Raw genomic sequence first — 57671 nt, forward strand, 5'->3', positions numbered from 1 at the left:
GTGAAACCCCATCCAGCAGCGTCAGTGTGGCTTTGCATTCATCGACCAACTCTTCATTACCTTTCGGTAGGCCGCGTTGCTTGGTGAGCAGCAGTAATGCCTGCGCCTTGTTGAGTGCTGCGTTGGTGTTGGCCGGAGCCCGACGCAGTGCATCCCGGAAAAAGCCCACCGCTTCTTCGTAACGTCCTGCAGTATAAGCGCTGATCCCCAGCTCGTTGAGTTCACTGTATTTTTGTAATTTTTCTTGCTGGCCCTTGTCGTCGCGGATGGTGCGAATACAAGATTGCAACAAGGTATCCATGGCACCCTGATCGTCGAGGATCTGTTGCAGCTGATCGGCATATTCATACTCACCCAGCTGCGTAAAACCCAGTACCAGGTTGCTGATCAACGGCGCCGCCATGCTGGTGAGATCCTGTTGGTACGGTTGCATCGCCTTGTAGAGTTGCTTCTTGCCGCGCACTGTATCTCCGCGTACCACCTGGACTCGAGCTCGGCAGATCTGCTCGAAGGCATCCAGATCGAAGTCGTTGTCGCTCAGCGAGCTACGGCAGCGGTATATGGCATTGTTGATCTGCTTTTGCAGGTTACTCAGGTGATAGGGGTCACCGGTGGATAAGGCATACAGGATCAGGCTGTGTACATAGCTGCCCAGCAGTTGGGCATTGCGACCGTGATCGTAGCGATGCAGATCCAGCATGGCGCTGAGCGAATCACGCGCCTTGAGATAGTCGCCTTTGGACAACGCAACCTCAGCCAGTTGACGATGCAACATCGAGGAGTGGGGGGAAATCTCGGTAGCCCGGGTCAGGGTGTCGATCGCCTCTTGGCCGGCACCATTGTCGAGTTGGGCCGCGGCGAGCCAGCGATAAGCCTCCACCATTAAGGGGCGCAGTCGAAGGGCGGTATTCAGGTGGGCGATGGCATCTTCATACTGCCCGAGTAGATAGCAGGCCTTGCCAAGCCCCAAGCGCAACCAGCTGGACTCGCCAGCCGCCAGGCCGGCCCTGAGTACCCCGCGCGCCGCATTGATCTCGTCGAGATGGATATACATCTCGGCCATCAAGCAGCGGCAAAAGGTAGCATATCGGGAATTGGTGGCCAAAATCGGTTCGCAGACGCGAATCACGCGCCGGTAATCTTGTTTGTCCAGTGCTTCGAAGATCGGTTTGAGCTCTTGTTTGCGTTGCAATGCTCGTTGCAGGCGTAACCGCAGTTGCTCCTGCGAGAACGGCTTCATCATGTAGCCATCGGGTTCACTTTCAATCGCGCTGAGCACCATGGCGCGGCTATTGTCACCGCTGATAATGAAGACCACCGAGTCGGCTGGTAGCCGGTGCTGTTCGCGCAAGAACTCCAGCAACTGGCGCCCATTTTCACCATTTCCCAGGTTGTAGTCGATGAGATAGATATCGTATTGCTCTTTGCTGCAACGGCGACGCGTCTCTTCGGCATTGCTGAGAATAGTGATGCGATTGAATCCAAGGTTTAACAGCATGGCCTTCATCAACACCTGAAACGAGCGCTGATCATCGACCAGCAAGACGCGCTGCTCGCGAAATTGCTGGGCTGTGCTCTGGGTCCTGCTGTCTTGTTCAGTCTGATCGTTCATCAGCGCTTCGATTCTGGTTCGGGGGCTGCGGGGCATGGCGATACTATAACGGAAAAGCGAACATAATGGGGAACAGCGACACGGAGTACGTAACGCTTTAGATTTTAAGGTGAAAAACAGAAAGATGGTGGAGGGAGAAGGATTCGAACCTTCGAAGGCAGAGCCGTCAGATTTACAGTCTGATCCCTTTGGCCGCTCGGGAATCCCTCCACAGAGAAACTGTGGACAGTATAGACAAGAGAAGAATGGTGGAGGGAGAAGGATTCGAACCTTCGAAGGCAGAGCCGTCAGATTTACAGTCTGATCCCTTTGGCCGCTCGGGAATCCCTCCACAGAGAAACTGTGGCTTACAACAACAGGCAGGATGGTGGAGGGAGAAGGATTCGAACCTTCGAAGGCAGAGCCGTCAGATTTACAGTCTGATCCCTTTGGCCGCTCGGGAATCCCTCCACGGGATTACCTGTTGTGTGCACTTGAAATGGTGGAGGGAGAAGGATTCGAACCTTCGAAGGCAGAGCCGTCAGATTTACAGTCTGATCCCTTTGGCCGCTCGGGAATCCCTCCACAAGTGCGGGGCGCATAGTAGCAGATTCTCCCCGCTTGTGAACCCCTGGCTTGCAAACTTTTTGCTAAAGCCAAGGCAAAACCTGCCGATAAACAATCAGATGCCTATTTTTCACACTTAAATAGCGATGATTTCACACACACTGCGCGATCAACTGCTTATCGATGAGCTGCAACTGGGCCAGTCCCTGAACCAGGCGGTGCATGATGGCCGGCGCGGCGATTTTGGTCTGCTGCTGTCGATGCTGTCGCCGGATGTGGAGGATCAGCCTTGGGTGGCGGACGCCTTGCCCAGCGCAACGGAGGCTACGGACTGGCGGCGCCGCTTTGAGCTGCCACGCGCCCGGCCCTTGCAAGCAGATGCCTTGAGTGCCGAGCGCGCCGTGGCTATCACGGCATCCGTACAACACGGGGATCTGACCACTGCACGCCTGCTCGATTGTCTGGAGCCGGAACCCCTGTTGCGCCAACAGTATGCCCTCGATCCCTTGGTGTGGGAAAACATGTCGCCGCTGATTCAGCAGAAGTATCAACTGGCGCGAGAAGGGGCGACGGTTGCGCGCGATCCGCTGGCGCAACTGCCTCCCGCAGCAATGCTGGATACCATCTCGGCCGCCGTGGCGCAGCCGGATCTGGTGGTTCGCTACTTTGCTGCCGCCTGAACGCTGTTTCTGACAGTTAACCGTGGCTTCCCTCGACTTCCCATTCGTATTCCTGTCGTAGTCTCAAATAGCGCTGTTTCTGATGCGAGCGAAACGAGCTGCTGGTTATTTCACCTATCATCTAGATAAATCCCATGCTGATCACATGGGCATGCGATAAAATTCCGCCTACGCAACACCAACACATAGACATAACAATGAAGGAAGCTTGCATGCAGAACACCTGGCCGATCGAGTGGGACACCCTGATCGAGATTTTACGCCGTGAAGTCAAACCGGCGCTGGGATGTACCGAACCGATCGCCGTCGCGTTGGCCGCCGCCCATTGTCGTGAGCGACTGGGGGCTGTGCCTGAGCGTCTGCAGGTATGGGTCAGCGGTAATTTGTTCAAGAATGGCATGGGCGTCGGTGTGCCTGGTACCGGCATGACCGGCTTGCCGATCGCCGCTGCCGTGGGCGCGGTGGCAGGGGTTGCCAGCGCTGGGCTCGAGGTACTGAAGGCGATTTCTTCAGCCGATGTTGACCGGGCGCGCAACTTGTTGGCGCAGACGCAAATTGATGTCAAGGACGTGCCCGAGGTGTTGTATGTCGAGGTGCTGGCCACGCACGATAAGCAGCAGGTGCGTTGCGTGATCTGTACCGACCACACGCGTGTGGTGTTGCTGGAGCACAACGGCGAAGTGGTGCAGCAACAGAGTCGCGAGCCAGGAGTGGCGGTGCAACATGCACCACGGTTGTCACTCGGTGCCATCATCGATTTTGCCTGCCAGGTGCCCTATGACCGTATTGCCTTTATCCGTGAGGCGGCCGAATTGAATCAGGCGTTGGCCGATGAGGGGCTGCGTGGTTACGGTCTGAGCATAGGGCGCATGCTGACCGAACAGATCGAGCGGCGTCTACTTTCCGACGATCTGATGACGCTGGCGATGCGCCTGGCTTCGGCGGCGTCCGATGCCCGTATGGATGGTGCCATGTTACCGGCGATGTCCAATTCCGGCTCTGGCAACCAGGGCATCGCGGCCACCATGCCGGTCGTTGCCGCGGCGCGCTTTCTCGGCGCCGATGATGAGCGCCTGTGTCGGGCGCTGGTGATGAGTCACCTGCTGGCCATTCATATCAAGACCTATCAGAACAAACTCTCCGCACTGTGTGCCGCCAGTACTGCGGCGATGGGGGCGGGAGCCGCCATTACCTGGTTGCTGGGGGGGAATCCGCAGCAAATCAGCCTGTGCATCAACAACATGATCGGTGACGTGGCCGGCATCATCTGCGATGGCGCCGGCAGCGCCTGCTCGATGAAGGTCTCAACCTCGGCCTCGGCGGCGGTGAAGGCAGCGTTGATGGCAGTGAACGGTTTTGGCGTCTCCGCGCGCGAAGGGATTGTCTGTGACGATGCCGAGCAGACAATCGCCAATCTGGGACACCTCAGTCGTGAAGGGATGCAGCAGACCGATCAGCAGATCATCGCCATCATGCGCGCCAAACAGGCGCAATGAACCGGTCACCGCCGGTGAATACGGTGCCGGATCAAGGGGGCGGGCTGGCGCCGCTGCTATACTCGCCGCCGTTTTGACGAGGGGATTGGAGAAGGCATGCATCGCGCCCATCAACCGCTGGAGCTGTTGGCTCCGGCCAAGAATCTGGAGTTTGGTATCGAGGCGATCCGCCACGGTGCCGACGCCGTCTACATTGGCGGCCCCGGTTTCGGTGCCCGGGCGGCGGCGGGAAACAGTGTCGCCGACATCGAGACACTGTGCCGCTTCGCGCACCGCTTTGGCGCCCATGTCTATGTCGCGTTCAATACCATCTTGCGTGATGACGAACTGGAGGCGGCACGTCGGTTGACCCACCAGCTATACCAGGCCGGCGCCGATGCGCTGATCGTGCAGGATATGGGGCTGCTGCAGCTGGATCTGCCACCGCTGGCGCTCCATGCCAGTACCCAGACCGATAACCGTACCGTCGACAAGGTACGGTTTCTTGCACAGGCCGGCTTTTCGCAAGTCGTGCTGGCGCGTGAACTGCCGCTGACGCGTATCGCCGAGATCGCCGCCGCGACCTCGGTCACCCTGGAGGCGTTTATACATGGTGCCCTGTGCGTCAGTTACAGTGGTCAATGTTATATCAGCCATGCAATGACCGGGCGCAGCGCCAATCGTGGCGAGTGTGCGCAGATTTGCCGCTTGCCCTGCACCTTGACCGGTGCCGACGATCAGGTCTTGGCCCAGGATCAGCACCTGCTGTCGCTCAAAGACATGAACCAAAGTGCCAATCTGGCGGCGCTGGTGGATGCCGGCGTGCGTTCTTTGAAGATTGAAGGGCGCCTCAAGGGGCTCGATTACGTCAAGAATGTCACTGCCTACTACCGGCAGCAGCTCGATCTGCTGCTGGAACAGCGTCCGGCACTGGCCCGCGCCTCGGTTGGGCGTTCGACGTTTACCTTTACACCGGATCCGGCCAAGAGTTTTCATCGTGGCCATACTGACTATTTTCTGCACGGCCGCCAGCCGGACATCACCGCGTTTGCTTCCCCGAAATTTGCCGGCGAACCGGTCGGCACAGTGGCACGGGTGTCATCTGCCGGCAAGGGCGCGCCGGTCTGCATCGAGGTCAGCGCGCCGGCGGACGTGACGTTTCATAACGGTGACGGCCTGACCTATTTCCGCGGGCGCGAGCTGGTCGGCATGCGGGTTAACCGCGCGCAGGGGCACTGCCTGTTTCCGGCCGAGCCGGTGACGGATCTCAAGGTGGGCGTGGCGCTGTACCGCAATCATGATCAGGCGTTAGCCAGCCTGCTGGCCAAACCGTCGGCCCAGCGGCGGATCGGGGTGGCATTGACGCTGGTTGCCAGCGCCGAGGGGTTGAGTCTGCAGCTGTGCGACGAGAGTGGGGTCGCGGCGCAAGTCAGTATCGCCATGGCGCTGGAGCCGGCGCGCGATATGGAACGCGCCGCCCAGACGCTGTGCGAGCAGTTGGCCAAGTTGGGTAATACCGATTTTTACAGCCAGACGGTGACGCTGGCGCTGCAGCCGTTGCCGTTCGTGCCAGCAGCACAGCTCAATGCGCTGCGCCGTGACGGCATTGCCGCACTGGAGCTGGCGCGGCAGGCAGCGTATTGTCGTCCGCCTGCCGCTGAGGTGGCGCTTCCTGTGCCTCTGCTGGAGGGGCAACGCCTGAGCTATCTGGCGAATGTCTACAATGCTGCGGCCGAAGCGTTTTATCGCGAACGTGGTGCCGGTCAGATCGCGCCGGCCTACGAGTGCGACAGCGAAGAGCGTGAAGTGCCGCTGATGATCAGCAAACACTGCTTGCGCTACAGCTTTGGTCAGTGTCCGAAAGAGCGTGAAGCCGGCTTTCGTCCTGAGCCATTGACGCTGACCATCGGCAATGATCGCTTCCGTCTGCGTTTTGATTGCCAGCGCTGCGAGATGCAGGTGCTGGGGCGCCTCAAGCCGCGCAAACGTCCTTGACGGGCTGACAGTGTGATCGACCTCGCTGACTGCGCTGCGCAAGATGGGGGGCACGGCCGCGAACCGCTAGGCTGAGGGTACTTCCTCTTGGAGACGTCAGCATGCATCTGGATCGTGGCATGTTGCAGCAGGCCGTCAACCGTGGTCTGTTGCAACCGCAACAACTTGAGCCGTTATGGCAACACCTGCAAGCACAGGACGCCCAGCGTCCGGGATTTCGAGCCAGTCACCTGCTGTACTATTTCGGCGGCCTGCTAGCCATCGGTGCCATGACGCTGTTCATGACGCTCGGTTGGGAGCGTTTCGGTGGCGGAGGTCTCATCGTCATCTGCCTGATCTATGCCGCAGGTGGGCTCGCAGTCACTGAACACCTGTTGACACGCCAGTTGGCGATCCCGGCAGGGATCTGTGCCACCTTTGTCCTCAGCCTGACACCGCTGCTGGTGTATGGCATCCAGACCCAGCTCGGCTGGTGGAGTGGTGATGACGCCTACCGTGACTACCACTACCGTATTGACTGGCGCTGGCTGATGATGGAGCTGGCCACCCTGGCGGTCGGTGCCGTGTTGCTGTGGCGTTATCGCCTCCCGTTTCTGGTCATGCCGGTGGCCGTGACCCTCTGGTACATGAGCATGGATTTGACACCGATGCTGTTTGGCGAGGATTACGACTGGGTGCTGCGCAAGTGGGTGTCGGTGGGGGTGGGCTTGCTGATGACGCTGTTGGCCTTCTGGGTTGACCTGCGGGCGCGACGTACCCTGGATTATGCCTTCTGGCTCTACCTGTTCGGGGTTGTGGCGTTCTGGGGCGGGCTGTCGGCGATGAGCAGCGACAGTGAGTGGAACAAATTTATCTACCTGTGCATCAATCTGGGGCTGCTGCTGATCGGTGCCATATTAAGCCGCCGAATCTTCGTCATCTGCGCGGCGTTTGGCATTGCCGGCTATCTGGGGCATTTGGCCTGGGATGTGTTTGCAGACAGTCTGTTGTTCCCGTTTGCCCTAACCCTGCTCGGATTGGCGATCATCGGCTGTGGCCTGTGGTGGCAGCGACATGAGGTGAGCTTGACCCGTCGTTTACGACGTTATTTACCCCTGCCATTACGCGAGTTGCTTGAGGCACGGCAGAGTGCCTAGCAAGCGGCTGATCGGGTGTCACTGCGAGTTCTGCCTATGGGCGGCCAGGCCGGCCATGCCGTGATGTGAAACAGAGGGTCTGACAACGATCGGCAAGATGCAGGGCTGTCATTGGTCGGCTGCGAACGGTTCCGCTGATGTGAGCGTAGGGCAATCGGAGTCTATCGCTCTTTAATCGGCTAACTGGCGTGTTTGCCAACGTCAGCTTGTCTGGCCCATTACCATTTATGGACATCGCAGCGGCCTTGCCGTCTGTTATGTCACGTTTGCGTCGTTTGATTGTTTGCCGTCTCGGTTGGCAGCAGCAACGCTGGATATGGCCTATGGAGCTGCCTACGGTGGCGCGTGGTCACTGGCCTGGCAGCAAATAAGGGCACGCCATGGCGCCAGCTGGCTGGCGTGTGAGCAGCGCTCTGCGTAATGCACTGAAATACCACCAGGGTTTGGGATCGGCGCCTTCAATAAAGTCGACGACCGACATCATGACATCCAGGATGCAGGGGTCTTGTTCGAATCCTGTTTGTTCGCACAGACGCACATAGAGTGCCAAGGCCGAACAGCCGCGCAGTTGTTGCGGTTCGTCAATGCCGACAGTCCGCAGGTCGCGAGCCAGTGCCGGACCAATGTTTGGCAAGTCGGTCAACAGTTTTACATTATCCCGGATAACTTTCTCTGGATGCATGTCTGCCTCCGGTTTTATCTGTGCTCGTATTTTATTGTTGGTTTCAAATGCGGCATGGGGCCGAAACGACACCGATATGATGGCGTTTTTTTCGACTGATTGCAGTATTTTTTATCGGATTTATTTGCGTATACGTCTAGATGTAGTGCCTCCCAGCGTCATGCGCCGGGAGGGAAAAGCTCATGCGAGCTTGAGACTGGCCAGGGTGTCGCGACGAATACGCTCGGCGAGGGAAGCATCATCAATCAAAGATTCACCATATGAAGGGATCATGGCCTTCAGGCGATCATGCCAACCGGAGGCTAACTGAGGTGCAAAACAGCGCTGTATCACGTCAAGCATCGTCTTGACGCTGACCGAGGCTCCCGGCGAGGCGCCAAGCAACGCAGCGAGCGAGCCATCGGCGGCGGCCACGATCTCGGTGCCGAATTCGAGCTTGCCCCACTTGTGATGACAGCGTTTGATGATCTGAACCCGTTTACCGGCATGGGCCAGTTGCCAATCTTCGGCATGCACTTGCGGCAGAAAGCTGGACAAGGACTGCAGGCGTTGACGCGGTGACTGCAAAGCCTCCTTCACCAGATAAGTCGTCAGTTCCAGATTGTGGCGCCCGGCACCGAGCAGACTCTTCAGGTTGTGCGAGCGCACCGATTTCACCAGATCCAGGCGTGAACCATGTTTGAGAAAGCGGGTCGTAAACCCGGCATACGGACCAAACAACAAGCAGGGTTTACCGTCAACGATCCGCGTATCCAAATGAGGTACAGACATCGGTGGCGCGCCGACAGGTGCCAGGCTGTAAACCTTGGCGTGATGGCGTGAGACCAGTTGCGGATTCTGGCAGATCAGCCACTGGCCACTGACCGGGAAACCACCATAACCCGCTGCTTCCGGGATGGCAGATTTTTGCAGCAGATGTAACGCGCTGCCCCCCGCACCGAGAAAGACAAACGGACTTTCAATTTGCAGGGTCTCACCTTGGCCAGCAAGACGTCGGGCTGTTAAATGCCAGTGGCAACGGTGGTCGCGGGTGCGGCGCAAATCCTGCACCCGAGTATGGGTCAACAACTGGAAGTTATCCTGACGTTGCAACAGGCGGATCATGTGGCGCGTCAGGGCACCAAAGTTGACATCGGCACCGTGCTCGACCCGGGTTGCCGCCACGTCGGCGGTATCAGCCCGGCCTGCCATCAGCAGTGGCATCCATTGTTCCAGGGTATTCCGGTCACGGCTCCACTGCATACCGGAAAACAGATGATGTTGCTGCAGCGCCTGATAGCGGGCCTCAAGGAAGGCAGTGTCCTGGCTATTCCATACCGCACTGAGGTGTGGAACCCGATTGATAAAGGTCGCAGGGTCCAGTTTTCCCTTCTCACTGTCGACTAGGTGAGACCAGAACTGTTGCGACAACTCGAAGGCTGCGTTGATCTCCAGGGCTCGCCGGATATCGATCTGACCCTGCCGGTTGGCCGGAGTATAATTCAGCTCGCAATAACCGGCATGCCCTGTCCCGGCATTGTGCAGTGCTGCCGAGCTCTCGAGCGCCACATCCGGTAATTGCTCGAGCATGATAATGTGTAGACTGGGGTCAAGGCGCTGCAACAAGATTGCCAATGTGGCACTCATGATGCCACCGCCCACCAAAGTAACATCTGCCTGAATCGTTGCCATCCCTACTTCCGATTAGCCAAGCCTGTCAAAGGCCTAAATTATATACATTATATGCCGTGCCTCACAGTCAGGCGTTACGCATTCCTCAATCGGGCCATGGTGCAGGCATCAACATAATCGCCGTTACGAAAGGCATAGGCCTTGTGTTCGCCTTCAATGATAAAACCAAATTTGCGATACAGCGTGATGGCGGCATCATTGTCGCTATATACCGTTAGCTCGACACGCCGGATAGCCAGCCACAGATCACACAGCTCGAGGGCGGCACTCAGCAACCTGCTGGCGACACCCTGACGACGGCACTCTGCACTGACCGCCAGCCCGAGAGTGGCGACATGTTTGCGTCTGTGACGCTCCATGGTGGTCAGTGTCAGTTGGCCGACAATGCGGCCATCCCGCTCAGCCACCAGGCTGCGCTGCTGTTCGTTAGCCTGTGCCAGGCGCTGTTGCCATTGCGCTTGCGTGGGAAACGGAAGTTGCAGGGTATCGGCATAGGCATGGGGTGCGGCGTAAAGCTGGCTGATGCCGGCCGCATCAGCCAGCTCGGCGGCGCGGATGATCACATCAGGGCCAGAAGCCATTATTCCGTCGCGGTTTCGGCTGGCTGTCATGGTGTCGTCTCTCCTGTCCAATCAGTTGCAAAGAAGGTTTCCTGCTTGCGATAGGGGCCCTGGTTATTCACTGGCTCTGTAGGGTGCAACCCCTGTCTATGATGTAGTTCGGCGACCAGTTGGCGATTGAACGGTGCATTGCGCTCATCTTGCAGGTACTCGCTGAGTGTCATCCAGCGGGCGTCGGCAATTTCGTCATGATCCTGAATTGCGATCTGGTCACTGTGTGCGGTCAGGCGACAGATCAGATAGAGATCGGTGCGCCCGAACGCTGCCGGATAACGGGTGGTAAAACCGGCGATCGAGCTCAAGGTGGCGTGAATGCCTGTTTCTTCATACACCTCGCGCTCGATCGCCGTAGCGATGGGCTCACCCAGCTCGACATGGCCGCCAGGCAATTTGTAACCGGGCATGCCGTGCTCGCGAATCGTCAGCAGTTCACCGCACCGGTTGAGGACCAGAGCGCCGGCACCGAGGGTATGGGTCGGGGCGAAGGGGACAAAGGTGCCCGGTCGCAGGGTGAACACCAGCGTCAGCTGGTCGGGATGGCAATTATGAAACACGAAACCCAGGCCGGTGGCGATGGCTATCAGGTGGGCGCGTTCGATGGGCAGGTGCAACCAGATGATTCGCCCCTGACGAGCAAGGCACTCGCGCTGTAGTGTGGCCAACTCTTCACCAAAACGGCTGGCGTCATCCGGTATCGAGTCGGCCAGGATAGTGACGCCATTGAATCTGTCCCATTCACACTGCACGCTGCACTCCCGGCTGCGTTAACCAACCCGCAGTGTGCCTGAGCCAGGCAGGTCATGCCAGCGGAAGCGTGATGCCGGTTGCGGCGGTGTCGTCGACGATACCGTCGCGCGGCGTGTTAATGGGATTGGGTCATCGCCAGCAAGGTGTCGGCAACCCCTTTGGTACGCGCTGCATTATCGGCAGTCAGGCTACTGACCTGCTCCAGTGATTGCAGCATCGAGGTGAGCTCGCTGACGGCACCGGACTGGCCTTCGATCTCCTGGGCTACTTCGCGGATATCGGTGCCCAGCGCCAGGATATCTTGGCTTATCTCGGTTGCGCTCTGGCGAGATTTTTGCGCCAGGGTACGGACTTCGTCGGCGACGACGGCGAAACCCCGTCCCATCTCGCCAGCTCTCGCAGCTTCGATGGCAGCATTGAGCGCCAGCAGATTGGTCTGATCGGCGATCTGCTGGATCACCTGCACCACGCTTTGGATGCGCTCGCTCGATTGCGCCAGTTGACGAGCGCTGCCGGCCACAGTTTGCGCCTGGTGCGCCATGCTGTTGATCGTGACACCCGCTTCCTCGACTGCTGCGGCCTGCGTCTGGACATGGCCGGTAAGTTCATCGACGGATTGGTGCAGATCGCCGGCACAACTTTGCAACTCGGTGGCCATGCGCTCACGCTCCTGCTGGGCATCCTGCAGGAAACCGCCGAGTTGGGCCAGGCCATCAAACAGCGGTCTCAAGCCGGTATCGAGCTGATGACTGTCAAACAAGGCGGCGAAGTGGTGCTGCTTGAACTGGTTGAGTTGCTTGATCACCACCTGATTGAGACCGAGCAATTTCTTGATATGCCGCTGCAGGAAGAAGGCTTTGAATTCACCGTAATGGCTAACGAACTGGTCGACAAATTCATCATGGAACTCCTCGGTGGCGCCGTGGGTGTCAAACCAGAAGATCGCCGTCAGGGTCTGATTGAGGTTGAGGCCGAGAATTTCGCCAAAGGTGGAGGAGCCCATGACGGGGATATCGGCAAACACCTGTCCCATCCCCGCCAGTTCGGAGCCGTTATACAGGCGGCGCAGTATGCAGTCGTTGAGTAGCCCGGCGATCGGTGTACCGACCTTGCCTTGCATGAAGCGCGCGAGGTCCTGACGTGTCGTCTCGAGCAGCGAGGTGCGCTTGACCATCACCAACTCCTCGCCGGGGGCGACGTCACAAAAGAGGTGCACCAGCTCCTGGTCGACGTCGATGGCCTGCACTGAACGCACGAACAACTCGCTGCCAACGCGGATGGCAAACGAATAGTCGGCCAATCTGGCTTCCAGTTGTCCCGGCTGACAGCCGAACTGGCGGCATAAGAGCTGCACCATCGACAAGATGGTTCCCTGGCGGTCGACCACCTGGCGAATGGTGCGATCCTCCAGCGAGGCGGTTAACACGTTGAAACTGACGTCGGTCGGGGCGAAGTTCTGGCTTTTGAACACGCCAAAGCGCATCCCGGGCGCCAGCTTGATGAAGGTGATCAGCGCATGGTTTTCCAGGCGTTGCTGGCCATCGTGCAAAAAGGTGTGCTGGAAGTCGAGCTTGCCGCCGGCCGAGCCGCCGACAAACAGGCACGGAAAGCGCCCGGACTGGTACAAGGCTTCCATGAAAAAGGACTCTGAGCGTGACAGGCCATCGAACTGCACATAGGCGAGGGTGTCATGGTGGTCAATGCGCATTTGCAGCTTCAGGTTGCGCAGTGTGTTGACCAGCCGCTCGATGCGCTGTGTCATGCTGATCTTCTGTACTCCTGCGCGCAAATCCTCACTGCCAAGCGGGACGCGCAGCGTCTCGACACTGGCGAGCAGATCGCTGCCAAAGCACAGCAGTACTATGTCCGCCCACTGGCCATCGGCATCGCAGTACAGGCTCCCTTGGCCCTGATTGCACAGCGCGCCCGCACTGCTGCTCAAGGTCAGGTTCACACCGGGACAGCGCTGTTTCAACCGTGTGGCAATGGTGTTGATATCCAGATGAGGGGAGACAAAGCCCATGATCAGACGTGGGGCCCAACCGAGCGAGGCCAGCGCCTGGTCCAGTTCGCGCTCTGTCGTATGCAGCGTGGTAGCGGTAGCGTGCCGGCGGGGAATGAGTGATTTGAATGGCGCGAACATGCCCATAGCGTGTCTCCAATAGGCCGTTAGGCCAAGTCTGAGGATAGTCTTGCGTCCTGCACACGCCACCTTGGGTGGCTATTGATCACCAGTGTAGGAAACGCAACCGATCTGTGCCGGTCGTTGAAAACGGTATCGTGAATGGAAACGCGGAAGCGACACTTAACTCACAACCTCAGGGGGCAAGTTCGAGTAAAAAATCAAAATTGTGAGCAGGGCAAGTGGTTGCAGGAACAGTGAACCGCACGGATGTGGCTGTGACGGTTAACCGGCAAGGCGGGGAGTCCACCTTGCCGGCGGTCGTGGGTTAGTCGAGATAGCGTTGGGTCAGGTGAGCACGGAAATGCGCCGGATTCAGTACTTCGCCGGTGGCTTGGCGCACCAGGGTATCGGTGTCGAAGCGGCTGGCCTGTTGCCAGATATTGCGTTGCAACCAACCGAAAACCGCCTCCAGGCCATCGCTTCGGGCCAGCAGTTGGTTGAAGTCGCCCAGTTCACGCTGCAGCGCGGCGGCAAACTGGGCCGCATACATGGCTCCCAGGGTGTAACTGGGGAAATAGCCGAAGCTGCCATCGGTCCAGTGGATGTCCTGCAGGCAGCCGTCACGGTAGTTGCCGCGGGTATCGAGCCCCAGATACTGCTGCATGCGCTCGGCCCACAGATCCGGAATATCCTCGGCCTCGATGCTGCCCTCGATCAACTTCTGTTCTACCTCGTAGCGCAGCATGATGTGGGTCGGGTAGGTGACCTCGTCAGCGTCGACCCGGATGAAGCCGGGCTCCACCCGGGTATAGAGGCGGGCCAGATTCGCCGCCTCAAAGGCCGGCTGGGCTCCGAAGGCTCGCTGGATAAGTGGCAACAGTCGCTGCATGAAGGCCGGGTGCCGTGCCAGCTGCATCTCGAAAAACAGGCTCTGGCTTTCGTGGATGCCCATCGAACGCGCCTGACCAACCGGTAACGCCAGCGTGCTCGGTGGCAGCCCCTGCTCGTAGCGGGCATGGCCGGTCTCATGGATGATGCCCATCAGACTCTGGGTGAAGTCCGCTTCGTCGTAGCGGGTCGTGATGCGAACATCGCTGGGCACGCCCCCACAGAAGGGGTGCACGCTGACATCCTGGCGGCCGCGCTGGAAGTCAAATTGCAGCATCGCCATGACGTCGCGGCCGAGCTCAGCCTGGCGCTCGATACTGAATGGGCCGACGGGCATCTGAATGTGCTGGTCGCGTTGTCGCTCGCACACCGCCTGAATCAGCGCGGGCAGCCAGCCTTGCAGATCGCCAAACACCTGATCCAATTGCTGGCAGCGCATGCCTGGCTCATAGAGATCGAGCAGGCTGTCATATGGGCGTAACCCGGTGGCTGCGCCCCGGATGCGGGCCTCTTCGCGGCTCAGTGCCACCACTTCCCGGAAGTTGCCGAGGAAGCCCTGCCAGTCGTTGTTGCGTCGTTGCTCACGCCAGGCATGCTCGCAGCGTGACCCGGCCAGTGACTTGGCCTGAACCAGGTCGGCCGGCAGCACACTGGCCTGTTGCCATTGGCGGCGCATCTCGACGAGGCTTTGGCGCGCCTGGGCATCGAGTTCCTGTTGTTCGGCCGCAGCCAGCCACTCAGACATCTCGGCTGCCGTCAGCCGTTCGTGTAGCAACCGTGACAGCTCGGCCAGTGCGGCAGCCCGAGCTTCGTTGCCGCCATCCGGCATCATGGTGGCCCTATCCCAGCCGCAGATGGCGCCGAGGTGGGCGAAGTGGTGCAGTTGGGTGAAGCGATCTACCAGTTGTGAGTAACTCATCGTCGATTCCTTGTTGTTGTTTTATCGCTAGCTTGGTGGCTCGTCATGGCTGATGGCGCCAGATGCGCTCCCGCGTCTCGATTTTCTGCTGCTGCCCTTTGCGCAGGAGGACATACAGGGCGCTACTCCCCCCCTCTTCGTAGCGTGCGCTATGCAGTGCCAGCACGTCCGGCCACTGCTGTAACCATTGGCTGACATAGCTCTTGAGCAATGCCGGTGGATTGGACTGCAACCCCTTGCCGTGGCGGATCAGCACAGTGCGGATTTCGCAGCGCTGGCATTCACGCAAGAAGGCGACCAGCTGGGTCTTGGCCTGATGCAGGCGCTGTCCCTGCAGATCCAGAGTGGCCTGCAGCGCATATTCACCGAGCCGCAGTTTCCGGAATACCCCTTCTTGTACGCCGGGGCGGCGGAAGCTGATCAGGTCATGGGGATCGAGCAGGGTGACCGCCTCCATGCTTAAAAAGTCCGGGTCCAGATCCGATTCCTGCTCTGCAGCGGCGCGGCGGGCTTTTTTGGCTTCGGCATCGGTGCTGGGGCGGACGCCGGGAATGTGATCCTGCGTCAGTGGCCGCACGTCGCCCAGCTCGGCCTGAAATAGCGCCAGATCGTCAGCGTCGCGTGGCTCTGGTCGAGCCGCCAGCAGGTCTGCAAATGTCATGATGGCCTCCTCAGGGGAACGGGCGCTTGCCGCTGACAGGCGACAGCGCAGGCGGTTATTCGTGAGCGTCGGTCAGCACCTCAAGCTGGTAGCCCTGTTGCCGCAGCAGATTAAGAATGCCGTCCGGCCCGTACAGGTGCAGGGCGCCGACGACCAGGAACTGATTGGCCTCCGGCATCGCCAGCAGCTTAGGTATCCAGTTGTGGTTGCGCTCTTTGAGCAGCCGGCGTTGCAGGTACTCTTGCAGGGCGGGGCTGGCTTGTTCATCGCTGAGCAACTTTTGCAGCACTGTGCCATTGCCATCCAGCCAGGCTTGCATCATGGCTGGCACTTCCTGGTGCATGGTCTGCATCTGGTCCAGGGTGGCGGTCAAAAAGTCCTGCTCCAGGGCGCTGAGGCCGGCCAGATAAGCAAACTGTTCCGGAACCCGCTCCAGTCCGCGGATCGGAACGCCCATGCGGTTCGCGGCACTGGCATAGTAGTGGTCGACTCCGAGGTCAGCCTGGTAGCCGGCTTTTTGTAATGCCTGCTGGGTCAGGGTTATCGCCACGACCCAGGGCTGCAGTGGTTGCAATGTCGCCTCGGGCAGACCCAGCCGTTTGGCGGCAGTGACGGTTCTTTGGTACAGCGGTGGGGGCAGCACCTGCTTGAGGCTCTGGCCCGCGGGGAGCTGACTCATCTGTGCAATTTGTGCATTGTCTCCGGCGCTGATGTTGTTCAGATCGGCCTCCAGAATCAAGACATCGGCCTTGCGCCAGGCGTCGTCGATCACCGCCGGCAGCGGATAGAACCGCTCCTCGCCGACATGAATCGAGCCGAGGATCCACAGGTGGCGTCCATCTTTGCTGGCATGCCAGAAGCCGGGTTCAGCCAGTGCCAGTACCGGCAATAGCAGCAGCGACAAGACGCCAGCCTGCCAACGATAACGTCGGGCTTTCTTCGCCGCAGAGGGCACCGTATGATCTGCCTCAGCAGAGTGAGCTGCGTCAGGCAGCGGTAAAGCCGGCAGTTCTGATTGCAATGTCGTTTCCTCCAACACTGGGAGTCCTATGCCTCATTTACGTTTTCGTGGCATCGAGCGTGAAGCGCTGATGCAGTTGAGCGGTCCGCTGGTCGAACAGCTGTCTGCTCTGACCGGTGCACCGGTCGCTCATTTTACAATTGAACGGGTGCAGACCGAGTTTATTATCTCCGCTGAGGCGGTGGCGGGCTATCCCTTCGTTGAGCTGATGTGGTTTGACCGCGGCCAGGCAATACAGGATCAGGCGGCGCAGCTGATTACCGAACAGGTCAAGGCCCAGGTCGGTGCGGCTGTCGATGTCGCCGTCATCGTGTTGCCTCTGACGCGCAGCGCCTATTACGACAACGGCCACCACTACGGTTAAGCCGTGGATTATGCCGATTATTAAATCTCGCTTAATAATCGGCGTGTGTTTATGGTCCCTTGGACGATGAATCCGCCTAGGTTGAGCCAGCGACCAGGGCATCTAACCAGCGCGTCGGCACCCAGCCGCGCAGGTGGTACAACCATTTACTCGGTGTGGTGACAGGATAGCGCGTTCGTGCCCGCGGTGCTGTTAAGGCATGCAGCAGCGGCGGCATGCAGGCTTCCGGTGTCAGGGTAAAGCGGTTATTCGAGCGCTCGCTGCCCAGCCGAGTCAGCGTCTGATGATAGAGATCGCGGTGCCGGCTGCCTGTCAGATCGATTTGCTGCAGTGCCGCGAGGGCATTGGCACGAAACCGGCTCTCTATGGGGCCAGGTTCAAGCAACGCAACCTGCACACCCGTACCGCGCAGCTCGAGGCGCAAGGTGTCGGTGTAACCCTCAATGGCAAATTTGCTGGCGTTATAAGCGCCGCGGAACTGCATGGCCACCAGGCCGAGTACCGAGCTGTTCTGGATGATGCGCCCTTCATTGGCCGCCAGCATCACCGGAAGCACGCGGCGCGTCAGCGTATGCCAGCCAAAAAAATTGCTCTCGAACTGGGCGCGCAAGGCCTCGGTCGGCAGATCTTCAAGGGCACCCGGCTGGCCGTAGGCACCGTTGTTGAACAGGCCATACAAGCGGCCTCCGGTCAGTGTCAGCGTCGCATCCACGGCAGCATGAATACTGGCGTCATCAGCCAAATCGAGGCACAAGGCGGTCAGCCCCTGCGCTTGCAGGCGTGCGACATCCTCCGGCCTGCGTGCGCTGGCGATGACCTGAAAACCGGCGCGCTGCAAGAAGTGGGCGGCGTGGTAGCCGATGCCGGAAGAACAACCTGTGATGAGTACGGCTCTGGAAGGCGAGGTGGGCATGCCGGGCTCCTGAACGGGAAGGAGGGCCCAGTATAGCGCCGGCGGCACGGGTTGCGACAAGGGGCCGTATGAAAAGCCCGCCATTATCTGGCGGGCTGCGGGTTTACATCAGGCTTAATGGCATGATGATGTGGAATTTCACATCGTGTTCCGAGGCGAAAATGTTCGGATACTCGGTCCAGCCCCCACTTTGCGTGATGTCATTGTTGTAGTCGGTGTAGTGCAGCTTGAAGATGGTGCCCTTGGTTTTGCCCTCCTGCACCGTGTAGATGACGTCGGCGTTGAGCGCCCATTCGGTGTCTGCGCCATTGCTGGCCTTGGTTCCGTCACCCTTCTCGATGCCCCAGCCGTAGGCGCCAGAGAAACCGACAGTCCAGCCTGCGGCACCGAGCAGATCATCCAGTGTCCGGGTCACGCCAGCGAAGAGGGCGGTTTCGTTGTTGGCATTCCAGTCGGAGCGGCTATCCCACCAGATTTCATTGGCGCCTTGCGAATTACCGTAACCTCGAGTCAAGCGGGGCAAGTAGTTGCCTTCACTGCCTTCGGCCTTGGTCATCAAACCTTCGACACGGAAAGCGTAGGGGCCATGGCTCCAGCCTGCCGTCAGGGCCTGTTGCCAAGCGGTGCCCTGATAGGTGTCGTCCTTGGAGTCGGAGGTGTAGAGCTGGTAGCTGGTGTTCAGTCCACCCAGTAAAGTGAAGGTGTGGGCCAGTTTGAAGTGGTAGCTGTCCATGTAGTCCTTGGCCTGGCCAAACGCTACGGTCGCCGCGGTGCCGTTGGCGAAGGTGTAGCGAGCCGCCATGGCATGCAGATAGTCGATGACCTTGCCTTCGGCAAAGGGACCGGCCCAGGCTTTGGCCTTGGAGAACTGTTGGGTTTGCTGGAACCAGGGTGCCTTGTATTCGTCTGCCCAGGCATAGGTCAGATACAGGCTGCCAAAGGTACCTTCAAGCTGGGCTCCGCGGTAAGTACCCGGTTGATAGGACCAGTTCACCCCCATGACGCCGGGCACATAGATCTGGGTGTAGCCGCCCTTGGCGGTCATGTGTTCACCCAGCCGCGCCTTCAGGCTGGCATTGCTCAGGCTGACGCCGTTATCGGCTTCACCATCATCGCCAGGCTGGTAGTTTTCTCCCCACTTACGGGCGGCAAAGCTGAACTCGTTCTCCTGATTCACCGGATTGGCATCATCGATGGCCAGGTCATAGGCGCCAAAGCCTGCCAGATCGATCCCGACCAGATTCCATGCATAACCGGAGTTGTAACTCAGCGCCATTTGGGTGGTGGCATGGCTGAGGTTCGACTCGTAGTCACCGCTTTGCGGATCGCCCGGATTTTCCTTAGGGTTACCATCGATGCGCTGCCGGTTGCGCTGGAAGTAAAAGAGGCCGCCGTTGAGTTTGCCATCCTCATAGAACTGACTGGCCTTGGCGGCAAATTGCGGGCCGAGTTCATCGTTGGCATGAGCTGGTAGCGACAGCCCGACCACACTGGCTATGGCGCAGCCGAGCAGGCTGCGGCGAACAAGCCGAATATCCTTCATAACAATTGACTCCTGACTTTTGGACCGCGGAAGAGGCTTCCGCAACGGGATCTGTCGTGCAGATCCTCCTTGTTGATAACGCTTTCACCCTGTTGCGGTTCGAAAGGGGTCACACAGGGCTTAGTGGTCATGCTAATTTCGCGATGTAAAATATCAAGCAAAAAAAAGCGGTAAATTACCGTTATTTGATCGCATTCAAACAATCATTAACGCTGTAATTACCGCTATTCGAGCTTGTTGGTTTTCTTTGTGAATTAAGTGTCAGTCACGCAAGGTGAAGGAGGGTAATGACAAATGGCGGAAAATGGCCGTGACCCGTACCAGCAACACGCCGAGCATGCTGATTAACATGGCCGGGATATGAGCCAGGCCAAAATGGAGCGAGCTGGTGTAGAGAATGCCGCCGAAGATGCAGGCCGTGGCGTAGATCTCTTTTTGCAGCACCATGGGGACTTCCCGGGCCAGGACATCGCGGATCAGGCCGCCACCGGCACCAGTGATGACGCCCATGACGACGGCGACCATGCCTGAACTGCCGAACAACAGGGCTTTCTTGGCGCCGATGACGACGAACAGTGCCAATCCAAAGGCGTCGGCCACGGGTAGCACATACCAAGGTAGGCGGCGTGGCACTCGGGCCAGCCACATGCCGAAGGCCGCGGTGCCCAGAATGACCCACAGATAGGTGGTGTCCTGGATCCAGAAGATCGGGCTGGCGCCGATCAGCAGGTCGCGGATGGTGCCACCGCCAATGGCAGTGACGGCGGCCAGTACGATGACACCGATGGCATCCATGCGCAGGCGGCCGGCGACCAGTACGCCGGAGAAGGCGAACACGGCGGTACCAAACAGGTCAAACAGATAGACAAGTTGATCAATCAATGGGCTATTCATCACTAACAAACGGTTAACCAGGCCAAGGTGGCGCAGATTGTAAGAAGCGGTGCGCATTCCGGCTAGCAGAAAATTGCTCCGCGCAGGCCGCAGAAGGAATAGGACTATCAGCGTTACTCAAGCGGAGCTTACTGTGTCTTGGCCGCACGCGCACCGTGAATGAGCCGGCACAGCTCCTCGACACCGTCCAGGGTTCTGGGGGTCAACCGTTGCAACCGATCCGGCTGCAGGGTCTGCAACTGCGCCCTGGCGACTGCCGGCAGCGTCGGCCAACGCTGCCAGAATTGCAGTGCGGACGCCTCCTGGGTGGTGATGATCAACTCCGGCGCCTGCACCAGCACTTGCTCCAAATCCACCTGGGGATAAGGCACCAGGCTGTCGGCAAACGGGTTCTCGCCCCCACACAACGCAATGGCATCCTGGATCCAGCCGCCCCGTGCGACCGTGGTCAGCGGTGGGTTCCACAGCTGGAAAAACACCCGCACCCTGGATTGGCTCTGCTGCTGCGCTTTCAGATGAGCCATGCGCTGCTCCAGGCGGCGAGCCAGGGCTTCGGCCTGTGGCTGATGTCCGGTGGCGGCACCCAGTTGGCGCAGATCGGAGGGTAAGTCGTCCAGCCGCGCCGAGTGCATCTCTAATACCGGAATCTGCCAGTGCTGCAGTTGAGCGCGGATCTCTTGCTGGTAGCCATCCCAGAGGATGACCAGGTCGGGCTCTAATGCCAGCAGGCGTTCCAGATTCAGACTCTGATAATTGGCGATGCGGGGTAGTCGTTTCACCTCGGGCGGCCAGTCGCTGGCATCGTCGACGGCAATGACCTGAGCCCCTGCACCGATGGCAAACAGCTGTTCGGTGATGTGCGGCGTCAGGCTGACAATGCGCTGTGGTGTGGCCAATACTGAGCCAGCCAGAGTGCACAACAGCAAAGATGACAGCCAATACCGCAACTTAGCGTGGCCAATGCACATACAGATACAGTCCGCAGAAGAGGGCTGACAACAACCACCAGACCAGGCTGAGCCAGCGCAGACGGCCGAGCACCCGAACGGGGGTGGACAAATCCGGCTCCTGACAGCCACCCAGGGTGACATAGCGCAGCTTGTGGCCATCGTAAAAACGGGGGCCACCGAGGCGGATATTCAGACCGCCGGCCACGGCGCCCAGCAGGGCACCTTGCCCTTGAGCAGGCCACTGGCGGGCACCCAGCAGTGCCTGCTGCACGGCACGTCCACCTCCGGCAAAGGCGCCTTGCAGCAGGACGCTCAGCCATGCCGGCATCCACACCATCAGGCTGTAGAGGCGGCCACTCATCTCGCCAAACAACCGGTTACGCGCCAGTTTGACGCTGAAGGCCTGATTCATCAGCTGTAACAGGCGCATGCACAGCGCCGCCTCGATCCCGGCCAGCAGATACCAGAACAGCACCGCAGCCCACTGGCCGCTCCAGCGCAAGATCAGTGTTTCACTGCAGGCTTTGCTTAATCCCATCAGGCTGAGCTGCCGCGTTTCGCGCCGTACCATGGGGGCTAGCTGCAGTCGCGCCAATGGCAATTTGTCCTGATGCAGCAGGGGGCGTAATGCATTCAGCTGCTGGCCAAGTGGCTTGAGCTCCAGCAGCCAGACCAGCAACAGCAGATCGAACAACCCTTCTGAAAGCGACAGATTGCGCAGCGCCCAGCAGGCGGCCAGCGCCGGTATCAGCACCACCAGCGGTGTCAGCAAACCGGCCAGCCAGAGTTGAGTGCTGTGGTGTCCGGGGCGATTGACCTTGCGAGCCAGCTGTTCCAGCCATGGCAACAGGGCTGAAGGTCGAAAACCGGCGGGCAGTGGCAACAGAGTTTCGAGGACTACGGCCAGTACGGCAATCGGCAATGGGCTGGCCAGCAGTGTCCAAAACGCCTCGTCGTTCATCATGGATCAGGCCATCCGCTCCAGCATGGCGACAACCATGGCGGAGGAGTGACGGGCTGCCACCTCGAGATAAGCCTCGAAGGAGTCAGGAGACTCTTTGCCGGCGATGTCGGACAGGGAGCGGGTGACGACAAACGGTACCTGGAACTGGTGGCAGACCTGGGCGATGGCCGCCGCTTCCATCTCGACCGCGGCCATGGTCGGGAAATCTGCCCGGGCCTTGGCGACACGGGCCGGATCGCACATGAAGAGATCACCGGTGCAGATTAAGCCTTCCTTGCAGCGAATGCCGTCGGCCATGGCACTGACGGCATCGCGGGCGATGGCCTTCAAGCGATCATCGGCGACAAAGGCCGCAGGCATGCGCGGCACCTGGCCGATCTCGTAGCCAAACGCCGTGACGTCGACATCGTGGTGGCGAACCTCGGAGGAGATGATGACATCACCGATATGCAGCTCCGGATCGAAGCCGCCAGCAGAGCCGGTGTTGATCACGCAATCGGGGGCAAATCGGTCCAGCAGCAAGGTAGTTGCAACAGCGGCCGCCACTTTGCCAATTCCGGAAAGGGTCAGAACCACGGCTTGGCCGGCGAGGGTGCCGCTGTAGAATTCACAGCCACCCAGTTGCAGCGTGGTGGGATTGTCGAGTTGAGCGCGCAGTAGCGCGACTTCCTGTTCCATGGCGCCAATGATGCCGATCGTCATAACACATTTGTCTCTATAGGCAGGGTGAATATGGACGGCATGATAGCACTCTGCTCCCGGGCTTCGCAGCTGGAGGGCGCACAAATGGTGTCAAGCCATGCGCCATTAAGCTCCGGTTTATCACCGAGTGACTAAGATGATCGACTTTTGCTGCGGGATCCGCCGACTCATTTCCGGTGCGCATGACCCGAAAACCAGCTGCCACCGGAGAGCCGGCATTCATGCAACGATGGTCTAATTTACCGCACTGGCGCGCGCTGATTTGCGGGGCGCTGGTGGCAACGCTCGTCACTGTGTTGATGATCCCGTTGCTGCATCATTTCTTCGATAGGCAAGCGGACCGGCACCTGCAACTGCAGATAGAGCAGGCGGGCAGGCTGTTTGACCTTGAGTTGGCGCGCATAGATGGCGCCCTGCAACGTTTATCCTCTTGGTCTGATTGCGGAGCTGATCAATTTCGCGAACGGCGTCGTGAACTGACCTTGACACCGAATGTCGTCGATTTCTTCTTTCTCGATGCCGAGCACCATCGTCTGTGCGCCAGTCCGCACGAGCCGGAGGAGTTTTTGCAACGTGAACTACCTGCGCATGGCGGCCTTGGCCATATTGCGGCGACCGCGTCCTTGCTGACCGGCGAGTCGGTGTTTCATCTCTATCGTCATCTGCCAACGGGTGAATATGTTGTGGCGCGTTTGCCAGGCCAGTGGTTGACCATGCGCGCCAGCGAACTGGCCTTGCCGCTGAATGGTGGCTATTACGGCATCATTGACAATCAAACCGGCGAGCCGTTGACGCTGTTTAACTGGCATCCCAGATTGGGGCTGCCGCACCTTGCGCAAACCTTGACGCTAGACCGTGACTACCAGGCAGGCTTGATTGAGCAGCAGTGGGTGCAAGTGCAACCACTGCTTGCGGCCCCAGGGTTGAGTCTGATTCAAGTCATCGATGCAGCGCAATTGCACGCGTTCGACTGGGCTATCACGGCTGGTTTGTGCGGCGGTTTTGTCGTCGTATGGGCGTTGGTGGCGCTGGGGTTGTTTCTGTGGTGGCGGCCTGAATCTGATCCATACCGTTTGCTTGCCTGTGCATTGGCCCAGGATGAGTTTTTCAACGTCTATCAGCCGATTCGGGACGGTCGCTCGGGTCGGTTGTGTGGCTTCGAAGTGTTGCTCCGTTGGCGGAGTGCCAGTGGCATCATCGGTCCGCAACATTTCATCCCGATGGCAGACAAAACGGGCTTGCTGGTGGAAATGACGCGACGGCAGATTGAAGAGGCGATTGACGCGCTGCAACCCCTGTTGGCGCTTGCACCTGACCTCAAGGTGTCATTCAACATCACGACTGCCCACCTCGACGATGAAGCATTTATCGCCCAGAGCCTGTTGTGGCATGCCAAGATCCCGCACCTGGTATATGAGATTACCGAAGACAACATGGTGGCGACCCATAATGCGGCGCAGTTGAGTGTCTTGCAGCGTTTGCAGCAGAGTGGCATCCGTCTGGCGGTAGATGACTTTGGCACCGGCTACAGCAGCCTGGCTTATCTGCAGTCGCTGCCGCTGGATATCCTCAAAGCCGATCGCTGCTTTGTGGCTGCGTTGGGATCCGACTCCGTGAATGCGACGATTCTGGAAGCCATTATTCGCCTGGCCCATCGGCTGCAACTGGATGTCATTGCCGAAGGGGTCACCGAAGAGCGTCAGATCGCCTGGCTCAATCAACATGGTGTCGTGTTGCAGCAGGGGTGGCGGCATGGATATCCACTGCCAATTTATGAAGGGCGCATGCTCTGGCAGCATGAGCTCGCTGCGCGGCGTCAAAACTTAGCGGTGGCTTGACGGCGCGAAATGCTGTTTTGCTCACAGAGATAAAAGAAAAATATTTATGCATGAACATGCAAATTTGATACAAATATATTCCGATGTGGTATGGATGCCACACCGACACTGTCTCGAAATCAGAGCCAAATGGCGTTAAATGCGCTTTTTATTCGTTTTTTCTATCCCATGGTTGGCTGACTTGAGGATGGTAAACAGAATAAAACTCTGAATTTTAACCATTCATTAAACATTTACGATGTAAAATTGTGGTTAATACCTACGGGATTTCGAGATGACCGGAGATTTGACGAGGATAAATCGGTAGCCCAGTTCTGTGCAAAAATGATGCAGTGTGCACGCTTGTGGTGATGATCATATAACTTGTTGAATTGTTATGGGTTTTTTGGTTATTTCACCCTGTGTTTGGCAGCGGTGGCTTGCCTTGAATTGGGGCGGAAATCACAGTATATTCGCCCGTTACAAGCCCTCAGAGTGACAGCCAAGCTGGCAGAAGCCGGCTTTTTTTCTCTGCGGATGGACCCGAGATAGATTGAGAGGATTCAAGCGTGATGGAATCGGCGGTACCCCAGCGCCAGGGTCTTTACGACCCTGCGAACGAACACGACGCCTGTGGTGTTGGCTTTGTGGCCCACATGAAGGGGCAGAAGAGCCACAGTATCGTTGAACAAGGATTGTTGATCCTGAAAAATCTGGATCACCGCGGTGCGGTCGGTGCTGACCCGTTGCAGGGTGACGGCGCCGGTATTCTGATTCAGATCCCGGATCAGCTGTATCGTGCTGAAATGGCTAAGCTGGGCGTTACGTTGCCGGCCGCAGGAGAATATGGCGTCGGCATGATCTTCCTGCCGAAAGAAGCAGCTTCCCGTCAGGCCTGTGAAGAAGAGATCGAGCGTGCGATCCGTGCCGAAGGGCAGGTGGTGCTAGGCTGGCGTGATGTGCCGGTGAATGCGGACTGCCCAATGTCTCCGGTGGTGAAGGCCAAAGAGCCCGTCATCCGCCAGGTTTTCGTCGGAAGAGGCGCCGACGTCCTGGTGACCGATGCTCTGGAACGTAAGCTGTATATCATCCGCAAACGTTGTTCTCATGCCATTCGTGCACTGAAGCTCAAGCACTGTGGCGAATTCTACGTGCCGTCTTTCTCGGCGCGGACGGTCAACTACAAGGGGCTGTTACTGGCCGACCAGGTGGGGCTCTATTACAACGACCTGGTTGATGCGCGCTGTGTTTCAGCGCTGGCGCTGGTGCACCAACGCTTCTCTACCAATACCTTCCCGACCTGGGATCTGGCACATCCGTTCCGCATGATTGCCCACAACGGGGAAATCAATACGGTACGCGGTAATGTCAACTGGATGCGTGCCCGTGAAGGCGCTATCACCTCTCCGGTGCTGGGACAGGACCTGAATAAGGTCTGGCCGCTGATCTATCCAGGGCAGTCTGACTCTGCGTCATTCGATAACGCCCTGGAGCTGCTGGTCATGGGGGGCTACTCGCTGGCCCATGCCGTGATGATGATGATCCCGGAAGCCTGGGAAAAGCACAGCACCATGGACAACAAGCGCCGTGCATTCTACGAATACCATGCGGCCATGATGGAGCCGTGGGATGGTCCGGCAGCGGTAGCGTTTACCGACGGCCGTCAGATTGGTGCCACGCTGGACCGTAACGGCCTGCGTCCGGCCCGTTATCTGGTCACCAAGGATGATCTGGTGGTCATGGCCTCCGAATCTGGGGTGCTGCCGATTGAAGATTCCCGCATCGCCCAGAAATGGCGTCTGCAACCGGGCAAAATGTTCCTCATCGACATGGAACAGGGTCGCATCATCGACGACCAGGAGCTGAAGCACTCGCTGGCGAATGCCAAGCCGTATGCCGAGTGGATCGACAAGATCCGCATCAAGCTTGATGACATCGAAGGTGATGTCACCCCGGTAAACCATGAAGCCGGTCTGCTGGATCTGCAACAGGCATTCGGTTACACCCAGGAAGACGTCAAGCTGCTGATGACCCCGATGGCCGAGAATGGCGAAGAGGCCATCGGTTCCATGGGTAACGACTCCGCGCTCACCGTGCTGTCGAAGAAAGAGAAGCCGCTGTATAGCTACTTCCGTCAGCTGTTTGCCCAGGTCACCAACCCGCCGATCGACCCGATCCGTGAAGAGCTGGTCATGTCACTGGTCTCCTTCGTGGGTCCTAAGCCGAACCTGCTCAACAGCACCGACATCAATCCGCCGATTCGTCTCGAGCTGGCGCAGCCGGTGATCTCTGCCAAGCAGATGGAGAAGATCCGCAACATCGAGCAGTTCACTGGCAACAAGTTCCGCTCCCACGAGCTGGATATCACCTATCCGCTGGCTTGGGGCAAAGAAGGGATCGAAGCGCGGCTGGCCACATTGGCTGCCGAGGCAGAAGATGCTGTCAAGGGCGGCGCCAACATCCTGATTCTGTCCGACCGCAAGATTGCCAAGGGGCAACTGGCGATTCCGGCGCTGTTGGCCACCTCGGCCGTACACCAACGTCTGGTCAAGCGGGGTCTGCGGACCAGTACCGGTCTGGTGGTGGAAACCGGATCCGCCCGTGAAGTGCACCATTTTGCATTGCTGGGCGGCTATGGCGCCGAAGCCATTCACCCCTGGCTGGCGGTCGAAACGCTGCGAGCCATGGCACAGGGCGATGCCGAGAAGGCTGACAAGTACGTCAAGAACTTCACCAAGGCCGTCGGCAAAGGCCTGTGCAAGGTGATGTCCAAGATGGGTATCTCTACCTACATGTCCTACACCGGTGCACAGATTTTCGAAGCGGTCGGTCTGCAAAAGGCATTTGTCGAGAAGTACTTCACCGGTACCCCGTCCAATGTCGAAGGCATCGGCCTGTTTGAAGTGGCCGAAGAGGCCATCCGTCTGCACGAAGCGGCGTTTTCCAATGATCCGGTCCTGGCGGACATGCTGGATGCCGGCGGTGATTACGCCTTCCGTATCCGCGGTGAAGATCACATGTGGACGCCGGACGCCATAGCCAAGCTGCAACACGCGACGCGCAGCGGCAAGTTCGAGAACTACAAGGAATACGCGCAGATCATCAACGACCAAAGCAAGCGTCACCTGACGCTGCGTGGCCTGTTTGAATTCAAGAAGGCAGCCGAACCGGTACCGCTCGAGGAAGTCGAATCCGCCAAGGAGATCGTCAAGCGGTTCGCGACCGGCGCCATGTCGCTGGGTTCTATCTCTACCGAAGCACACACCACGCTGGCGGTAGCGATGAACCGTATCGGTGGCAAGTCCAACACCGGTGAGGGCGGCGAAGACGCCAACCGTTTCATCCCGGTCAGCCAGCCGACGCTGTTGTCTGAAATCATCGGCAAGTCGCGTATCGAGCGCGATCTGGAACTGCAACCGGGTGATAGCCTGCGTTCTGCAATCAAGCAGGTCGCGTCTGGCCGTTTCGGTGTCACCACCGAATACCTGGTCAATGCCGACCAGATTCAGATCAAGATGGCGCAAGGTGCCAAGCCGGGTGAAGGCGGTCAGTTGCCGGGTCACAAGGTCTCCGAATACATCGGCTTCCTGCGTCACTCGGTACCGGGCGTCGGCCTGATCTCCCCACCGCCGCACCATGATATCTACTCCATCGAGGACTTGGCCCAGCTGATCCACGATTTGAAGAACGCCAACCCGGTGGCTTCCATCTCCGTCAAGCTGGTGTCGGAAGTCGGTGTCGGTACCGTCGCGGCCGGTGTCTCCAAGGCCAAGGCTGACCACGTCGTGATCGCCGGTCACGATGGTGGTACTGGAGCGTCACCGCAATCTTCCATCAAACATGCCGGTACGGCGTGGGAGTTGGGCCTGGCCGAGACCCAACAAACGCTGGTGCTGAACCAGCTGCGTAGTCGCATTCGCGTGCAGGTCGACGGCCAGATGAAGACCGGCCGTGACGTCGTCATCGGTGCCCTGCTGGGTGCAGACGAGTTCGGTTTCGCCACGGCTCCGCTGGTGGTTGAAGGTTGCATCATGATGCGTAAGTGTCACCTCAACACCTGTCCGGTAGGGGTGGCGACACAAGATCCTGAGCTGCGCAAGCGCTTTACCGGTCAGCCGGAGCACGTCGTCAATTACTTCTTCTTCGTTGCAGAAGAAGTGCGGCAGATCATGGCTGAGCTGGGTATCCGCAAGTTCGAAGATCTGATCGGTCGCGCTGACCTGCTGGACAAGCGCGCCGGTGTCGAACACTGGAAGGCGCAAGGCCTCGATTTCTCGAAGATTTTCTTCCAGCCGGCCGTGCCGGAAACCGTGGGGCGCAAGCATTCAGATACTCAGGATCACGCACTCTACAAGGCGCTGGACAACCAACTGATTGAGCAGGCCCAAGCCGCGCTAGAGAAGGGGGAGAAGGTCCAGATCGTGGTACCGGTCAAGAATATCAACCGTACCGTCGGAACCATGCTCTCTGGCGAAGTCGCCAAGCGTTACGGTAACGCCGGTCTGCCGACAGATACCATTCACGTCCGTTTGAATGGCACTGCGGGTCAGAGCTTTGGTGCCTTCCTGGCACACGGCGTGACCCTGGAGCTGGTGGGCGAGGGTAACGACTATGTCGGCAAGGGGCTGTCCGGTGGCCGCATTGTGATTCGTCCGAGTGACGATTTCACCGGCGAGCCGTCAGCCAACATCATCTGTGGCAACACTGTGATGTACGGTGCGACTGACGGGGAATCCTTCCTGTCTGGCGTCGCCGGCGAGCGCTTCTGCGTGCGTAACTCCGGAGCCACGGCTGTGGTCGAAGGGGTGGGCGATCACGGTTGTGAATACATGACCGGTGGCACCGTGGTGGTGCTGGGTCAGACCGGCCGTAACTTCGGCGCAGGGATGTCCGGCGGTATTGCCTACGTCTTTGATGGTGATGATACCTTTACCGAGCGTTGCAACCTGGCCCAGGTCGCTCTCGACCGCGTGCTGCCGGCTGCCGAGCAGAGCCAGGATGAGCCGCGGCACTGTGATCTGGCCGATGAGGTGCTGCTGAAGGGGCTGATTGAGCAACATGCTGCCCTGACGGGCAGCCCGCGAGCCAAGGCCATGCTGGCTGATTGGGACAACAGCCGGGCCAAGTTCGTCAAGGTCTATCCGAATGAGTATCGCCGTGCCCTGAAGGAACTGGCGGCGGCCAAGCAACAAGAGCAGAAGGAGATTGCGTAATGGGTAAGCCAACCGGATTTCTCGAGTTCGAGCGAGTCAAAGAGAGCTACGCGCCGGTTGCAGAACGCGTCAAGCACTATGGCGAGTTCGTGCCGACCCTGACTGTAGAGCAAGCGACACAGCAGGGTGCCCGCTGCATGGACTGCGGTATCCCGTTCTGTAACAACGGCTGCCCGGTTAACAATATCATTCCGGACTGGAATGACTTGGTTTACCGTGGCAAGTGGGAGCAGGCCATTCGTGTCCTGCACTCCACCAACAACTTCCCGGAGTTCACCGGGCGTATTTGTCCGGCTCCGTGTGAGTCAGCTTGTACTCTGGGCATCAATGCTGCACCGGTAGGGATCAAATCCATCGAGCGTTCGATTATCGACCGCGCGTGGGAGAGCGGCTTCGTCAAGCCGCAACCCTCCAGTGTTAAGACCGGCAAGAAAGTGGCGGTGGTCGGTTCAGGCCCTGCAGGGCTGGCCGCTGCACAGCAACTGGCGCGTGTCGGTCACGACGTGACCGTGTTCGAGAAGAACGACCGTGTCGGCGGTTTGCTGCGCTACGGCATCCCGGACTTCAAGCTGGACAAGTCAGTGATTGATCGCCGTATGGCGCAGCTGGTCGCCGAAGGCGTGACCTTCCGTACCAAGACGCTGGTCGCCGACGACAAGCAACTGCCTGCCGGAGTGGTCAATGATGCGGTCACCGTGGTGACACCGGCCGAGCTGGATGCGCAGTTTGATGCGGTGATCCTGGCCGGCGGTTCCGAGACGCCGCGCGATCTGCCGGTACCGGGCCGTGAGCTGGCCGGTGTGCACTTTGCCCTCGAGTTCCTTATCCCGCAGAACAAGGAAGTCGCCGGCGATGCCAAGAACGTCATCAATGCCGCCGGCAAGCATGTCGTCGTCATCGGTGGCGGTGATACCGGTTCTGACTGTGTCGGTACCTCGAACCGCCATGGCGCCGTTGCCGTCACCCAGCTGGAAGTGATGCCACAACCGCCGGAGCAGGAAAACAAGGCGCTGACCTGGCCGTACTGGCCGCTGAAGCTGCGTACTTCCAGCTCCCACGAAGAGGGTTGCGTGCGCGAGTTTGCGGTCTCTACCAAGGAGTTCATCGGTGAAAACGGCAAGCTGACCGGCCTCAAGCTGGTGCGTGTCGAGTTCAAGGATGGCAAGCTGGTCGAGATCCCGGGCTCCGAGTTCGAACTGAAGGCCGATCTGGTGTTCCTGGCGATGGGCTTTACCCAGCCGCTGGCCAAGGTGCTGGACAGCTTCGGTATCGACAAGGATAGCCGTGGCAATGCCAAGGCGACCACAGACGGTGAAGGCTGCTATGCCACCAGCAAGGCGAAGGTGTTTGCCGCCGGTGACATGCGCCGTGGCCAATCCCTGGTGGTCTGGGCCATTCGCGAAGGCCGTCAGTGCGCGCGTGAAGTGGATCAGTTCCTGATGGGCAACACTACGCTGCCGCGCTAATCTCGTCACGGTCTGTTTAAAAACCCCGGTCGGTTGGCCGGGGTTTTTTTATGCCGCCTATCAAGACTCGACCTTGGTGGCGTTGTGTTCTGGTGCCGGATTTTGCGTAATAACTCAGCTGTGTAACCAAGGGTAACGGTGATGAACTGGCATCACAGTTCTGACCGGTGCAATTTGCAACCGGTTGCGGCGCTGCTTAGTCTGCGCCCATCTGAAGTTGTAATGGAGTTGCATCATGCGTTTGGCAAGCATTGAAAGCACGCGCGTATTAGCCATATTGGCCGTCATGGTGATACACATATCACCCTTTGCGAACCCGTTTGATCCGACGGTCTGGGCCGATCCCGTGTCGGTGGTGATCGGAGGATTTCTCAATCAGGTCACCCGTTTTGCGGTGCCGTTCTTCTTTTTGTGTGCAGGTTTCTTCCTGCAGCCACGACTGCAGGCAGGAGATGCCCTGGGTGTCTCCTGGCGATACAGTCGCCCCTTGTTGCTGCTTTGGGCGGGCTGGAGCCTGATTTACATCCTGGCACCATTCAACCCGCCCATGGTGTTCGAGGTGGGTTACCAGGCTGCGATGCAACCGCAATGGCAGATGTTGCTGTCCGATCTGCTGAACCAATGGTGGGTGGGAGGTATGGTTCACCTCTGGTTCCTGCCGGCCCTGGTGCTGGCGGTGCTGATACAGGCCCTCTGTTATCATCTCCAGCGACCTCATTGGGCGTTGTTCGCCGGTGGCGTGCTGTTTTTATTAGCGCTGCTGGGAGGCTCGTATGCCAAACCCCTGCTGGGGGAGGAATGGAAACTCCTGACCCGTAATGGCCCCTTCTTCTCGTTGTTGTTCGTTGCGTTGGGATGCCATCTTCGTCACTGTGAGTGGCGACTGAAATCAACGATGGCGCTGCTCTTGATGCTGTCGGGTATGGCGTTGTATGCACTGGAGGCCATACTGCTGTGGCAACTGGATGGTGTACCGCTCAATCGTCACGATTTTCTGCTGGGCTCGGTCCCTTGGGCGCTGGGGTTGTTCCTGTGGTTGCTGGCGAATCCGGACTGGGGTCGGGGTAGCTGGCTGGAACGTCAGGCACCGAAGGTGCTGGGACTCTACTGTCTGCATATGCTGCTGGTGATCTGGATTTTTCCGTTGAGCATGATGTGGCACTCACCTTGGTGGGAGCTAGGCAAGGTACTGCTGCTATGGGTATTGGCTTGGGGGCTGTATGGGCTGCTGGCGGCCATACCCGGTGGTATCCGCTTGCTGCGTCTGCCCGCACGCCGTACCGCATTCGCTGAGCGCAACACATGAAAACGGGGGCGAAATGCCCCCGTTGTCTGCTTGGCTTCAACACTCAGCCTCATGAACCCTGATAGTTGGTATCACGCCAGCCCTGGATGTTGACGTCAACTTCGCTCTGATCGTCAACGAACAAAAAGATGCGATTGCCGGTCCAGTTACCTTCGACATCGGTCTCGCTGCTGGCCCAGGATCCCCGGAAGAACTTGTACTCAAGACGGGTGCCGCGCGGCCGGGTGACCCGGATGTGGAAGGTGCTGGCATCGACGCGTTCCAGCGTGGTGTCCGGATCCACTGTGATGGTGGTCGGATCCCAGCCATCATCGGAATTGGGCATATACAGCTGGGCATCGTTCGGCGTGTTGGCGGGGACATGCACCTTGATGTCGAGCGTGACATCGCTGGTGTCCATGGCGTCATCCGGGATGGCCCCTGTCTCCACGGGCAGTGTTGTGGATGTTGTGCGCAGTATGGTGGAACCATAGGCTGCGAGTGGGATCCGGTCACCGCTCTTGTAAACCGTCCCGGTTAGCAAATCCGTGGTGTCTGCGGTAACGACCAGCTCGGCCGGCTGCTCGGTATCGATGTTGTGCACAACCAGCAGGTTGTAATCGGCCTGACTGTCCGTGACCTGATAGCCGTAGGTGCCTTGCGGGGTGCCGACACGCTGGTATTGGCCGTTGAACAGGATCGGATTGTCCTTACGGATACGGATCAACTGGCGGTAATAGTGGTAGAGCGAACCCGGTGCTGCCTGCTCTTCTTCCAGCGAGATGCCATCAAACGGGATCTGGTTTTTGGCCTCGGCGCCGTAGACGGCCTTGGTCATGGTGGTCATACCCTGGCCATCGCCAGCGGCATACCAGTCGAACGGTTCGCGTTTGTGTGGATCGCCCTGCAGATCGTGGCCACCGCGCATGCCAATTTCGTCACCATAGTAGATGAAGGGTGTACCGGGCAGCGTCATCTGCCAGGTCACCGCACGACGGATCTTGCTGTCGATGAAGTTCAGCTCGGAGGCGATGCGGTTGCGGTCATGGTTGCCAATCACCAGGCCATCGGCAAAGTCCGGGTTGGCTGCCTGGTACTGGGCCCGGATCGGATTGAGCGTGGCCAGCAGATCCTTCGGCAGGCCGGCAGCCGCGGTGACCAATTCGTTGTACAGCGGGAAATTGAATGTGGCATTCATGCCGGTGAGGAACGGCGCTATCTTGGCGCTGTCGCTCGGGTTGTCATAGTTGACCTCGCCGATGATGAAGGCGTCCGGCTTCATCAGTTTGACGTGGGTGCTGAACTCCTGCCACCAGGCGACCGAGTAGCCATCGTTGCCATCACCGATGTCCTGGGCCACGTCGAGGCGGAAGCCATCGACCCCCAGATTGAGCCAGAAGTCGGCAACTTTCTTGATCTCGCTGCGCACTGCGGGCTCATCATAATTCAGATCCGGCAGTCCGCTCTGTGGCCCGAACGAGTAGTAGCAATACTTGCCGGGTGCCACTTCTCCCCAGTTGCCATCCACGGCCTGATCACCGCAACGGTAGAAATTCTGGTAGCTGGCCTCACCGGCCAGCATGCCCTGGAACCAGGGGTGCTGCTCGGAGGTGTGGTTCACCACCAGGTCGGGAATCACCTTGATGTGGTGCTGGTGCGCGGCGGCGATCAGCGTCTTGAAATCCTCCAGGGTGCCGTAGTCCGGGTGGATGGCATTGTAGTCACTGACGGCATAACCATGGTAGGTCGGGCCCGGCGTGATTGGCATCAGCCAGAGGGCATCGACTCCCAGCTCGGACAGATAATCCAGCTTGGCCGTGACGCCGGCCAGATCGCCGGTGCCGTCGCCATTGCTGTCGTAGAAACTGCGCACAAAAATCTCGTATGCGACTTTTTGGTGCCAGTCATCAACCGCGGCAGGAGGGGCTGGCTTAGTCTTTTGGTCTGTATCACAGCCGCTGAGCAGGGTACTGGCGCCCAAGATCAGGGCACATAGCGGGAGGGCTTTTTTTTTCATTACGGGCATCCTATTGAGAAAGCGGTTTTCGTATTTATTCGTTAAATATTCCGCAAAAAAGCACAGCTAATGTGCATTTTCTGAGTTTTGCTTTGGTTTTTATATCTAATTGGGAAAGCGCTTTCCCAATTGAGAATATCCTGAGAGGGGAGATTGTCGCTGTCAAACAGTCAGCGACAATGACGCGGGGATTCGGGATCCGGATCTCAATCAGGATCCTGAGGAGACGGTCAACGGGACGAGCTGGCGCGGACCAGCAACCGCTGGTCCAACAGCAGAGACTGACTGCAGTGCGTCGGTTTGTTCCATTGCAGGAACCACTCGCGGGCAGCCTGTTCGCCGAGGGCGAAGAGATCAATATCGACTACAGACAGTGGTGGCTGTGTCTGTTCGGCATAGGGATACTCGTCAAAAGAGACAATACCCAATTCGTATCCAATCCGTATCCCATCGGCCTGGGCGGCAGCCATCACGCCGGCGGCCAGAGGGTTGCCGGCGACGACGATGGCATCGGGGCGCATCGGGAGTTGCTGCAACCTAGCCCAGAGCCCGAGCCCTTCGGCGTAATGGCCAGCTTGTGCGTAGAGAGGCGGTGCACAGGGTTGCAGGTGCTGCGACTCGAGCGCCCGTAAAAATCCCTGTAACCGATCCGCGGAGATGGTGTCGTGCAGATGATTGCCGATGAACTGCAGGTGTTGATATCCCTGAGCCAGCAAATGGGCCGTGGCGATCTCTCCGGCGTGAACGTTGTCGACATCCACCCAGCTGTGGTGGCCTGGTTGACGGCCGATCACCACAAAGGGTAACGCCAGGGCGGTGAACTGCCGAATCAGTTGCGGTGCATGCAGGTCGGCGTGCAGGATTACGCCGTCCACCTTGCGCTCGGCGACCAGTTGCTGCACGGCTTTAGGTTTGCTGGCCAATGCTTCGGCATCCAGTAACATCACCGAATAGTGCTGGCTGGCACAGTGGCGCTCGATGCCGCACAGGATTTCGAAGACATAGGGGTTCTGAAACGCACTATTGCGTCGCAGCGGCATCAGAACGCCAAGGGTCTCGGTGCAATTGCGCGCCAGACCACGAGCGTGACGACTAGGATGATAGTTCAGCTGTTGCATGGCCTCGCGCACCCGGTTCTTGGTCAGGGCCGAGATCCGCGGGCTGTCACTCATCACTTTGGAAACAGTCGAGATGGCAACGCCGGCAAGTCGGGCGACATCGTGTATCGTGGCGGCCATAAACGGATCTGGTTCCTCAAGTCGTTAGAAGCAGGAGCAAGGCTATCAGAGGAGGAGGCTACCTGACCAGCTTTCAGCGGGTGCTTTCCGCAACAGGATAATCGACCGCCGGCGTGTTCAATTTGCTATGACGCTTGTGCTCATACATCTGTTGATCTGCCTGGCGGATAATCTCTTGCAACGACAGGCTGGCGTCATGGCGCCAGACCATGCCCGCGGCGGCCAGGGCACCCGGTGTCAAATGTGGAGACTGCTGTTGCTGTGGCAAGCGGGTTTCGAGGAGCGCTCGCAGCAGGGTCTGGTGACGACTGACCGCGGCCGGATAATCAATATTCTGTTGCACCACGATAAATTCATCGCCGCCCATGCGGAACAGTAACGCGGAAGGAAACTGTTGCCGCAGAAAATGGGCAAACTGGATCAGCAGTGCATCGCCTGACAGGTGACCGAAGTGATCGTTAACCAGCTTGAGATTGTTCAAGTCGATCACCCACCAGGCTTGTGGAGTGGTGCTGAGCGCCAGTTCGGTTTGCAGCTGGTTAAACCCGAGCCGGTTATAGACTCCGGTCAGTGGGTCCAATTGCATCAATTGCTGGCGTTCATGCAATAACTGGTTGGCGGTGCGCTGGGATAGGAAACGCCGCAATAGCCGGCAGCCAAACAACAGGCTGATCAACAGGGCGGCGGCGAGCACGCTTGCCAGTATGATCAATAACTGCATCCGCTGTTGACGCAGATCCGGTACTGAGTTGAGACCTTGGGTGCGCATCTGTTCACTGTCGATCAGGGGCAGTGTCTTGTTAAACAGACTCACCAATTCGGGTAAGGCCGGGTTAACGCCAAAATACATGAAGGAGTCGGCGGCGGTGTTGCCTTTGCGCTCCAGATCGCGAAAGCCCAACCCGGAGATGTAGTACTCCAACACGGTTGGATTCTCGATCAGATAATCCACCTCATGGTTACTCAATCGCTCCAACGACTCCTGCAGATTGCGTGTCGTGGTAATCCTGACCTGATGCAGATTGCGTTTGAGGTAGTTTTCATGCCAGAACCCTTCGATAACGGCGACGCGCTTGCCTTCCAACCCATAAACATCCTGGACATAGGGGCTAGCTCGGCGGCCAATGATGATATCGCGCTCACTGAAGAAAGGCTGGGTAAACAAGAAATGGCGCCGATTTTCGCTGGTATTGGCGATATTCAGCATGTCCAGTGACCCTTGTTGCATCATCTGATGCAACTGGTTGAATGGGCCTGTGACTACCTGTATCCGTAACCCGGTCAATTGATGCAGTTCGTTGAGAAAGGCACCGGTAATGCCACTGGGCTTGCCGTCTCGGGCCGCATCGAAGGGCAGATAGTCATCCGCCATGCCGACGCGGATCAGTGGATCCTGTTCCAGCCAGCGACGTTCCGCATCGTTCAGGCGCAACACCTTGCGGTTATACAACAGGCGATTGTGCTCGACTATCCGGTCGATGCTCATTCGATGCGCGGCCAGTATTTTATCCAGCAGGCTGGCCAGTGGTTCATCGGCCAACCGAGTCGCCAGCGTCATGTCCGAGGTGATGTCCTGCAGGGTGGCTGTCGCCTGCAGGTTGGGGTATTGCTGCAAAAATGAGCGACTCTCACTACCGGCCTGGGCGATGAGGCCATCGATATGGCCTGCCGCCAGCGCCGCCAGTGCCGAAGGCATGTCACTGAAACTGTGGCTGCGATACTGGATATTGGGATAGCGGGCCGGAAACAGCGAAAACACCACATCGTCACTGATAAATCCCAGCCTGTGGTCATGCAGATCGCCCAGTGTCAGTATCTGTCCGCTCTTCCGGGTAAACAGACGGTATGGATAGCTGACAATCGGTCGGGTAAAGGCCATGAATTGCCGGCGCTGGGGCGTGACATTGGCGCCGAGCAGCAAATCCAGTTCACCGCTGAGAAAGCGGTTATAGAGCCGACTCCAGTTTTTGTCCTGTTCGATGCGTATTCTCAGCCCGGTTTCGGCGTTGAATAGTTTCACGAGTTCGGGGATATAACCGGCTTGCAGCTGATGCAGCGAGAACAGCTCCATGCCGCTGCCAGGGGCTATCCCCAGGCGCAGTTCCTGCTGGCGATGGCTATCCAGCCAGGCCTGTTCGGTCGGTGACAGAGCAAGAGGCTGAGCTTGGGTCATCACCGGCAGGAGCAGTATCCAGCCGATGAGGGTAGAGAACAGCAGGTATAAACATCTGAGCAAAGTCGGACTCAACAAATGGATAACGGATTGGTTAATAAGTGGACACAATACTGCTATCTATCGTTAAAAGAAATCGTCAGGTATCAGGCCTGAACGAAACTGCTGCTGGTGTCGCATATGAAAGCGTTCACATGGCTGCGATAACCATTCATCGCGCGCATTTTTCGGCTTAAACGGATGGGCTTGTGGCAGCGGCTGTGATGACCATGAATGAGGAAAGATGGGAGGGGAGGTCGGCGAGTACCGTTTTAGCCAGAACGCTGCCAGTTGCATCCAGGTGTGCGTGCAGCAACGAATGAAAAATGGCTTGCACTTCCGGCAGCGCTGTCAGTGGTACAGGCCGGGGGCTGAGTGGCGCTTGACGTGACGTCAGCTTATGTTGCGGATCATGGACTATGATCATGCCCCCGCGCAGTCCTGCAGCCAGGTTGATGCCTACGGTTCCCAGGATCAGCACTGTGCCGGCACGCATCGCCTCGCAGGCGTGGTCGCCCACCCCTTCTACGACAGCGGAAGCCCCCTGGTTACAGGCAGCGAAATAGTCCCCCGCGCGACCCGCTGCAAACAGTCGCCCCCCCGTTGCGCCGTACAAGGCGTGATCGCCAAGCAGCACAGCATCCTCACTGCGGAAACTCACGCCCAGATGGGGGCGGATCACCAGTTCTCCGCCGGCCATACCGCGGCCGACATGATTGTTGGCATCCCCTGTCAGCCGCAGCTGAATGCCATCACTATTCCAGCTACCGAAACCGTCACCGGCAGAGCCATCGAAGTTCAGTGTCATCGGCGGCTGAGGCTGCGGTCTGGCGATCCCGGCCAAGCGCGCGGCGGTGAGCCAGACCGCAATGGCGCGATCGCGGTTGTCGATGACAAAGTGGTAATCGCCACCTTGCGCCGTGGCGAGGGCCGGGGCAAGCTCACGCCGCATTTGCTGCTCGAGGCGGCCCGCAGGCATGGCGAGCGGGGCCGCCGATTCGGTCACTGTGCCCTGATGTTCTGTCGGCTCGCCGGTAGGCGGGGCTAGACCCAGCCGTACCATCTCCGGCCACAGTTGCTCAGCCAGGGTCAGGCGTTCTGTTGCAGAGATCGGCAGCACAATGTTGTCGGCGCCTTGTGCAAAGGCATGCAGCAGGTGATCTGCCGGCAAGCGTTCTGTTTCCAGCTGCAGCTGCAGCTGCAGTGATTGACGGCATCCCTGCTCGGATAGCCAATCATGCAGCCGGCTCAGCGCAGTGGACCAGCGCTGGTCGGTACAGGGGCCAGGTGTCACGGCGTCCGCGCCGACCACCAGCGACAGGCGTTGGATACCAGCCTGAATCAGGCTGGCCACGTGACACTCCAACCCAGGCTGTAACTCCATCCTGAGGGTCAGGCGGGCAGCAGGATTCAGAATTCTCAATTCGTATAGCAGTTGCGCCAGCGCAGGCAATGAGCCGAGATCCCTGTGTTGTGGCGGCTCGGCATCGTGCTTTGCTAGCAGATCGATCTGAATCTCCGCAGCGGCGATCAGCCGTTGTGGCGTGACATTCGTCCGCTCTGCCTGCAAACGGCACACTTCCTCAGCCTCGAGCCGGGCGGCAACGGTGTGCAGCCGGGACAGCAGGGGGTGCCAGGGTTGTTCAGGCGCGGCAGGTCGGTCATCGGCGGCGGAGCGGGTCCGTGTCTCGGCGGGCGCGCTCGCAACTGCGATGCCATCCCGTTGCTGGAGCAGCATCCGGGTCAAGCGGGCAAAGTCCAGATTGCCGGGTTCGCAAGCGATGCCCGGGAAGCAGCGGCGAGTGACCTCGACCGCCAAACCGCTTATTTCAAACAGGCGTGCGCAGCGAAAGCTGGCGAGCGAACCTATCCCCAGCCGCGCCAGTGCCCGATAGAGCCCCTCTTCCAGATGTTGTCGATAGCGTTGCAGTGTCTGGCGCAATGTCAGCGCGAGCTGTCCCGACTCGACCAGACTGGCCAGTGTCTCGTACGCCAGATACGGGTAGATGGCCGTTGCGCCACAACCAAGCAGAATGGCGGCATGGTGGGCACTGCTGACACTGCCGGTGTCCAGAATCAAGTTACAATCGCAGCGCAGCTGGGCCTCGACCAGTGCCTGCTGCACGGCCGCCGTAGCCAATACCGCAGGAATCGGCAGGCGCAACGGCTCAGCAATGCGATCCGAGAGGATGAGCAGCACGATTCCCCGGCGCACGGCTTCCAGTGCCTGGAGGGATAACCTATCCAGCGCGCTGACCAGGCCCTCTGCCGCCTCGAAGGTCATGTCCAGCACCTCAAAGGAGTAGTGGGTATCGTCCAGGGATTGCAGTTGCCGCAGGTCGGAGAACTGCAGCAAGGGTGACGAAAACTGCAGTCGGTGGGCGTGGCCATAGGTTTCGTTGAAGACATTTTGTTCGCGGCCCATGCAGGTGGTCAGCGACATCATGGGGCGATCCAGTACCGGGTTCAGCGGCATGACCCCCAGGGGCGCCGAACATGGAAGCAGGTGCCGGTAGACCACATCTCCGGCATGACACCGAGTGGCGGTCGAGGAGGGGGCTGACAACAGCGATTGTTGCAGCTCTGCAATTGCCTCTTGGCTGAGCGCAAACAGCTGTTGATTGCGGCGCAGGCTGACATCGTCCAGTTCACGGCAACCGATCTGGGTATCGGCCATGGCATCGAATGGTAACAACACACGTCGGTGTTCGGTTAACCATTCCTGGTAGGGATGGCGATGCTTGAGATCGTTATCGATCTCAAAATTACTCCACAGCTTGGCGGTATAGGTGTCAACCACAAGCAGCTCGCCGGCGCCGACGCGCCCTTTTTCTGCCACCTCATCCGGGGAGCAATCCCAGATCCCGCTCTCTGAGGCCAGCATCAGGATCTTGTCATGTGTCAACAGATACCGTGCCGGGCGGCGACCATGACGATCCAGGGCACACGCAGCAAAGCGTCCATCCGACATCAGCAGTGCGCCAGGGCCCTCCCAAGGCTCCATGTGCATAGAGTTAAAGTCATAGAAGGCCTTTAGTTCAACATCGATATCCGGATGATGCGTCCAGGCCGGGGGCACCAGTAGTCTGACGGCGCGGAACAGATCCAGCCCACCGGCCAGAAACAGTTCGAGCATATTGTCGAGGCTGGCGGCACCGGTATCGTCCTGATTGACGAACGGAGCCGCGGTTTGCAAATCAGGTAGCAACGGGGAGGCGAACTTATACGCCCTGGCCTGTGCCCACTGCCGATTGCCCGCCAGTGTGGTGATGTGTCCGCTGTGGGCGAGGAAGCGGTGTGGTTGCACATGACGCCAATCGACGGGGCCGGCCGGCGTGGTGCCTTTATGAAACAGGCAAATGGCAGATTGCAGGCGGATATCCGCCAAGTCGAGGTAAAAGCGCGGCAGATCGGCCGCGTGGCACCACCCCTTGTAGACGATGACCTGGTTGGAGAGGCTGGCGACATAGAAATCTGGGTCCAGGGGCGCGAGCCGCTTTTCAATACGGCGTCGTGCGACATACAGGCGGCGGTCCAAATCCTTCATCACCCAGCCAGGCGGGGCGTTGACGAACAGTTGCTCGATGCGAGGCAGTGCCGCCTGTGCTGCTGGCGTCAACACCCGCGGGTTGACGGGAACGCTACGCCAGCCAACCAGAGACAGGGTCTCCTTGGCCAACTCTTCGGCAACGATGCGGCGAGACTCGGCAGCCCGCAGTGGATCCTGACTCAGAAATAACATGCCGACGGCATAGCGGCGGCTGAGATTCCAGCCGGCACTCTCTGCTAGCGCACGAAAAAAGGTATCTGGCTTTTGCAATAACAGGCCGCAACCAGGAATCGGCTCCAGACGCGCGCTGGTGGGCTGCTGCAGGCGGCTTAGACCGGCAATCGCCATGCGGATCAGCTTGTGGCTGGCGACGCCATGGGTCTGCACCAGCAGGCCAAACCCTGCGGTCTGTTGTTCATCGCAGCTATGCTGATTCGACATCCTGAGTCCTCCTGCCCGGCTAACCTGCCCCTGCGTCAGCAGGCGGCGCCACACTAGAACCAACCGCGGCTAGGGTCAATCGCTGATAAGGAAAAAATAGCAGATGTTTACGTTTGAATCTGCATTGAAAACAGCGTGTTACGTTACTGCCGCCCCGCGGAGGTGAATTTGTCGGCACAAGCCTGCGCTGGATCAGTCAGCCCGCCAGCGGCTTCGTTTAGAATGCGTCCGCAATCAGGAGGCAAGCGCATGCAACTCAACGACTTTGTGCACATGTTCGGCGATGATCTGAAGCGTCGTCATGGGGAGAAAATCCACAAACTCACCCTGCATGGGGCTTTTACCTGCCCAAACCGCGATGGCACGCTGGGCCGGGGGGGGTGCACGTTCTGTAACGTGGCGTCCTTTGCCGATGAACAGGCTCAGGTGCTGTCCATCGCGGAACAATTGCGCCAACGGGCCGGCGAAGCCAGCCGGGCGCGACGTTATCTGGCTTACTTTCAGGCTTACACCAGCACCTATGCGGAAGTGACGTACCTCAAACAGATGTATGAAGAGGCGTTGACTGCAGCCGACATCGTCGGTTTATGTGTGGGCACCCGGCCGGATTGCGTGCCCGATGCGGTGCTCGATCTGCTGGCCGGGTATCAGGCGCAGGGGTATGAAATCTGGTTGGAGCTGGGCTTGCAGAGCGCCCATGACGCCACGCTCAAGCGTATCAACCGTGGGCATGACTATCGCGCCTATGAGAATGCCGTGATCTGTGCTCGCAGCCGCGGCCTCAAGGTGTGTACCCATTTGATTGTCGGCCTGCCCGGTGAAGGGGCAATGGACAGTCTGCAAACGCTGCAGCAAGTTGTCCGTACCGGTACTGATGGTATCAAGTTGCACCCGCTGCATGTCGTTACCGGCAGTTCGCTGGGCAAAGCCTGGCAGGCTGGGCGGTTGACGGTGCTCAGTGAGGAGGACTATGTCGCTGCGGCGTGCGCCATGATTCGCCATACGCCACCGCACATTGTCTACCACCGCGTCTCGGCATCGGCCCGTCGACCGACATTATTGGCACCGGCATGGTGCGAGAATCGCTGGCAAGCGATGGTGGCGATCAGCCGTCGGCTGGAATCCGAAGGGGCTCAGGGGTCGGCTCTGGGGCGACCCTATTCTCCAGTGGCCGCCTGACGCCGCGCCAGCGCACAAAACCACGAAATCCCCGGTCACTTGAAAGCGCTTTCGTGAGGCGGGTGACAGTTTCTTTGCGCTCTCCTTTGCATGATGAACCTGCGCCATCTCGACACGTGAGCGCCCTGCTTTTATGGTAGAGCGAGTGCCGGATGCGCTTGACACTTCATCATCGACAAGGAGAGTAACATTGGTATCTGTTGGACCCGGATCCGTGAGTCAGGCCCGTGAGGCGATCAACCAGACCATGGCATTGGTGCTGGCGGGTGGTCGAGGCAGTCGGCTGAAGCAGTTGACTGACAATCGGGCCAAGCCTGCGGTCCATTTTGGGGGCAAGTTCCGCATCATTGATTTTGCCCTGTCAAATTGCATCAATTCCGGAGTTCGCCGGGTGGGGGTGGTGACGCAGTACAAGTCCCACAGTCTGTTGCGTCACCTGCAGGCTGGCTGGTCATTCTTGCGTTACCAGATGAACGAGTTCATCGATCTGTTGCCGGCGCAACAGCGGGTTGACGAGGTTAACTGGTATCGGGGCACGGCAGATGCGGTCTACCAGAATCTCGATATCATCCGCGATTATGGTCCCAAGTACATACTGGTGCTGGCGGGAGATCACGTCTACAAGATGGATTACACCACCTTGCTGATGGATCACGTGGCGCTGGGCGGGCCGGTTACGGTGGCCTGTATCGAGGTACCCAAGTCAGAGGCGTCGGCGTTTGGCATCATGCAGGTGGACGACAATCGGCGCATCGTTGATTTTGTCGAGAAGCCGAGTGAGCCACCGACCATGCCGGGTGATCCCGACCGGTGTCTGGCTTCGATGGGCGTCTATGTGTTTGATGCCGCGTTCCTTTATCAACTGCTGGCAGAGGATCAGGACGATGATAGCTCGTGCCGCGACTTCGGCATGAACATCATTCCCAACGTGGTTAAGCGTGGCCTGGCCAACGCGCATCCGTTCTCGCTCTCCTGTGTTCGGAATCGCGGGCATGACCACTGCTGTTATTGGCGTGATGTCGGTACCGTCGACTCCTTTTGGGAGGCGAATATGGATCTGGCTTCGGTCGTGCCAGAGCTGGATCTGTATGATGAAAACTGGCCTATCTGGACCAATCAAAAGCAGTTGCCCCCCGCCAAATTTGTGCAGGACTACGAAGGCAAATCCGGCAATTCACTGAATTCGGTCTTCTCCGGCGGCGTGATTGTCAGTGGTTCGGATATTGCCAATTCGGTGCTGTTCACGGGGGTGCGCGTTCACTCCAACTGTCAACTCGATGGCGTGGTGGCGTTCCCGGATGTGGTCATTCACCGCGGCTGCCGTCTGCACAAGGTCATCATCGACAAACAGTGTGTGCTGCCACCGGGGTTGGTTATCGGTGAGGATCCAGAGGCGGACGCCCGACGATTCCATCGTAGTGAAAACGGGGTGACCCTGGTCACCAAGGCGATGCTCAAGGCATTGGCGGCACAGAACCCCGGACTATATGACCAGGTTCCTGCCGACCGCCCGGATCGTCCGCGTTAAGCTACGGTTAGGTGTGCTGATGAAGGGGCTGCGGCCCCTTTGTTTTTGGGCTGTACGACCACAATCCGAGCCCGGGCTCGGGAGACGTGGTGCGAGCCGGTTGTTGCTTTATGCGGCACAGGCTGCCGGGCGCGATGCCCTGCCTAGAGCCTCCGTCACGCTGTTTGTGCTGTGGCGGATCAGATGAATGCGGCTACTCCCTATACTGAGCCATCGACTATCCAGCCCGGCTAATTAGACCAATAAAGATATTCAGGCTTATTCAGCGCCGGCATGGCACCATGTTGGCTGGGGATTTCAAACCGTGTTTGCGGTGGTAATTCCATAAGTTGTGTTGGCTGCCATCGTCTTGACATACCCATCGCAAATATCGGGTGTACGACGCGTTGACGAAGATGATTTTGGCGTTACCCATTATTTAAATCTGAGTGCGTAGATGTTATCGACGTCGACAAAATAAAAACGCCCTTCAGGTGGGCGTTTTTCTCGGGGAGGCAGACCAGTTATGTGCTGAGCCATTGGCATGCAGCGATAGAGACGCAACTGAAATATAACTACTGGATGATGTCGTCAATCACTTCGACAATATTTTTAACGCGGCGTTTTTGTAACACAGCGCCGTTCCGGTTCTCCATGATACCAAGCGAATAAGTGCTGTTGATCTCGCTGACTCCCAATGCCTTGAGATGGGCAATCCGGGTTCTCAGGCTCTCGATTTCCTTGCGGATACGTCCCTCTTGTGTCCGGTAGGCAATGAACCCCCCATAGATAGCGCTGGAACCTGTGCGCAAGGTGGCTCCGACCAGTTGGGTTTTGTAGTTGTGCGAGACTTCAAAAATACAGTGTCCTGAATTGAGACAGGATTCAGCATCCGGATATTGGATAGAGATACGAATATGTTTATATTCGCCCCGTAACTGATTTTCGGTGTTATGGTCAGTGACATTAAAGCCATTGTCTCTCATGTAGTCAGTGGCTTCTTGCTTTACATCTTCGATCATGTGAATGATCGAGGCCATCCATTGTTGATTACGATGCTGAGTCAAGCGTTCAAACTCTTCCTTGACATCGGCATGCTCCCTGATTAATGCCAGACTCATATGGTCTTCTCCCTTGTGTTACGGTCCCCGAATATTATGCAATTTGAAAAGGCAAAAATATGATCCGCCTCTATAAGATTCAATTGCGAATTATCTGATCTTCACCTCTCTGTCATTTATTTCGCAAAAAAAGGCGGTGTAACGGCGGTGTTCTATGTGCAATATCAAGTTTGAATATTTATTCAAGATGCAAATGGCAGCCGAGAAATTATTTTTTTGCCGTAACGTTCGAATAATCCTCTCGCCGCTGACGGTGGGAGCATTCGGCGACGCATGGGGAAGGGATCCGCTGAACTCAACCGCAGACGACAGTAAATTGCGTTGTCTTGCCAGCAAAAATGCGGTTCGGGGGTTAGTCGCACGGCGGGAATTGTTATGATGAGCCTCGTCTCGAGTAACGGAGCGCGCGATGCGTCAGATCAAGTCCTGGGCCCAGTATTACGTCGATTGGCTCACTCGCCTCGGCATCATCAAATTCAGCCTGTTGCTGGCTTTTTTCATCATATTGCTGGCGGTGGCCATTCAAGTTGGGGTCACCCTGTTATTGCGCGGCAACATCGACACCGTCGACATTGTGCGCCCGGTGTTTTTCGGTCTGTTGGTCACTCCCTGGGCGGCCTACTTTTTGACCGCGGTCGTCGACGAGCTGGAGGATTCGCGGCAACGGCTGACGCATATGGTCAGCAAGCTGCAGGAGATGCGGGAGCGAGATCAGGGGCTGAATCAGCAACTGCAGAGCAATATCAGCCAGCTGCATCAGCAGATGGAGGAGACGAGAAAGGCTGAAGCGGCACGCCAGCAGGCCATGCAGGATTTGCAGTCCGAAATCCAGCGTCGCAAGCAGACTCAGGTCGAGTTGGAGGAGCGCAGTGCCCTGCTGCGCTCCTTTATCGACAGTTCACCCGACCTCATCTACTACCGCAATGAGCAGGGGGTCTTTGTCGGTTGCAACCAGGCAATGGAGGCACTGACCGGCAAGGATGGGGGCGAGCTCAATGGACTGACGCCCCATGACGTCTATAGCCAGGACATTGCCGATAAGGTGGTCGAGACCGATGGGCTGGTGTTTAGCAATAGCCAACCCTATACCTACGAACAATGGATGGAATATCCGGACGGCCGACGCGCCTGTTTTGAAATGCGCAAAGTGCCTTTCTATGATGCATGGGGCAAACGCCTGGGGTTGCTCGGGTTTGGTCGCGATATTACGGAGCGCAAGCGCTATCAGGAACAATTGGAACAAGCCAGCCGGGAGAAAACGACCTTTATTTCAACCATCAGCCATGAATTGCGTACCCCCCTCAATGGTATTGTGGGTTTAAGTCGTATCTTGCTGGAAACTCGGCTGGATGACGAACAGCGTCGACACATGAATACCATCCACCTCAGCGCGGTGACGTTGGGCAATATCTTCAATGACATCATCGACCTGGATAAGATCGATCGCCACTCGCTGCAACTCGTGCCGGCGCCGATGGATCTGCCGGCTTTTCTCTCGGATCTGGAGTCGCTCACCCGCTTGATGGCCGAGCAGAAGGGCTTGTATCTGCACTTCGATCTGGACGGTGAGTTTCCTGAATGGGTGCGGGTCGATGGGACGCGTCTACGTCAGGTATTGTGGAACCTGACCGGGAATGCCATCAAATTTACCGAACAGGGAGGCGTGACGATTCGTGTCATGTTGACGCCCCTGCCAGATGATAAAGTCCATCTGCGTTTTGATGTCGAAGATACCGGTGTTGGCATTCCGCATGCGGAACAGGAAAAGATCTTTGCCATGTATTATCAGGTGGATGGCCGCCAGCGCGGTATCGGTACCGGAATCGGGCTGGCCGTATCGCGGCAACTGGTTGAGGCGATGGGGGGCACCGTGATGGTGGATAGCGATCCGGGTCAGGGCAGTTGCTTTAGTGTGGAGCTGACGGTTGAGCAGCTGCACCAGGGGGCCACCGAAGTGGTCAGTGAGCTGCCGTCGCTGCGCATCCTGCTGGTGGAGGATGTGGAGCTGAATATTACGGTCGCGACCGCGCTGCTGGAGAAACTGGGGCACCAGGTGACCGCGGCGCGGGACGGTGCTTCGGCGTTGGCGGTGGCTCATCCCGATGCCTTCGATCTGCTGCTGCTGGATATCCAATTGCCGGACATGACGGGGCTGGATGTGGCAGATACGCTGATTCAGCGTTATGGCGCCAGTGCCCTGCCGCCTATGGTGGCGTTGACCGCCAACCTGATCCGCGACAAGGCGGACTATCTGGCTCATGGCTTGCGAGATGTGATTGGCAAGCCTCTGTCAGCCGACAATCTCAAACGCGTACTGAACCACCTGTTTGCCGATACGCTGCCGCCACCGGCACCGACGGCGGCGGTGGTTAAGCCATCACGACCTGAAGTGTTGGATCTGGATTTTCTTGAGGATTATGCCGGTCTGGTCGGGAAAGCCGTGTTGCTCGATGCGGTACGGCTATTTGATGAGATGATGCCGGATTACCTGCTGCGTCTGGAAGAGAACCTGCTGGCCAGGGATCAAGCGGCGATTGTCAGCGAGGCGCACAAAATCAAGAGCGCTGCCGGCGCCATCGGCCTCAAGCGCCTGCATTTGCTGGCAAAACAGGCCCAGTCGCCGGAATTGCCTGCCTGGTGGGACAATATCGCCGACTGGATCGCCGCGCTCAAGGAGAGCTATCCGCGAGACGTCGCGCGCCTGAAACTGTGGTTGCAACAGTAAACGCCAAGAGGTTGTCTATGAGCATGAACTACACCCGCCTGTTACAGGCAGCCAGACCGAGTCAGCCGGATGGCGATCTGCTGCGGGCCAGTGAGCAGGATCGGGCCCGGGTCGTGCAAAGTGCTCCGGTGCGTCGTTTACAGCAAAAGACACAGGTTTTTCCGCTGGATGTGAAAGCCTCGGTTCGCAGCCGGTTGACCCATTCACTGGAAGTGCAGCAGGTCAGTCGGCAGCTGTCGTTGGCTTTATTGCAGCAGGCTCCGCACTTACAACCGTGGATGATGCCGTGGCTTAATTTACTGGAAATGGCCGCATTGCTGCATGACGTGGGCAACCCGCCATTCGGCCATTTTGGCGAATCGGTGATACGGGAATGGCTGCATCAGCACCTGGACTCCTATTTCCAGGTTGCTGTATCTACCGACCCCAGCCTGCGTTGGCAGCAGCAGTTGCGGCCGGATTTGCTGGCGTTTGATGGCAATGCCCAGAGTTTACGCCTGGTGCACAGCCTGCAGCAGCTGGATTTGACCTGTAGCTTGCTGGCCTCCTTGATTAAGGTGCCTCGAGGCATTGATGAAGGCCTGCGCGGTTCTGAAGGGCCGGGCTTTTTCTGTAGCGAACGCGGGCTGATACACCAGCTGCGCTCAACACTGGGGCTGATGCCTGGCGTACGCATGCCGCTCGTCTACTTGCTGGAGGTGGCTGATGATCTCTGCTATTGCATCGCCGATCTGGAGGATGCGGTGGATCGGGGGCTACTGGCGCAGACAACATTAGTGCAGCAACTCAGGGCAACCGATGTGGATCCTGACTATTTGCAGCCCTTGCTGGATGCGGCCTGCCATTCTGGAGAGGGATTTTTTGCCGTCTTCCGCCAACGCTTGACCGATGATGTGATTGCAGTAGCGGTGACCACCTATCTGGAGAATGAAGCCGCCATTCTAAATGGCCAGTTCAACACCACCTTACTGGATGAACAGGCGCCTGCGGTGGCTCTGTTATCCAGGCTGCGGCGTCTGGCTCGCGAGCAGATCTTTCGCAGTCGCGAGATCGAGGCGCTGGAGCTGGAAGGATGTGCCGCCATCTGTGGGGTACTGGATCGCTACGGCCGGCTCCTGATGCTGTCACGCAGTGAATTCACCCGCTTGCTGACGGAGGGCACCGGCAGTGCCTTGTTGCAACGGCTGGTGCGCCGACTGTCACGTCGCCACATCGATGCCTACCATAGAGCCTTGGCTGAATCGGATACCGATGCCGATGAGTGGGAGTGGTATCTGCGAGTCCGCCTGTTGATCGATTATGTCAGCGGCATGACCGATACCTATGTGCAGGCGGAATATCGACTACTACTGGGCTGTTGACCGCTCAAAGCGGCGCAAAGGCACGATTATCGATGCTGTGACGGACCTGATTATGCAGCAGCTCGAGCAGCAGGAAAGAACGAGTGTCTCCGTCTGGCTCCTGATATAGCGCCTCTAGCCCGCAGAAGATACCGTCGCTGATGACCACCTTGTCGCCACAACGAGGCAGGTGACATAACAGCTCGCGCTGTTCGTCGCAATCCTCGCGGCTCATCATGCTGTAGATCAGCTGGGATGGGATCTGGGTCCAATGGGCGCCAAAACGGACCATATGTCGTAACCCGCGGGTGGCGTTCAGACGGTTCGCGGGAAACTGTTCCAGGTCAACGTTGACGAACAGATACGAAGGAAAAAGCGGCTCCTGACGTTTTACACGCTGACCGCGGCAGATACGTTCGACTTCGACCATGGGGTAATAGCTGTCGATACCCTGATTGCGAAGGTGCAGGCTGGCTCGCCCCTCCTCGCGTGGTCGGCAGTAAGCCAGATACCAGGTTGTCATGGGCAATGTTCCGTGCTTTGTAATTAGTATGGCTACATGTGGATCATAATCTTTTAGCAAAAAAAAAGGCTACGCCCGCGTAGCCTTTCTGTGAGTTTACCGTGCTTTACTTAAAATTACACGAGTAGCCTTAGTTTACCAACCCTTGACCAGACCGCCCTTGAACAGCTTGCTGGCTGCTTGATAAACCTCATCGCTCTGATAAGCCTGAACAAATTGCTTCACTTTCTCCGCATCCTTGTTGTCTTCGCGGGCAACGATCAGATTGACATACGGTGACTCTTTGTCTTCAACAAACAGGCCATCGCGGGTCGGCAGCAGATCGATTTGTGACGCATAGGTGGTGTTGATGATGGCAAGATCGACATCGTCCAGTGAGCGAGGCAACTGAGCCGCTTCCAGTTCCACCAGTTTCAGCTGCTTGGGGTTATCGACGATGTCGAGAACCGTGCCATTCAGGCCGACATCGTCTTTGAGCTTGAGCAGTCCCTGCTTTTGCAGCAGTAACAGGGAGCGACCCAGATTGGTCGGATCGTTGGGAACCGCGATTTGGGCACCGGTGGGCAGTTCAGCTACGGATTTGTATTTCTTTGAATAACCGGCGATCGGGTAGACAAAAGTATTGCCGACCGGCACCAGTTTATAGCCACGATCCTTGATCTGGGCATCCAGATACGGCTTATGCTGGAAGGCGTTGACGTCGATGCTGCCATCATTCAGCGCGATGTTTGGCGTCACATAGTCGCTGAAGCTAACAATTTCGACTTCAAGACCAAACTTCTCTTTGGCGACTTTTTTAGCGACTTCGACGACTTGTGCTTCCGTGCCTGCGATGGCGCCGACCTTGATGTGTTTGTCACTGTCACTTTGACCGCAACCTGCCAGCAAGGCTGCAAACAGCGCCAGGGCGGAGAGGGATTTTTTCATGGAAACCTCCTGTTGATGAAAAGCAGTTAACGATGATCTACCCGGCGAACCAGATGCTCACCGATGGATTGAATCAATTGAACCAGAACGACCAGCATGACCACGGTGATCAACATGACCGCCGGATCGAAGCGTTGATAACCATAGCGGATACCGACATCACCCAGGCCACCCCCGCCGATGGCACCGGCCATGGCCGAGTAGTTAACCAGCGTAACGAGCGTAATGGTGATGGCATTGATGATCCCCGGCAAGGCTTCCGGTAGTAGCACCTTGCCAATGATCTGCAGTGGCTTGGCCCCCATCGCCTGTGCGGCTTCAACAAGACCGGCGGGGACCTCAAGCAAGGCGCCTTCAATCAGTCGGGCGACGAACGGGATGGCGCCAACGGTCAGCGGGACTATGGCGGCGATAGTGCCGATACTGGTACCGACGATGAGTCGAGTAAACGGGATAATGGCGACCAGCAGAATGATAAATGGAATAGAGCGGCCAATATTGACCAGGGTTCCCAGCAATTTGTTGAGCATGGGATGTGACAATATGGCTCCCTGTTTGGTGACATGCAGGGCAACACCCAGTGGTACACCGAACAAGGCGCTGAAGGCGGCCGAAGCGCCAACCATGCCCAGCGTTTCGCCCAGTGCGCTCAGCAAGAGATTAATCATGGCTTCGGACATAGCCCAGGACCTCCACTTGGATCTGATGGTGACGCAGGAATTCGATCGTTTGCTCGCAGGCCATTGTCGGAGCGAATAGTTCAGCCAGCAAATAACCAAATTTGACGCCGCCGGCATACTCGATATCGGCGCTCAGAATGCTGACATCCACGCCAAAGCGTCGGCTGACCTCTGAAATAAGCGGACTATCGACACTCTGCCCGGTGAAGCCGAGGCGCAATAACGGCCAGCTGTCGGCTTCAGGAGTAGCACTCAGGCGACGCTGGTACTCTTCCGGAATAGGCAAGTGAATGGTTGACTGGATGAAATCACGTGCCAATGCAGTCTGCGCATGCGAAAAGAACCAGGCGACTTCACCCTGCTCGACCAGACGGCCATCGTGAATGATCGCCACCTTGTCACAGATCGTCTTGACGACGTCCATCTCATGGGTGATCAACAGGATTGTCAGGCCCAGCCGGCGATTGATCTCTTTCAACAGCGCTAGAATAGACTGTGTGGTTTGTGGATCCAGCGCCGAGGTGGCCTCATCACACAGCAGTACCTTGGGTTCAGGGGCGAGGGCACGCGCTATGGCGACACGTTGTTTCTGCCCGCCCGACAACTCGGACGGGTAGGCATGCGCCCGCTCCTGCAAGCCAACCAAGACCAGCAGCTCGGTAACGCGTTGCGCAATACGAGCCTTATCCAGGCCTGCCAGCTCCAGCGGCAGCGCGATATTCTCTGCCACGGTCCGGGACGACAGCAGGTTGAAGTGTTGGAAGATCATCCCGATCTTGCGACGGGATAAGGTCAGGTCGCGCTCGCTCTGTGTTGCCAGATCGACGCCATCGATGACCACAGAGCCCGTTGTCGGGCGTTCGAGCAGGTTTACACAGCGAATAAGCGTGCTCTTGCCGGCCCCGGAGGCGCCAATTACACCGAAGATTTCGCCGCGCTTTACCTGCAGGTCTGTCGGGTGCAACGCCTGTACGGCGCTATCGCCATAACCGTAAACTTTTGAAACTGCAGTTAAATTAATCATGTTTGTTGCGCTCATCCACCGTGGCTATGACTGGCTTACAGTGAAAAGATAGTTGTTATTGCTAAAAGGATTCGCTGCGGATGGATGAAGATGCTATGGCCTGCATGGCATCAAGTCAATGGACTTTTTTATGTCTGGATGGCTAAATGTCTGGAATCGATAGCAAGTTATTAGATAAGTGTGCTCAGTTGACCCCAGAAGACGGCAAGGCTGGGCCTCATGTGATGAAAACAATTAAGGCGCCGACGGCGCCTTAATGAGCTGCGTTTAAGCAGCTAATGATTTGTTTTATTGCTGGTTATCACTCTTCCAGGCTGCCACAGAATCGGTAACCCTCGCCATGAATGGTGGCGATGATCTCTGGCGTTTCGACTACGGATTCAAAATGTTTACGGATGCGGCGAATCGTCACGTCAACCGTACGATCATGAGGTTTTAACTCGCGACCGGTCATTTTCATCAGCAGGTCGGCACGTGTTTGAATTTGACCCGGGTTTTCGCAAAAGTGCAGCAGGGCCCTGAATTCAGAACGTGGTAGACGAATGGCTTCACCTGCTGGAGGAATCAGACAGCGGCTGTTGATATCCAGAGTCCAACCATTGAAACGGTAGTTTTCGATGCTTTGGTTGCTATCATCCCCCCCCCCGGCACGCATGGTGCGGCCGAGGAGGTTCCGCGCGCGGATGGTCAATTCACGCGGGTTGAAAGGTTTGGTGATGTAATCATCGGCGCCGATTTCCAGGCCAAGAATCTTGTCGACTTCGTTGTCCCGACCGGTCAGAAACATCAGGGCGATCTGGCCGCGCTCACGCAATTCCCGAGCCAGTAACAAGCCATTTTTACCAGGCAGATTGATGTCCATGATGACGAGATCAACATCATTGTTTGACAGCAAATCGTGCATCTCATCGCCGTTATTGGCTTCGAGCACATCGTAACCTTCGGCTTCAAAGATGCTCTTCAGGGCGTTGCGGGTCACCAGTTCATCTTCGACAATTAGGATTTGAGGTATATGCATGGCTGGCACTCGAAAGGTTAAAATCTCAGATAAAATTTAACATTTAACAGGGCGAAACGCGATGAATTGTTAATCATCGTTCACAGCACGCTATGACTTATTATGAAATTTCGGCTGTCTCACCACGATCTATTCATGTAATGAGTAAAACAGGCGTTAGTGCCTGAGCTCAATGCGTAAGGAATGTATCAAGTAACAGCCAGTTAACAATGTTTTGATAACCAAAGGTTACTGATTTCTCACGCTTGTTTGACATATGTCAACTTTGTTTTTGCTGGTGTCAAGCTAACGCTCTAAAAACGATAACTGGCACCTAGGGTCAGCTGTGGTTTGCTCGGTGATGGCGATGCATATATCGCTTGCAGTGAGAGACTGGGGCGGGGGTGCCAGACGGATGCCAACTCGAGGTTAAATGAAAGCGATGGCGGCCCGACATGGACCAGCTGGCTTTGAAAGGAGAGCCAGTTACTCCACTGCAGACCTACGCCGCTAATCACTGCATACTCCTGTTCACTGTTCGATGGCATCGGTAATGCACTGACATAATTCCCCGTGTAGGCATAGAGGCTAAGTTTGTCCTGTTCCCGGGGCGATGGTTGTTCTTGAAACCAATACTGTTCCAGTGGAGACAGGCTGAACTCGCTACTGTAGTAACGGCTATCAATGGCGGTCATGGCCTGATCCGGTCGAGCCTGCACGCTTGTCGCCTGGATAAGGCAAATCGCTAACGGCAGCACTGTTGCGCACCAGCCCCGCCCGACGCCATCATTCATATTTGGCCTCCCGTTACCACCTTACGAAGGATGGCATAAGCCGTTCTAAATGGAAGTGATGTGCTGTTTTTTTGTTCTTGTGATGTTGAAGATCACACTGGCGTGTCCGGACGTCAGGCGCTAGATTAAGCCCCCATTTCGGAGGTGGTGATGGATCTCTATTTTATACTGATGGCGCCAGCGAGACCGGAAAATGTCGGTGCAGCGGCTCGAGCCATGAAAACCATGGGTTTTTCTCGTCTAAGGGTGGTGGCCTCACAGGCTCACCGGCAACCTGAAGCATTTTGGGTGGCTCACGGAGCCCAGGAGCTGCTCGAGCAGGCTGAGGCGTTTACTTCGCTACCTGAGGCCCTCTTGGATATGGACTTGGTTATCGCCACAACAGCGCGTCAGCGAGGCCAGCATCATGTCTATCTCACACCAGCTCAGGTCAAAGCCCAGTTGCTGAATAAATCGGGCTTACAGCGTGTTGGTATCTTATTTGGCTGTGAAGAGTCAGGCCTGTCAAACGAGCAACTCGCCCATGCCGATCTGATCAGCTATTTACCTCTTAAAGTTGGCTATCCGTCGTTAAATCTGGGGCAGGCGATCATGCTGTATGCGTATGAGATGAGCGCTTTGCTCGATACGCCGCCCTCTGACGCAGCGGTCACTTTGCCCGCAGAGGCGCAGGTTCATGCCCTAAAAAGGAAAATAGAGGATATTCTCGTCAAGGTGGGGGTTGGTCAGAATGAAAAACTACACCATTGGGCTTTGTCTGGTATATCCATGCTGGGGCAGCGGGATTTGAACCTGATGCATCTGCTTTGCAAAGATCTGTCCAGAGCCTTGGAAAACGAAGAAGGGATTGACAGCCATGAGGACAAACCGGTATAGCTAGGGGCGTTTAGACTTTGAGGTCCTATTATTAACATGCTGTCAGTCACCCTTCGCACTACCACCACTATTATTACCGGCACCACCTTGCGTGGTTTCGGGGCGGGCTGCTGAGTGCACTGACAACAAGTTCAGAATTTCAAAGGCCCGTACCCACCAGGTACGGGCCTTTTTGTTACAGGGAGATTAGTAATGCGTGTTTTGAAGTTTGGAGGCTCTTCACTGGCCGATGCCGAACGCTTCTTGCGAGTGTCGGACATAGTGGTCAACAATCAGCAGCAGGCCCAGGTAGCCCTGGTTCTCTCCGCACCGGCCAAGGTGACGAATCACCTTGTCGCTCTGGTTGAACAGACCAGCCGCGGTCTGGATGCCAGTGATACGCTGCTGGAGATTGAAGGCATATTCAGTCGCCTGATTGCAGGACTCAAGAGCAAGTACCCTGCACTGGACGACGACAAACTGATGGCGCGCATGGCTCAGGAATTCAGTGTCGTGCGTCGTCAGATGCAGGGCATCTCATTGCTGGGGCAATGCCCGGACAATATTCAGGCACTGATTTTGAGCCGTGGAGAGGCCTTGTCTGTCGCCTGCATGCAAGAACTGCTGCAAGTCCGTGGGCATGCCGTCGAGCTGATTGACCCGGTACAGCTGTTGCTGGCCGAGGGGGGCTACCTGGAGTCCCATGTCAATATTGATGTCTCGCGCGCCCGGTTCCAGCGTCGTCCCGTCAGAGCGGAAGCCATCTACTTGATGGCCGGGTTCACCGGCGGTAATCCACAAGGTGAACTGGTATTGCTGGGGCGCAATGGTTCGGATTACTCCGCGGCCTGTTTGGCTGCCTGTGTCAGCGCCGAGTGTTGCGAAATCTGGACGGATGTCGATGGCGTATATAGCTGCGATCCACGCCTGGTGCCAGATGCTGTGCTGCTGAAGCGGATGTCCTACAAGGAGGCGATGGAGCTTTCCTATTTTGGTGCCAAAGTGCTGCATCCGCGCACCATAGCCCCGATCGCCCAGTTTCATATCCCCTGTCTGATCAAGAACAGCTTTAATCCACAAGGTGAGGGGACCCTGATCGCCGAACAGGGCGATGATGAGTTACCGGTAAAAGGGATCTCGGATTTGGCCGGGATCTCGATGATCAACGTTAGTGGTCCTGGTATGAAAGGCATGGTCGGCATGGCTGGCCGCATCTTCACCGCCGTGTCTCGCGCTGGTGTCTCTATTACCCTGATTACGCAATCCTCTTCCGAATACAGCATCAGTTTCTGCATCCATACCTATGATGCCGAGAAGGCACGTCAAATCCTGGAATCTGAATTTGAACTTGAGCTCAAGGCGGGCCTGCTGGAAGAGATTGAAATGCGCCATGACCTGGCGATCATCTCCGTCGTTGGCGATGGCATGCGCACCAGCAAGGGGGTCGCGGCACGTTTCTTCATGTCTCTGGCGCAAGGCAACATCAACATCGTTGCCATTGCTCAAGGTTCGAGTGAACGTTCGATTTCTGCCGTGGTGGGTAAGGACAAGGTCAATGAAGCGATCAAGGCCTGCCATCAGAATTTCTTTACCAGCATGCAGTTTATCGATTTGATCCTGGTTGGCTTGGGCGGGGTCGGTGGGGCCTTGTT

Annotated in this window: 41 protein-coding genes and 4 tRNA genes (2 of these 45 running past the window's edge); 15 read left to right on the forward strand and 30 right to left on the reverse strand. The window is 57.7% G+C overall.

What is annotated here, in order from left to right:
* From ACFOSS_RS15995 to ACFOSS_RS16015, 5 genes are all read right to left on the reverse strand, one after another.
* Positions 1 to 1612, reverse strand: partial view of a response regulator gene (locus ACFOSS_RS15995; RefSeq protein ID WP_377154478.1) — the 5' portion only. Its footprint begins 62 nt before the window's first position; only the first 1612 of its 1674 coding nucleotides appear in the window; its start codon is at positions 1610 to 1612; its stop codon lies beyond the left edge, outside the window.
* Positions 1613 to 1737: 125 nt separating this feature from the next.
* Positions 1738 to 1822, reverse strand: a tRNA-Tyr gene (locus tag ACFOSS_RS16000).
* A 36-nt stretch (positions 1823 to 1858) separates the two neighbouring features.
* Positions 1859 to 1943: transfer RNA gene (locus ACFOSS_RS16005), tRNA-Tyr, on the reverse strand.
* A gap of 34 nt (positions 1944 to 1977) precedes the next feature.
* Positions 1978 to 2062 (reverse strand) — tRNA-Tyr (locus ACFOSS_RS16010).
* Positions 2063 to 2091: 29 nt separating this feature from the next.
* A tRNA-Tyr gene (locus tag ACFOSS_RS16015) sits at positions 2092 to 2176 on the reverse strand.
* Between the two features lie 128 nt (positions 2177 to 2304).
* Between ACFOSS_RS16015 and ACFOSS_RS16020 the strand changes: the two genes are divergently transcribed.
* From ACFOSS_RS16020 to ACFOSS_RS16035, 4 genes are all read left to right on the forward strand, one after another.
* On the forward strand, positions 2305 to 2838 hold the full coding sequence (locus ACFOSS_RS16020; protein WP_377154480.1) for a VC2046/SO_2500 family protein: 534 nt from the start codon (positions 2305 to 2307) through the stop codon (positions 2836 to 2838).
* 212 nt (positions 2839 to 3050) lie between these two features.
* A complete protein-coding gene (locus ACFOSS_RS16025) occupies positions 3051 to 4334 on the forward strand; it encodes an L-cysteine desulfidase family protein (RefSeq protein ID WP_377154482.1) in 1284 nt (427 codons plus the stop codon).
* A 96-nt stretch (positions 4335 to 4430) separates the two neighbouring features.
* Positions 4431 to 6308: a peptidase U32 family protein gene (locus tag ACFOSS_RS16030; RefSeq protein WP_377154484.1), complete on the forward strand. Its 1878-nt coding sequence runs from the start codon at positions 4431 to 4433 to the stop codon at positions 6306 to 6308.
* A 101-nt stretch (positions 6309 to 6409) separates the two neighbouring features.
* The gene (locus tag ACFOSS_RS16035) at positions 6410 to 7444 is read left to right on the forward strand and encodes a DUF2157 domain-containing protein (protein ID WP_377154486.1); all 1035 of its coding nucleotides are present in this window, start codon (positions 6410 to 6412) and stop codon (positions 7442 to 7444) included.
* Between the two features lie 349 nt (positions 7445 to 7793).
* Here ACFOSS_RS16035 and ACFOSS_RS16040 read toward each other — a convergent pair whose 3' ends face one another.
* The 8 genes from ACFOSS_RS16040 to ACFOSS_RS16075 all read right to left on the reverse strand — a co-directional run bounded on the left by ACFOSS_RS16040 (position 7794) and on the right by ACFOSS_RS16075 (position 16778).
* Positions 7794 to 8126, reverse strand: coding sequence for a helix-hairpin-helix domain-containing protein (locus tag ACFOSS_RS16040; protein WP_377154488.1), 333 nt, complete (start codon positions 8124 to 8126; stop codon positions 7794 to 7796).
* A 180-nt stretch (positions 8127 to 8306) separates the two neighbouring features.
* Positions 8307 to 9797: a malate dehydrogenase (quinone) gene (gene mqo, locus ACFOSS_RS16045; protein ID WP_377154490.1), complete on the reverse strand. Its 1491-nt coding sequence runs from the start codon at positions 9795 to 9797 to the stop codon at positions 8307 to 8309.
* 74 nt (positions 9798 to 9871) lie between these two features.
* Positions 9872 to 10408: a GNAT family N-acetyltransferase gene (locus ACFOSS_RS16050; RefSeq protein ID WP_377154492.1), complete on the reverse strand. Its 537-nt coding sequence runs from the start codon at positions 10406 to 10408 to the stop codon at positions 9872 to 9874.
* Complete coding sequence (locus ACFOSS_RS16055; RefSeq protein ID WP_377154494.1) at positions 10405 to 11163, reverse strand: NUDIX hydrolase; 759 nt, start codon at positions 11161 to 11163, stop codon at positions 10405 to 10407. Before ACFOSS_RS16055 ends, ACFOSS_RS16050 begins: the two co-directional genes overlap by 4 nt.
* A gap of 116 nt (positions 11164 to 11279) precedes the next feature.
* Positions 11280 to 13313 (reverse strand): methyl-accepting chemotaxis protein, encoded by a 2034-nt coding sequence (locus ACFOSS_RS16060; protein WP_377154496.1) that lies wholly within the window; start codon positions 13311 to 13313, stop codon positions 11280 to 11282.
* Positions 13314 to 13614: 301 nt separating this feature from the next.
* Positions 13615 to 15096 (reverse strand): carboxypeptidase M32, encoded by a 1482-nt coding sequence (locus ACFOSS_RS16065; RefSeq protein ID WP_377154498.1) that lies wholly within the window; start codon positions 15094 to 15096, stop codon positions 13615 to 13617.
* A gap of 43 nt (positions 15097 to 15139) precedes the next feature.
* Positions 15140 to 15757, reverse strand: coding sequence for a DNA endonuclease SmrA (smrA, locus tag ACFOSS_RS16070; protein WP_377154500.1), 618 nt, complete (start codon positions 15755 to 15757; stop codon positions 15140 to 15142).
* Between the two features lie 55 nt (positions 15758 to 15812).
* On the reverse strand, positions 15813 to 16778 hold the full coding sequence (locus ACFOSS_RS16075; protein WP_377154502.1) for a TraB/GumN family protein: 966 nt from the start codon (positions 16776 to 16778) through the stop codon (positions 15813 to 15815).
* A gap of 28 nt (positions 16779 to 16806) precedes the next feature.
* Between ACFOSS_RS16075 and ACFOSS_RS16080 the strand changes: the two genes are divergently transcribed.
* Positions 16807 to 17142, forward strand: a complete 336-nt coding sequence (locus ACFOSS_RS16080) for a DUF1904 domain-containing protein (protein ID WP_377154504.1) — start codon at positions 16807 to 16809, stop codon at positions 17140 to 17142.
* Positions 17143 to 17218: 76 nt separating this feature from the next.
* Here the strand turns inward: ACFOSS_RS16080 and ACFOSS_RS16085 are convergent, their stop codons facing one another.
* From ACFOSS_RS16085 to mtnN, 6 genes are all read right to left on the reverse strand, one after another.
* A complete protein-coding gene (locus ACFOSS_RS16085; RefSeq protein WP_377154506.1) occupies positions 17219 to 18055 on the reverse strand; it encodes an SDR family oxidoreductase in 837 nt (278 codons plus the stop codon).
* A gap of 103 nt (positions 18056 to 18158) precedes the next feature.
* Positions 18159 to 19598: an OprD family outer membrane porin gene (locus ACFOSS_RS16090; protein ID WP_377154508.1), complete on the reverse strand. Its 1440-nt coding sequence runs from the start codon at positions 19596 to 19598 to the stop codon at positions 18159 to 18161.
* 261 nt (positions 19599 to 19859) lie between these two features.
* Positions 19860 to 20492 carry a trimeric intracellular cation channel family protein gene (locus ACFOSS_RS16095; RefSeq protein ID WP_377154786.1) on the reverse strand — a complete coding sequence of 211 codons (633 nt, stop codon included), beginning with the start codon at positions 20490 to 20492 and terminating at the stop codon, positions 19860 to 19862.
* Between the two features lie 128 nt (positions 20493 to 20620).
* Positions 20621 to 21418 (reverse strand): cobalamin-binding protein, encoded by a 798-nt coding sequence (locus ACFOSS_RS16100; protein ID WP_377154510.1) that lies wholly within the window; start codon positions 21416 to 21418, stop codon positions 20621 to 20623.
* A 22-nt stretch (positions 21419 to 21440) separates the two neighbouring features.
* Positions 21441 to 22406 (reverse strand): cobalamin biosynthesis protein CobD/CbiB, encoded by a 966-nt coding sequence (locus ACFOSS_RS16105; protein ID WP_377154512.1) that lies wholly within the window; start codon positions 22404 to 22406, stop codon positions 21441 to 21443.
* A 3-nt stretch (positions 22407 to 22409) separates the two neighbouring features.
* A complete protein-coding gene (gene mtnN, locus ACFOSS_RS16110; RefSeq protein WP_377154514.1) occupies positions 22410 to 23108 on the reverse strand; it encodes a 5'-methylthioadenosine/S-adenosylhomocysteine nucleosidase in 699 nt (232 codons plus the stop codon).
* A 221-nt stretch (positions 23109 to 23329) separates the two neighbouring features.
* On the opposite strand from mtnN, the gene ACFOSS_RS16115 reads away from it, so the two are divergent.
* The 4 genes from ACFOSS_RS16115 (at position 23330) to ACFOSS_RS16130 (ending at position 32910) form a co-directional block, all read left to right on the forward strand.
* On the forward strand, positions 23330 to 24946 hold the full coding sequence (locus tag ACFOSS_RS16115; protein WP_377154516.1) for an EAL domain-containing protein: 1617 nt from the start codon (positions 23330 to 23332) through the stop codon (positions 24944 to 24946).
* Positions 24947 to 25497: 551 nt separating this feature from the next.
* Positions 25498 to 30138: a glutamate synthase-related protein gene (locus ACFOSS_RS16120; protein WP_377154788.1), complete on the forward strand. Its 4641-nt coding sequence runs from the start codon at positions 25498 to 25500 to the stop codon at positions 30136 to 30138.
* Complete coding sequence (locus tag ACFOSS_RS16125) at positions 30138 to 31604, forward strand: glutamate synthase subunit beta (protein ID WP_377154518.1); 1467 nt, start codon at positions 30138 to 30140, stop codon at positions 31602 to 31604. Before ACFOSS_RS16120 ends, ACFOSS_RS16125 begins: the two co-directional genes overlap by 1 nt.
* Before the next feature lie 235 nt (positions 31605 to 31839).
* The gene (locus ACFOSS_RS16130; RefSeq protein ID WP_377154520.1) at positions 31840 to 32910 is read left to right on the forward strand and encodes an acyltransferase; all 1071 of its coding nucleotides are present in this window, start codon (positions 31840 to 31842) and stop codon (positions 32908 to 32910) included.
* A gap of 49 nt (positions 32911 to 32959) precedes the next feature.
* On the opposite strand, the gene ACFOSS_RS16135 is transcribed toward ACFOSS_RS16130, so the two are convergent.
* The 4 genes from ACFOSS_RS16135 to ACFOSS_RS16150 form a co-directional block, all read right to left on the reverse strand.
* Positions 32960 to 34906, reverse strand: coding sequence for an alpha-amylase family glycosyl hydrolase (locus ACFOSS_RS16135; protein ID WP_377154522.1), 1947 nt, complete (start codon positions 34904 to 34906; stop codon positions 32960 to 32962).
* 230 nt (positions 34907 to 35136) lie between these two features.
* Positions 35137 to 36144: a LacI family DNA-binding transcriptional regulator gene (locus tag ACFOSS_RS16140; RefSeq protein WP_377154524.1), complete on the reverse strand. Its 1008-nt coding sequence runs from the start codon at positions 36142 to 36144 to the stop codon at positions 35137 to 35139.
* Positions 36145 to 36217: 73 nt separating this feature from the next.
* A complete protein-coding gene (locus ACFOSS_RS16145) occupies positions 36218 to 38380 on the reverse strand; it encodes a transporter substrate-binding domain-containing diguanylate cyclase (RefSeq protein WP_377154526.1) in 2163 nt (720 codons plus the stop codon).
* Positions 38381 to 38549: 169 nt separating this feature from the next.
* On the reverse strand, positions 38550 to 42347 hold the full coding sequence (locus ACFOSS_RS16150; protein ID WP_377154528.1) for a glutamate synthase central domain-containing protein: 3798 nt from the start codon (positions 42345 to 42347) through the stop codon (positions 38550 to 38552).
* Between the two features lie 249 nt (positions 42348 to 42596).
* Between ACFOSS_RS16150 and ACFOSS_RS16155 the strand changes: the two genes are divergently transcribed.
* Both ACFOSS_RS16155 and glgC read left to right on the forward strand, forming a co-directional pair.
* Positions 42597 to 43526: a TIGR01212 family radical SAM protein gene (locus tag ACFOSS_RS16155; protein ID WP_377154530.1), complete on the forward strand. Its 930-nt coding sequence runs from the start codon at positions 42597 to 42599 to the stop codon at positions 43524 to 43526.
* Positions 43527 to 43740: 214 nt separating this feature from the next.
* Positions 43741 to 45054, forward strand: coding sequence for a glucose-1-phosphate adenylyltransferase (gene glgC / locus ACFOSS_RS16160; RefSeq protein WP_377154532.1), 1314 nt, complete (start codon positions 43741 to 43743; stop codon positions 45052 to 45054).
* A 554-nt stretch (positions 45055 to 45608) separates the two neighbouring features.
* Here the strand turns inward: glgC and ACFOSS_RS16165 are convergent.
* The gene (locus ACFOSS_RS16165; RefSeq protein WP_377154534.1) at positions 45609 to 46154 is read right to left on the reverse strand and encodes a hypothetical protein; all 546 of its coding nucleotides are present in this window, start codon (positions 46152 to 46154) and stop codon (positions 45609 to 45611) included.
* Between the two features lie 409 nt (positions 46155 to 46563).
* On the opposite strand from ACFOSS_RS16165, the gene arcB reads away from it, so the two are divergent.
* Together arcB and dgt are read left to right on the forward strand one after the other, a co-directional pair.
* Complete coding sequence (gene arcB, locus ACFOSS_RS16170) at positions 46564 to 48879, forward strand: aerobic respiration two-component sensor histidine kinase ArcB (RefSeq protein ID WP_377154536.1); 2316 nt, start codon at positions 46564 to 46566, stop codon at positions 48877 to 48879.
* Positions 48880 to 48896: 17 nt separating this feature from the next.
* Positions 48897 to 50240 carry a dGTPase gene (gene dgt, locus ACFOSS_RS16175; RefSeq protein WP_377154538.1) on the forward strand — a complete coding sequence of 448 codons (1344 nt, stop codon included), beginning with the start codon at positions 48897 to 48899 and terminating at the stop codon, positions 50238 to 50240.
* A 4-nt stretch (positions 50241 to 50244) separates the two neighbouring features.
* Here dgt and rfaH read toward each other — a convergent pair whose 3' ends face one another.
* The 6 genes from rfaH to ACFOSS_RS16205 all read right to left on the reverse strand — a co-directional run bounded on the left by rfaH (position 50245) and on the right by ACFOSS_RS16205 (position 55164).
* Complete coding sequence (gene rfaH, locus ACFOSS_RS16180; RefSeq protein WP_377154540.1) at positions 50245 to 50742, reverse strand: transcription/translation regulatory transformer protein RfaH; 498 nt, start codon at positions 50740 to 50742, stop codon at positions 50245 to 50247.
* Positions 50743 to 50877: 135 nt separating this feature from the next.
* A complete protein-coding gene (gene metQ, locus ACFOSS_RS16185; protein ID WP_377154542.1) occupies positions 50878 to 51669 on the reverse strand; it encodes a methionine ABC transporter substrate-binding lipoprotein MetQ in 792 nt (263 codons plus the stop codon).
* A 26-nt stretch (positions 51670 to 51695) separates the two neighbouring features.
* Positions 51696 to 52349 (reverse strand): methionine ABC transporter permease, encoded by a 654-nt coding sequence (locus tag ACFOSS_RS16190; protein WP_377154544.1) that lies wholly within the window; start codon positions 52347 to 52349, stop codon positions 51696 to 51698.
* Entirely contained in the window at positions 52330 to 53373 is a 1044-nt protein-coding gene (metN, locus tag ACFOSS_RS16195; protein ID WP_377154546.1) for a methionine ABC transporter ATP-binding protein MetN, read from the reverse strand. The genes ACFOSS_RS16190 and metN overlap by 20 nt, the downstream gene beginning before the upstream one ends.
* 301 nt (positions 53374 to 53674) lie before the next feature.
* On the reverse strand, positions 53675 to 54391 hold the full coding sequence (gene arcA, locus ACFOSS_RS16200) for a two-component system response regulator ArcA (RefSeq protein WP_377154548.1): 717 nt from the start codon (positions 54389 to 54391) through the stop codon (positions 53675 to 53677).
* 293 nt (positions 54392 to 54684) lie between these two features.
* Positions 54685 to 55164, reverse strand: a complete 480-nt coding sequence (locus ACFOSS_RS16205) for a hypothetical protein (RefSeq protein WP_377154550.1) — start codon at positions 55162 to 55164, stop codon at positions 54685 to 54687.
* A 150-nt stretch (positions 55165 to 55314) separates the two neighbouring features.
* On the opposite strand from ACFOSS_RS16205, the gene ACFOSS_RS16210 reads away from it, so the two are divergent.
* Positions 55315 to 56040, forward strand: a complete 726-nt coding sequence (locus tag ACFOSS_RS16210) for a tRNA/rRNA methyltransferase (RefSeq protein WP_377154552.1) — start codon at positions 55315 to 55317, stop codon at positions 56038 to 56040.
* Between the two features lie 192 nt (positions 56041 to 56232).
* Positions 56233 to 57671, forward strand: partial view of a bifunctional aspartate kinase/homoserine dehydrogenase I gene (gene thrA, locus ACFOSS_RS16215; RefSeq protein WP_377154554.1) — the 5' portion only. Its footprint extends 1018 nt past the window's final position; 1439 of the gene's 2457 nt are visible here — the first part of the coding sequence; its start codon is at positions 56233 to 56235; the stop codon falls past the right edge of the window.

It is taken from the genome of Pseudaeromonas sharmana, assembly GCF_042649925.1.
Classification (GTDB): domain Bacteria; phylum Pseudomonadota; class Gammaproteobacteria; order Enterobacterales; family Aeromonadaceae; genus Pseudaeromonas; species Pseudaeromonas sharmana.

Bases quoted from the DNA above. Each gene is read 5' to 3' on its own strand.
- ACFOSS_RS16020 (WP_377154480.1), top strand. From the start codon at position 2,305: ATGATTTCACACACACTGCGCGATCAACTGCTTATCGATGAGCTGCAA.
- ACFOSS_RS16025 (WP_377154482.1), top strand. From the start codon at position 3,051: ATGCAGAACACCTGGCCGATCGAGTGGGACACCCTGATCGAGATTTTA.
- ACFOSS_RS16030 (WP_377154484.1), top strand. From the start codon at position 4,431: ATGCATCGCGCCCATCAACCGCTGGAGCTGTTGGCTCCGGCCAAGAAT.
- ACFOSS_RS16035 (WP_377154486.1), top strand. From the start codon at position 6,410: ATGCATCTGGATCGTGGCATGTTGCAGCAGGCCGTCAACCGTGGTCTG.
- ACFOSS_RS16040 (WP_377154488.1), bottom strand. From the start codon at position 8,126: ATGCATCCAGAGAAAGTTATCCGGGATAATGTAAAACTGTTGACCGAC.
- mqo (WP_377154490.1), bottom strand. From the start codon at position 9,797: ATGGCAACGATTCAGGCAGATGTTACTTTGGTGGGCGGTGGCATCATG.
- ACFOSS_RS16050 (WP_377154492.1), bottom strand. From the start codon at position 10,408: ATGACAGCCAGCCGAAACCGCGACGGAATAATGGCTTCTGGCCCTGAT.
- ACFOSS_RS16060 (WP_377154496.1), bottom strand. From the start codon at position 13,313: ATGGGCATGTTCGCGCCATTCAAATCACTCATTCCCCGCCGGCACGCT.
- ACFOSS_RS16065 (WP_377154498.1), bottom strand. From the start codon at position 15,096: ATGAGTTACTCACAACTGGTAGATCGCTTCACCCAACTGCACCACTTC.
- smrA (WP_377154500.1), bottom strand. From the start codon at position 15,757: ATGACATTTGCAGACCTGCTGGCGGCTCGACCAGAGCCACGCGACGCT.
- ACFOSS_RS16080 (WP_377154504.1), top strand. From the start codon at position 16,807: ATGCCTCATTTACGTTTTCGTGGCATCGAGCGTGAAGCGCTGATGCAG.
- ACFOSS_RS16085 (WP_377154506.1), bottom strand. From the start codon at position 18,055: ATGCCCACCTCGCCTTCCAGAGCCGTACTCATCACAGGTTGTTCTTCC.
- ACFOSS_RS16090 (WP_377154508.1), bottom strand. From the start codon at position 19,598: ATGAAGGATATTCGGCTTGTTCGCCGCAGCCTGCTCGGCTGCGCCATA.
- ACFOSS_RS16095 (WP_377154786.1), bottom strand. From the start codon at position 20,492: ATGAATAGCCCATTGATTGATCAACTTGTCTATCTGTTTGACCTGTTT.
- ACFOSS_RS16105 (WP_377154512.1), bottom strand. From the start codon at position 22,406: ATGATGAACGACGAGGCGTTTTGGACACTGCTGGCCAGCCCATTGCCG.
- mtnN (WP_377154514.1), bottom strand. From the start codon at position 23,108: ATGACGATCGGCATCATTGGCGCCATGGAACAGGAAGTCGCGCTACTG.
- ACFOSS_RS16115 (WP_377154516.1), top strand. From the start codon at position 23,330: ATGCAACGATGGTCTAATTTACCGCACTGGCGCGCGCTGATTTGCGGG.
- ACFOSS_RS16120 (WP_377154788.1), top strand. From the start codon at position 25,498: ATGGAATCGGCGGTACCCCAGCGCCAGGGTCTTTACGACCCTGCGAAC.
- ACFOSS_RS16125 (WP_377154518.1), top strand. From the start codon at position 30,138: ATGGGTAAGCCAACCGGATTTCTCGAGTTCGAGCGAGTCAAAGAGAGC.
- ACFOSS_RS16130 (WP_377154520.1), top strand. From the start codon at position 31,840: ATGCGTTTGGCAAGCATTGAAAGCACGCGCGTATTAGCCATATTGGCC.
- ACFOSS_RS16135 (WP_377154522.1), bottom strand. From the start codon at position 34,906: ATGAAAAAAAAAGCCCTCCCGCTATGTGCCCTGATCTTGGGCGCCAGT.
- ACFOSS_RS16140 (WP_377154524.1), bottom strand. From the start codon at position 36,144: ATGGCCGCCACGATACACGATGTCGCCCGACTTGCCGGCGTTGCCATC.
- ACFOSS_RS16150 (WP_377154528.1), bottom strand. From the start codon at position 42,347: ATGTCGAATCAGCATAGCTGCGATGAACAACAGACCGCAGGGTTTGGC.
- ACFOSS_RS16155 (WP_377154530.1), top strand. From the start codon at position 42,597: ATGCAACTCAACGACTTTGTGCACATGTTCGGCGATGATCTGAAGCGT.
- ACFOSS_RS16165 (WP_377154534.1), bottom strand. From the start codon at position 46,154: ATGAGTCTGGCATTAATCAGGGAGCATGCCGATGTCAAGGAAGAGTTT.
- arcB (WP_377154536.1), top strand. From the start codon at position 46,564: ATGCGTCAGATCAAGTCCTGGGCCCAGTATTACGTCGATTGGCTCACT.
- dgt (WP_377154538.1), top strand. From the start codon at position 48,897: ATGAGCATGAACTACACCCGCCTGTTACAGGCAGCCAGACCGAGTCAG.
- rfaH (WP_377154540.1), bottom strand. From the start codon at position 50,742: ATGACAACCTGGTATCTGGCTTACTGCCGACCACGCGAGGAGGGGCGA.
- metQ (WP_377154542.1), bottom strand. From the start codon at position 51,669: ATGAAAAAATCCCTCTCCGCCCTGGCGCTGTTTGCAGCCTTGCTGGCA.
- ACFOSS_RS16190 (WP_377154544.1), bottom strand. From the start codon at position 52,349: ATGTCCGAAGCCATGATTAATCTCTTGCTGAGCGCACTGGGCGAAACG.
- metN (WP_377154546.1), bottom strand. From the start codon at position 53,373: ATGATTAATTTAACTGCAGTTTCAAAAGTTTACGGTTATGGCGATAGC.
- arcA (WP_377154548.1), bottom strand. From the start codon at position 54,391: ATGCATATACCTCAAATCCTAATTGTCGAAGATGAACTGGTGACCCGC.
- ACFOSS_RS16205 (WP_377154550.1), bottom strand. From the start codon at position 55,164: ATGAATGATGGCGTCGGGCGGGGCTGGTGCGCAACAGTGCTGCCGTTA.
- ACFOSS_RS16210 (WP_377154552.1), top strand. From the start codon at position 55,315: ATGGATCTCTATTTTATACTGATGGCGCCAGCGAGACCGGAAAATGTC.